25 protein-coding genes are annotated in these 55,392 nt (G+C 45.6%); 7 read left to right on the forward strand and 18 right to left on the reverse strand.

Annotated elements, in window-relative coordinates; genetic code table 11:
- The 14 genes from QUA13_RS06070 to QUA13_RS06135 form a co-directional block, all read right to left on the reverse strand.
- A partial coding sequence (locus QUA13_RS06070; protein ID WP_333197401.1) for an AAA family ATPase occupies positions 1–5,075 on the reverse strand: 5,075 nt, incomplete at its 3' end.
- A 65-nt stretch (positions 5,076–5,140) separates the two neighbouring features.
- A complete protein-coding gene (locus QUA13_RS06075; protein ID WP_445242684.1) occupies positions 5,141–11,002 on the reverse strand; it encodes a trifunctional serine/threonine-protein kinase/ATP-binding protein/sensor histidine kinase in 5,862 nt (1,953 codons plus the stop codon).
- 65 nt (positions 11,003–11,067) lie between these two features.
- Positions 11,068–12,357, reverse strand: a complete 1,290-nt coding sequence (locus QUA13_RS06080) for a response regulator (protein WP_333197406.1) — start codon at positions 12,355–12,357, stop codon at positions 11,068–11,070.
- Between the two features lie 16 nt (positions 12,358–12,373).
- On the reverse strand, positions 12,374–15,082 hold the full coding sequence (locus QUA13_RS06085) for an ATP-binding protein (RefSeq protein WP_333197408.1): 2,709 nt from the start codon (positions 15,080–15,082) through the stop codon (positions 12,374–12,376).
- Positions 15,083–15,215: 133 nt separating this feature from the next.
- Positions 15,216–21,491, reverse strand: coding sequence for an AAA family ATPase (locus QUA13_RS06090; RefSeq protein WP_333197409.1), 6,276 nt, complete (start codon positions 21,489–21,491; stop codon positions 15,216–15,218).
- A 195-nt stretch (positions 21,492–21,686) separates the two neighbouring features.
- Positions 21,687–27,077 carry an AAA family ATPase gene (locus tag QUA13_RS06095; RefSeq protein WP_333197410.1) on the reverse strand — a complete coding sequence of 1,797 codons (5,391 nt, stop codon included), beginning with the start codon at positions 27,075–27,077 and terminating at the stop codon, positions 21,687–21,689.
- A 195-nt stretch (positions 27,078–27,272) separates the two neighbouring features.
- Positions 27,273–32,672 (reverse strand): AAA family ATPase, encoded by a 5,400-nt coding sequence (locus QUA13_RS06100; protein ID WP_333197413.1) that lies wholly within the window; start codon positions 32,670–32,672, stop codon positions 27,273–27,275.
- Between the two features lie 481 nt (positions 32,673–33,153).
- On the reverse strand, positions 33,154–34,167 hold the full coding sequence (cydB, locus tag QUA13_RS06105) for a cytochrome d ubiquinol oxidase subunit II (RefSeq protein ID WP_333197414.1): 1,014 nt from the start codon (positions 34,165–34,167) through the stop codon (positions 33,154–33,156).
- 8 nt (positions 34,168–34,175) lie between these two features.
- Entirely contained in the window at positions 34,176–35,618 is a 1,443-nt protein-coding gene (locus QUA13_RS06110) for a cytochrome ubiquinol oxidase subunit I (protein WP_333197416.1), read from the reverse strand.
- Between the two features lie 390 nt (positions 35,619–36,008).
- A complete protein-coding gene (locus QUA13_RS06115) occupies positions 36,009–36,482 on the reverse strand; it encodes a hypothetical protein (protein WP_333197419.1) in 474 nt (157 codons plus the stop codon).
- A complete protein-coding gene (locus QUA13_RS06120) occupies positions 36,457–37,662 on the reverse strand; it encodes an urease accessory protein UreH domain-containing protein (protein ID WP_333197421.1) in 1,206 nt (401 codons plus the stop codon). Before QUA13_RS06120 ends, QUA13_RS06115 begins: the two co-directional genes overlap by 26 nt.
- A gap of 181 nt (positions 37,663–37,843) precedes the next feature.
- Positions 37,844–38,911 (reverse strand): LOG family protein, encoded by a 1,068-nt coding sequence (locus QUA13_RS06125; RefSeq protein WP_333197423.1) that lies wholly within the window; start codon positions 38,909–38,911, stop codon positions 37,844–37,846.
- A 192-nt stretch (positions 38,912–39,103) separates the two neighbouring features.
- Complete coding sequence (gene trxA / locus QUA13_RS06130) at positions 39,104–39,427, reverse strand: thioredoxin (protein WP_006631199.1); 324 nt, start codon at positions 39,425–39,427, stop codon at positions 39,104–39,106.
- A 481-nt stretch (positions 39,428–39,908) separates the two neighbouring features.
- Positions 39,909–41,072 (reverse strand): GuaB3 family IMP dehydrogenase-related protein, encoded by a 1,164-nt coding sequence (locus tag QUA13_RS06135; RefSeq protein ID WP_172185365.1) that lies wholly within the window; start codon positions 41,070–41,072, stop codon positions 39,909–39,911.
- A 122-nt stretch (positions 41,073–41,194) separates the two neighbouring features.
- On the opposite strand from QUA13_RS06135, the gene QUA13_RS06140 reads away from it, so the two are divergent.
- Together QUA13_RS06140 and QUA13_RS06145 are read left to right on the forward strand one after the other, a co-directional pair.
- Entirely contained in the window at positions 41,195–41,404 is a 210-nt protein-coding gene (locus QUA13_RS06140) for a hypothetical protein (protein ID WP_333197427.1), read from the forward strand.
- Positions 41,401–41,931: a hypothetical protein gene (locus QUA13_RS06145; protein WP_333197429.1), complete on the forward strand. Its 531-nt coding sequence runs from the start codon at positions 41,401–41,403 to the stop codon at positions 41,929–41,931. Before QUA13_RS06140 ends, QUA13_RS06145 begins: the two co-directional genes overlap by 4 nt.
- Before the next feature lie 92 nt (positions 41,932–42,023).
- Here QUA13_RS06145 and QUA13_RS06150 read toward each other — a convergent pair whose 3' ends face one another.
- The 3 genes from QUA13_RS06150 to QUA13_RS06160 form a co-directional block, all read right to left on the reverse strand.
- Positions 42,024–42,209: an NfeD family protein gene (locus QUA13_RS06150; RefSeq protein WP_246276605.1), complete on the reverse strand. Its 186-nt coding sequence runs from the start codon at positions 42,207–42,209 to the stop codon at positions 42,024–42,026.
- Positions 42,210–42,285: 76 nt separating this feature from the next.
- On the reverse strand, positions 42,286–42,474 hold the full coding sequence (locus tag QUA13_RS06155; protein WP_172185367.1) for an NfeD family protein: 189 nt from the start codon (positions 42,472–42,474) through the stop codon (positions 42,286–42,288).
- A gap of 29 nt (positions 42,475–42,503) precedes the next feature.
- A complete protein-coding gene (locus tag QUA13_RS06160) occupies positions 42,504–42,710 on the reverse strand; it encodes an NfeD family protein (RefSeq protein WP_172185369.1) in 207 nt (68 codons plus the stop codon).
- Positions 42,711–42,924: 214 nt separating this feature from the next.
- On the opposite strand from QUA13_RS06160, the gene QUA13_RS06165 reads away from it, so the two are divergent.
- The 3 genes from QUA13_RS06165 to rodA all read left to right on the forward strand — a co-directional run bounded on the left by QUA13_RS06165 (position 42,925) and on the right by rodA (position 47,343).
- A complete protein-coding gene (locus QUA13_RS06165) occupies positions 42,925–45,321 on the forward strand; it encodes a tetratricopeptide repeat protein (RefSeq protein WP_333197432.1) in 2,397 nt (798 codons plus the stop codon).
- Positions 45,322–45,397: 76 nt separating this feature from the next.
- Positions 45,398–45,745, forward strand: a complete 348-nt coding sequence (locus QUA13_RS06170) for a VOC family protein (protein WP_333197434.1) — start codon at positions 45,398–45,400, stop codon at positions 45,743–45,745.
- Positions 45,746–46,083: 338 nt separating this feature from the next.
- Positions 46,084–47,343, forward strand: coding sequence for a rod shape-determining protein RodA (gene rodA / locus QUA13_RS06175; RefSeq protein WP_333189796.1), 1,260 nt, complete (start codon positions 46,084–46,086; stop codon positions 47,341–47,343).
- A 413-nt stretch (positions 47,344–47,756) separates the two neighbouring features.
- Here rodA and QUA13_RS06180 read toward each other — a convergent pair whose 3' ends face one another.
- Positions 47,757–49,118, reverse strand: a complete 1,362-nt coding sequence (locus QUA13_RS06180) for a proton extrusion protein PcxA (protein ID WP_333197436.1) — start codon at positions 49,116–49,118, stop codon at positions 47,757–47,759.
- A 52-nt stretch (positions 49,119–49,170) separates the two neighbouring features.
- Between QUA13_RS06180 and QUA13_RS06185 the strand changes: the two genes are divergently transcribed.
- Positions 49,171–51,381 carry a recombinase family protein gene (locus tag QUA13_RS06185; RefSeq protein ID WP_333197438.1) on the forward strand — a complete coding sequence of 737 codons (2,211 nt, stop codon included), beginning with the start codon at positions 49,171–49,173 and terminating at the stop codon, positions 51,379–51,381.
- 384 nt (positions 51,382–51,765) lie between these two features.
- Complete coding sequence (locus QUA13_RS06190; protein WP_333197440.1) at positions 51,766–55,122, forward strand: Ig-like domain-containing protein; 3,357 nt, start codon at positions 51,766–51,768, stop codon at positions 55,120–55,122.
- Positions 55,123–55,392 lie beyond the last annotated feature (270 nt).

Consider the following 55,392-nt stretch of genomic DNA (forward strand, 5'->3'; position numbering starts at 1 on the left):
AAAATGTTCATAAACACCTGGTTAAGCTGTCCGGGGAAGCATTCGATCTCGGGAATATTGCCGTAGTCTTTCACTACAACGATTGCGGGTCGCCGCTCGTTGGCTTTCAATCGATATTTGAGAATTAAGATTGTGCTGTCGAGTCCAGAGTGGATGTTGAAGGGCGCTTTGTAGTCTTTGTCAGCTCTAGAAAACGTGCGGAGTGAAGTGCTGATACCTTTGATGCGATCGCATCCCAGTTGCATCGACTCAATCATTTTGGGCAAATCTTCGATGATATAGTCTAAATCAATCTCGACCGCATGGTCGGCAATGTTGGCAGCAGATGCTTGGGTGCGATACAAAGCTAGATGTTCTGTTAAGTATTGAACTGTGCGTTTGGCTTCATTCAAATTGCCAGTTAGGAAGCCGACGGGGTTATTAATTTCATGAGCAACGCCAGCTACTAAGTTTCCCAATGCCGACATCTTTTCGCTTTGAATCATTTGCAATTGGGTTTGCTGCAAGTTTTGTAAGGCTTGTTCTAGCTGTTGGGCATAGGTTTGCGATCGCTCATAAAGTCGGGCATTTTCTATAGAAATTGCCGCTTGAGCGCAGAGTAAATTGAGCAGTTCGATGCGATCGCTCGTGAACGCCCCCGTTACTAAATTATTTTCTAGATATAAAATGCCCCGCAACTTCCCTTGATGCAAAATCGGGCTGCACAAAATACTCTTCGGCTGCTGACGCATGATATACGGGTCATTTATTAAGGTCGGATCGGCACTAGCATCCAGCAGTACAACAGTCTGCCTGTTGTGCTTGACTTTGTAAATTAGTCTGTGAGGAATTTCCTGACTCTCTTCAACCAGAAGGCGCTGCAAGACGACCGGCTCTGACCCCAGGGTAATTGACCCTTTAATTAGCAGTTGTTCGTCTCGCAAGAGCATTAACACGCATTTATCGGCTCCAGCATTTTCGATGACGATCTCAAGCAACGATGAAAGTAGTTTGGACAGTTCGATTTCACCTGAAATAGCATGAGAAGCTTTGAGGATGGCACAGAGGTCGAGGGAATTGGAGACAGTGGAGGAGGAACTGGTGGAGGTGACGCTTCCTACAGCAAAGACGGTTTCGTTGACCGAGAGGGCAGAGTGAGCTTGCCCGAGGATAGGAGCCAGCAGTTGCCCGTAGCGACGTTCTAGGTCTGCAACTTTGGCTTTGGCTCCCCAGCGAGCATAGCAGTAGTAGGCTTCAATCATGTAGGCTTGAGCTACTTTTTCTTTGCCCCAGTCGAGATAAAATTTGGCGGCTAGTTCATGGGCTAAAGCCTCTTCTTGGATGTAGCCATTGGCTTTAGCTCCAGCGATCGCGCGATCGTACAGATCGATCGCTTCTGCTCTGTTACCTAAAATGCTGCACCGTAGTGCTTCTACCAGAAAATACTTGTGTTGATAATTGATTGGTGCAGCACTGACATAGATGCCTACTTTTGCTTGGTTAGTTTCAACTTGAGAGAGAAGTTTTACTTGCTGCGAAGGATCGACCGTTGGATAAAGTGTGAGACGAGCTAATGAATCATAGTAATAATAAACTGGTGCAGAAGGCATTCCCATACCAGCTTTAAGATATTTTTCGCCTGCATCTGCATCCTGAATTCCAACAGCAATATCTCTAAACAAGAAGCTCAACATCAACTTACATAGATAAAATAGATGGAGGGCTACTTCATCATTTTCTTTACATAGTCTTGATAGGTACTCCGCTTCATCGCTAGCATCACTACCAAGACAGCTTGGAGTTTCGCTAAACTCAGTAAGGTTTTTGATAGAATAACGCAGGATATGTGCCCAACTTAAAAAATGTTGATTTGTTGCAAACTTTGCTTGATAAATAGCAAGTTCTTCTAGTAATTTTTCTAGCCCCTCTGCACCACTTAAATAGGTGTACATTAACCTAAACGAAGTGGAAACAAGTGAGTGAACTGAATCTCCTGTTTCTAATCCAACTTGATAGGACTCCTTCAATAAATTAATCGCTTTTTGAATGCTTTCTCGATTCGATTGATTAAAGGCAGCAACCTTAAACTGAGTCATGCTCTGAACCGATCTGTCAGAGAATTTCTCCATGATTTTAAGTGCTAGCTGTCCAAATTGATACCCTTCTTCTAGCTTATTCAACACACTGCTGACAATAATCCCAAAATCTGCGTATCCCGGTGCAGAAAAAGGTGAATTACCGTATTTAAGCGATAAATTGACCTCTTCACAGGCAATAATTGGAAAAAGGTGAGGAGCCGCCTGATGAACGGACGGAACCAGGCTAGTCATAATTCGTAAAGCAGCTAAAGCATTCGCATCTTGCATGACTGGGCAGTTTACTAACTCTTCGATCGCACAACTCGGTAAAGATGCCAGTGTATTTTCGACGTACTGTTGAATTTCTAAAGGGGTGACGGACTCAGGAAAACTTACCCCCAATTTCTGAAGGATTTCTCGACCAACAGTAATCGCCTGAAGCTGTTGATTTTGTACCTTATATGCTTGGAGTTTGACCTCATATACTTTCACCTGTCCGAGTAAGGTAGTAGTTTGTTGTAACACAACCTGAATCAGAGATTCCATCTGCTCAAAATCACAATTGAGCAATGCGACTTCTGCCGCTTCCTCGTACAAGCTTTGCCTCAGATTAGGATTAACATCCCAATCACTTGCCCTTAATAGCTGTATTCCCTGAGCGAGGTAATTCTGTGCTGCGCTATAGGCAGTTGATTCTTTGGCTTTGCGACCTGCCCTCAGATTTAATTGAGCATACTGCTCACACTGAGCGAGTGAGGAAAGAAGTGAAATGCCATAATTTAACTGATTGACAATCTCAAAAATCCGTTCATTTTGTTGCGCTTTGTCAGTATTTTCTAAAAGCAGTTGTCCAATGGCAAGATGAGTCAGTTGTTTCTGTTCCTCTGGAATCAACAAATAGGCAGCTTCTTGAACCCGATCGTGTAAAAACCGATAAGTCGGATTGGCTGAGGCTGGCAAAACTTCTTCACTATCCGATTGTGTAAAAAATTTATAGATTGTGGTAGTGGGAATTAATAAGCCTTCTTGTAATGCTTCCCATAAAATCATAGCTGTTGTTCCTACAGATTTCTCACTAACAATTATTAAAGTATTCAAATCAAACTCGGCTCCAATACAAGCCGCTAGTTTGAGAAGATTTTGAGTCTCTGTCTGCAATTTCTGTAATTGCAATGCCATAAACTCTACTACATCATCAGTAATTGCTAAGGCTTTGACTTTGGCAATATCGCACTGCCAATGGCAAATGTCCCAATCAAAACTAATTAACTTATCATCATGTAAGAGTTTGAGAAACTGGGTGGAAAAGAAAGGATTTCCTTGGGTTTTTTGATATACTAATTTAGTCAAAAGCTCGGTCAGGGATAATTGGCAATTCAGCGTATCTGCTACCAAGCAATTCATGTCTGATTCCCTTAACGGTGGCAAGGTCATTGTATTGACTGTTGCTCCAGTTTTTCCAATCTCATCTACAGTTAAAATAAATGGATGTACTGGTGAGACTTCATTATCGCGATAAGCTCCTAATACTAATAAATATTCCGTATCTTGTAGCAGTATTTTTAATAAATTCAGGGAGGCAGAATCTGCCCATTGCAAGTCATCCAAAAACATTACTAAGGGATGTTCTTGATGAGTGAAAACTTGCACAAACTTTTGAAATAGGAGGTTAAACCGATTTTGGGCAGCACTGCCTGATAGTTCTGTGGCTGGTGGCTGTTTGCCAATGATATTTTCTAACTCAGGAATTACGTCAATTAAGACTTGTCCGTTTTCTCCCACTGCTACTATAATTTGATTTTTCCAGGTTTGCAATTTGGCATCTGATTCAGATAGTAATTGCCCCATTAAGTCGCGGAAAGCTTGCACAAAGGCACTCAAGGGAATGTTGCGTTTAAATTGGTCATATTTGCCTTTGATAAAATAACCCCGTTGCCGAACAATGGGTTTATGTACTTCGTTAACTACGGCAGTTTTTCCAATTCCAGAAAATCCCGCCACTAGCATGATTTCGGTGTTACCTGTGCTGACTCTTTCAAAGGCAGCTAATAGTTGATTTACTTCGTTTTCTCTGCCATAGAGTTTTTCGGGGATGGTAAAGCGATCGCTGACATCTTTTTGAGCAATTTCAAAGTATTCAATTTGACCGATTTCTTGAATTTTAGTTGAACATTTTTCTAAATCAAACTTCACTCCTAATGCACTCTGATAGCGGTTTTCGACATTTTTTGCCATTAATTTACTAACGATTTCTGATAGTAGAGGCGGGATTTGTGGGTTGATTTCATGTACTAAGGGGGCGGTTTTAGCAATATGACAATGCACCAACTCCATCGGCTCTTTTGATTGAAAAGGTAACTCTCCTGTGAGTAATTCGTAAAAAGTAACTCCTAATGAATAAAAATCTGTGCGATAGTCAATTTCCCGATTCATTCTGCCTGTTTGTTCTGGGGATATATAACTAAGCGTCCCTTCTAATACATTAGGATTGATCGGTGTTTGGGTTTCTCTTGGCAGCAAGGATGCGATACTAAAGTCAATTAATTTAACTTGTTTAGTTGAGGGGTTAATTAAAATATTGCTGGGTTTAATGTCTTTGTGAATGATGCGATGGCGGTACAATATATCTAAGGCATTGCAGAGGGATCTCGCGACTTCTAAAAATTCTCTCAATGAGAATGCGTTTTTCCCTTTGACTGCCCATTCCTGAAGAGAAATCCCGCCAAAGTCTTCCATCACTAACGCACAGCCATTTTCATAGGGTTCCAGGCTGTAGGTTTGGACGATACTAGGTGAATTAAGGTTTTTGGCAATAGTATATTGATTGCGAAACTGCACCAGTTCGCTAAAGGTGGGATAGTCGTTCTTCAGCAGTTTGATGACGACAGGTAATTGGTCTGAAGTACGGATAGCCCGATATACCAAGGTGCGACTTCCTGAATAAACTGTGGAGATAATTTGATAGTTGGGAATTTTAACCTTTGTAGGAGTGTCGCTATTTTTGTCAAAGTTATTCATGGCTATTGTTGTTTGATAATTGATGAGCGAGTGCTTGCTTAAATGAATCTGAAGAAGAGAGAGAATTAACTTTTTTGTTCGGTCTGAGTGGGTAAGGTGACGATCAATTCAGTTTCTGTTCCCATTATAGAGTTGACGTTCAGGGAACCCCTATGTTTTTCGACGACGATTTGACGAGCGATAGCCAATCCCAAACCCGTCCCTTTCCCCACTGCTTTTGTCGTAAATAAATGGTCAAATATTTTTTGTTTGACTGATTCATTCATCCCCTGACCATTATCAGCAATACTAATTTTTACGCCGTTATCTACTAAGGAGGTTTGAATGGTAATGCGGTTGGGATTAGCCTTGATTTCGGCAAAGCTGCGATTTGTATTTGATTCTTCCAGTGCATCGATCGCATTGGCGAGAATGTTCATAAACACCTGGTTAAGCTGTCCGGGGAAGCATTCGATCTCGGGAATATTCCCGTAGTGTTTCACTACTTCAATAGCGGGTCGCCGATCGTTAGCTTTCAATCGATACTTGAGAATTAAAATCGTGCTATCTATCCCCTCGTGGATATTAAAAGGAACTTTGTAGTCTTTGTCAGCCCTAGAAAAGGTACGGAGCGTCGTGCTGATATCTTTGATGCGATCGCATCCAACTTTCATGGAGTCAATCATTTTAGGCAAGTCTTCGATGATATAGTCTAAATCGATATCTTCGGCATGGTCTGCAAGCTCTGTTTCTGGGGCGCGAGATCGATAGAGATTGAGATGCTCCACTAAGTCTTGCACCGTTTGCTGGGTTTCATTCAAATTGCCCCAAATAAAGCCGACGGGGTTGTTGATTTCATGAGCAACACCTGCTACCAGATTTCCGAGTGATGCCATTTTTTCGCTTTGCACCATTTGCAGTTGGGTGTTCTGCAAATCTGCCAGAGTCTGTTCGAGTTCCTGTGATTTTTGAATCACCGCTGCTTCTGCTTGCTTGCGATCGGTAATATCAATCAGCATTCCATCCCAAACGATTTCTCCGTCTTCTCTACGTTCTGGCTGAGAAGCGGCTTTCACCCATTTCACATTCCCATTGGGAGTAATAATCCGCCACTCATGTTGAAATTGGGTGAGCGTTTGAGCGGACTCGATAACTGCCCGAAACGTCTCTGCTCGATCGTCGGGATGTTCAAAATCGCGTAGGCTGTATTTTCCTACAATCATATCCTCTGCCGCCACTTCATAGAGTGTTTGACATCCAGAACTGACGTAGGGCATTGAAGCAGAACCATCGGCTTCAATCCGAATCTGATAAATCAAGCCAGGCACGTTGTTGGCAAGTTTCTGAAAGCGGGCTTCACTAATCTTTAACTCTTCCAGAGACTGTTCTAGCTGTTGAGCATAGTTCTGCGATCGCTCATAAAGTCGGGCATTTTCTATAGAAATTGCCGCTTGAGCGCAGAGTAAATTGAGCAGTTCGATGCGATCGCTCGTGAACGCCCCCGTTACTAAATTATTTTCTAGATATAAAATGCCCCGCAACTTCCCTTGATGCAAAATCGGGCTGCACAAAATACTCTTCGGCTGCTGACGCATGATATACGGGTCATTTATTAAGGTCGGATCGGCACTAGCATCCAGCAGCACAACAGTCTGCCTATCGTGCTTGACTTTGTAAATTAGTCTGTGAGGAATTTCCTGACTCTCTTCAACCAGAAGGCGCTGCAACACGACCGGCTCTGACCCCAGGGTAATTGACCCTTTAATTAGCAGGTGTTCGTCTCGCAACAGCATTAACACGCATTTATCGGCTCCAGCATTTTCGATGACGATTCTAAGCAACGATGAAAGTAGTTTGGACAGTTCGATTTCACCTGAAATAGCATGAGAAGCTTTGAGGATGGCACAGAGGTCGAGGGAATTGGAGACAGTGGAGGAGGAACTGGTGGAGGTGACGGTTCCTACTGCAAAGACGGTTTCGTTGACCGAGAGGGCAGAGTGAGCTTGCCTGAGGATAGGAGCCAGCAGTTGCCCGTAGCGACGTTCTAGGTCTGCAACTTTGGCTTTGGCTCCCCAGCGAGCATAGCCGTAGTAGGCTTCAATCAGGTATTCCCCAGCGATGCGTTGTTTGTTCCATTCCAGATAGAATTTGGCGGCGAGTTCATTGGCTAAGGCTGCATCGTTGGTGAACTGATGCTTTTGAGCCAGCGCGATCGCCTGGTCATAATCCTCAATGGCAGCGGCTTTGTCACCCAATACCCGATATCGCTCTGCTTCCACCAGATGCCATTTGTGCAAGTGATTCATCGGGGCATTGTGCGCTGATTGGTGCAGAGCTGCTTGATGGGTGGCAGCCACAGTCAGCAGTTCAATTTGCTCTGGTTCTGACCTGGTGGGTACAAGTGCCAGGTGCGTCAGCGCCGCATAGAAATGAAAAATGGGAATAAAAACCGTTCCTGATAGTACCATCCAACAGGGCTTGAGTTGGGTGAGGATATCGAGAGCAGCCGGATAATTGCCAAAGCAGTAGGCAAGCAGCAGTTTGAAGATGTAGACAACGACAATCATCATGAGTTCGTTATCCTGCTGGTGCTTGGGCAGCATCACGGTTTCATCATAGGCAGTACCCATTAGGCGATCGGGCTGGCTCACCGTTTCTCGCAAATTCTGTACCGTTTGCCACGTCATGTCCAAAAGAAAACGCGCTGAATCATTGTTCATCTGAGCCATAGCAGCACTGTAAGCTGCTAATTCGGGTTCCAACAGGTCTAGTTCTACACCTGCGAAAAAAGCCAGATGGGAGTAGCTCCCGATGTCGTAGCCAGCACTGAGCAGATTTCCTGTTTCCATGCCTGCCTTGTAACTCTCTTTCAACGTCACAAGTGCTGCCCGCAACGCTTCCTGGTGAGGTTGAATGAAAAACCCAAACTTCCCCAGAGTGATGCACTTCATGCTTTGAGTATTCACCTGCTCTAGCACCGCGAGTGCTAATCGACCAAACTTATAGCCAGTTTCAACTTCGCCCAAAAAAGCACACAGCACCATGCTATGAATCACATAGCCGATCGTTGAGGCGGGGGCATTGCCAAACTCCAGCGATAATTGCACCATCGTCGCGCCCAACAGAGGCAGGAATCGGGGCATTGCCTGTAGAATCGGTGAAAATAATATTCCTAACAGTTGGATGGCGGCTTGGGCATTGGGGTCGCTCATCACGGGCAACTCAACCAGTTCGGCAATCTCTCTGCCGCTTAGTTGCTCCTTGAGCTGCTGTAAAGCATTGCCAATCAGGGCTTCGTCTGCTTCTGTCGAAAACTCTACCCCCAATTGCTTCAGTGCCTTTGTACCTACGGCGATCGCGTGCAATGTTTGGTTACGAGCCGTGTGTGCGGCGATTTGAATTTCGTAGATTTTCACTTTGTCGAGAATCGTCTGTGCCTGCTGCAAGACGAATGCGGCAAGCTGCTCCATGCCCTCAAAGTCACTATTCAAGTAACTGGCTTCGGCTGCGGCTACATACAGATTGAGCGTCAATTCGTACTGAGTTTCCCAGCAGTCTGGCGAAAGTAACTCCAGCCCGTTTTGCAAATAAACCCTTGCGGCAGCATACGCAGTAGCACTTCTAGCCTTACTTCCCGCTTTCAAGTTCAGTTGTGCTAGAGTTTGCCGTTCCTGCGGTTGCGCGATTAACTCTATGCCTAAATTTAAATGCCCGACAATATCAAAAATCTTGTCTTCTCGGTCTATTTCTGAGAGCTTTTGCTGGAGCAATTGTCCCATTTGCAGGTGGGTTGCTTGTTTCTGGTCAGAGGGAATTAAAGAATAGGCGGCTTGCTGGACGCGATCGTGCAAAAATCGATAGGTCGGATTAACTGTATCTTCTGCCTGGGACTGTTGTGCATCCTGAAAAAACTTGTAAATCTGGCTCGTGGGTAAAACCAAGCCTTCCTGCAAGGCTTTCCACAATGCTGTTGCGGCATCGGTTGGCGATCGTTCTGAAACGATCGCCAATGTTTCTAAATCGAATTTTGCTCCCACACAAGCAGCTAACTTCAGTATTTCTTGAGTGGCTTCTGGCAACTTTTGTAATTGCAGCGCCATGAACTCCACCACATTATCGGTGAGCGAGAGCGATCGCACTGCTACCATATCGCACTGCCAGTGTCCAACTTGCAGATCGTAGGCAATGTAGCCCTCCTGATGCAGGGCTTTGAGAAACTGCGTGGCAAAGAAAGGGTTGCCTTTGGTTTTTTGATAGATTAACTCTGTCAGCGGTTGCGCTAGAACTGTGGAACAACTGAGGGTATCGGCAACCAAACGATTGATGTGAGATAGACTTAACGCGGTGAGGGTAAGGGTGCTGATAGTTGCTGAGTCTTTCTTCATCTCTTCCAATGTCAGCATTAGTGGATGAGCGGGGAAGACTTCATTATCTCGGTATGCCCCGATCGTCAGCAGATAGCCCACCTCGCTTTGACTCAGCAAGACTTGGATCAAGCTCAATGAGGCTGAATCTGCCCACTGCAAGTCATCGAGGAACATCACTAACGGATGTTCTGCTTTAGCGAATACGGCAATGAATTTCTGGAATAGCAAGTTGAAGCGGTTCTGAGCGGCACTACCTGAGAGTTCTGGAGCAGCAGGTTGTTTGCCTATAATCTGTTCGAGTTCGGGAATGACTTGAATTAGGACTTGCCCGTTCTCACCCAAAGCTGAGAGGATTTTGTCTTTCCAGTGCGCCACCTGAGTATCGCTTTCACTCAATAGTTGTCCCATCAAGTCCTGTAAGGTTTGCACAAAGGCACTCAACGGGATGTTGCGGTTGAACTGGTCATATTTACCTTTGATGAAGTAGCCCCGTTGTCTGACAATTGGCTTGTGGACTTCATTCACCACTGCGGTTTTGCCAATTCCAGAAAAACCTGCCACTAGCATCATTTCTGTTGCGCCTAAGCTGACTCTTTCAAAGGCTTGGAGCAGGGTTGCTGCGTCGGTTTCTCGTCCGTAGAGTTTGTCGGGGATGAGGAAGCGATCGCACAGATCCCGTCGCCCAATCTCAAAGCCCTCAATCTTACCAGTTTCTTGAAGTTGATGTAAACAATTTTCTAAATCAGCTTTCAGTCCCAAGGCACTTTGATATCTATCTTCCGCATTTTTCGCTATTAACTTTATGACAAGATCGCATAAAACTTGCGGAATCTCTTTTCCGTTTTTCTCCCTTAAGTCCGGTGGATTTTTGGCAATATGACAATGTACTAACTCCATCGGTTCGTTTGATTCAAAAGGCAATTTTCCTGTCAGTAATTGGTAGAAAGTCACACCTAAAGAATAAAAATCAGTCCGGTAGTCAATCCCCCGATTCATTCGTCCTGTTTGTTCTGGGGAAATATAAGCTAGTGTTCCTTCTAAAACATTGGGATTGATGAGTGATTGGGTTTCCCGTGGTAGCAAGGATGCAATACTAAAGTCAATTAATTTGATTTGTTTGGTTGAGGGATTAATTAAGATATTACTGGGTTTGATGTCTTTATGAATAATGCGATGACCGTACAATATATCTAAGGTATTACAAAGTGCGATTGCAATTTCCAAAAACTCTCTCAAAGAGAGGAGTTTTTTCCTTTTTACACCCCATTCGTGAAGAGAAATTCCCCCAAAGTCTTCCATCACTAACGCATAGCCATTTTGATAGGGTGACAAGCTATAGGTTTGGACTATTAGCGGTGAGTTGAGATTTTTGGCAATAGTATATTGATTGCGAAACTGTACCAATTCGCTAAAGGTGGGATAGTCATTTTTCAGCAGTTTGATGACCACAGGTAATTGGTCTGATGTACGGATAGCCCGATATACCAAGGTTCGACTTCCTGAATAAACTGTGGAGATAATTTGATAGTTGGGAATTTGAATGATTGTGGGAGGATTACTGTTTTGGTCGGAGGGATTCATGTTCATTGTTGTTTGAGATTTTATGAGTTAGTAATTGATTGAATTAGTTGAAATGTCAGGGAAAATTAACTTTTGTGTTCGGCTTGAGTTGGTAAGGTAATGATAAACTCTGTTCCTTTACCCAGTAGAGAAGTACAGTTCAATTTTCCACCGTGAGTTTCTTCCACAATTTGACGCGCGATCGCTAATCCCAAACCCGTTCCTTGACCCACACTCTTAGTAGTAAATAAATTATCAAAAACTTGCTCCCGCACCGCTTCACTCATGCCAATACCATTGTCTTTAATCCGAATTACTACCTGTTGTCTATCGCCAGATAATTCTGTATGGACGATAATTTGATTGGGATTGGCTTTGATCTCTGCATAAGTACGTCCAATATTTGATTCATTCACAGCATCGATCGCATTCCCCAATATATTCATAAATACCTGATTTAATTGTCCGGCATAGCATTCGATTTTTGGTAAATCACCACAGTCATTAATAACTTGAATTTCTGGGCGGGAGTCATTGGCTTTGAGGCGATGCTTGAGAATCATAATTGTACTATCAATCCCCTCGTGAATATTACAGGCCACGGGGCGATCGGTATCAGCACGAGAAAATGTCCGCAAGCTGATGCTAATGTCTTTAATCCGGTTTACTCCTTCTTGCATCGAGCCAACTAACTTAGGTAAGTCTTCACGGATGTAGTCGAGGTCAATCGCTTCAATTTCCTCTTGAATTGCCGCACTGAAATTAGCAGATTCTTGCTGAACTAAATCCAGCAATCCAAACAAATCTTTGATGTAGTCTAAAGCGGGCTGAATATTGCCAGAAATAAAGCCAACTGGGTTATTAATTTCGTGGGCAACACCAGCCACCAAATTGCCCAGAGCTGACAATTTTTCGCGTTGAATGATTTGGAGCTGAGCTGCTTGTAATTCAGCAGTTTTTTGCGCCACTTGCTGTTCTAAAGTTTGAGTCAAGAGACGCAACTGTAAATGAGTTTTCACCCGGGCTAACACTTCTTGTTCTTGAAAGGGCTTGGTAACGTAGTCTACTGCACCAAGTTTAAGCCCTTTAACTTTGTTGTCTACATCAACCAGAGCGGTCATAAAGATAATCGGAATATCACAAGTTTTGGCATTAGCTTTAAGGCGTTGGCAGGTTTCAAATCCATCAATTCCCGGCATCATTACATCCAGTAAAATCAGATCGGGAGGTCGCCGCTCAACTTGTTGCAGGGCGCGTTCGCCACTGGTAGCGATCGCCACCTTATACCCCGCATTACTCAACGCTTCCGAGATGACATCCAAATTGGTGGGAGTATCATCAACAATTAAAATTAAGCCAGTTAAACCTGTCGTCATAGTTGCCCTCCAAATTTTAACTATTATTAGTGAGATGTTGTTGAATTAATTCCTCGATCTTCTCAGTTTGGAATTGCTTAGCTAATTGTATTACTTGCTGAATAAAGGGCTGATAGCGCTCATCCTTTTGCCCAATTTGATCGGCGGTTTCTGCCAGTTCTCTGAGCAAGCCATCCTGTGCCAGTTCTAGTAAAATTTGCAAGTCCGCCGCCGATGGGGGAATTAGTTCTTTCGTGGATACTTCATTATTGCTTGTTGTTAACTCAGTTACATCATATTTCCAGATGAGTTGTAAATGTTTGGCAAGCAAAATCAACAACTCCTCTGCATCAACGGGTTTGGCCAGAAAGTCATCTCCACCCATATCTAAGCTTTTCTGCTGGTCTATTTCTGCCACCGATGCCGAAGATACTATCACCCGTAAATGCTTGATATCCTCCGAGTTTCGTAACTTTTTGAGCATTTCAAAGCCCTCCATTACTGGCATCGCTAAGTCAGTTATAACTAAATCTGGCAGTTTTTCTAGAGCTTTTTCTAAGCCTTCTTGACCATTTTGTGCTTCAGTAAAGCTGAATCCTAGTGGTTCTAATAGATTGATTAATACCGATCGATTCTCCCAGCGATCGTCCACAACCAAAATATGTTTCGGCGCGCCTTCATAGCCAATAATGATCCGTCCTTTACTAACAGAATTTTGTTTTGCCCAATTTTTGGCGATCGGCAGTGCCACCTCAAAGAAGAAGTTACTGCAGACTCCAAGCTGGCTGTCCACCTGAATTTCGCCACCCATTAATTGCACGATTTTTTGGCTGATAGCTAAACCTAAGCCAGTGCCTTCTAATTGCCGTTTCCGATCTCCTACTTGCTCAAATTCCCGGAAGAGTCGGCTTAATTGCCCCTCTGCAATCCCCACTCCTGTATCTTTGATTTGAAATTTCAGGCGGAGAATTTGGGTACTTACCTCTAGCACCTCTACCTTGAGAGTAACACTGCCTCGATCGGTGAACTTAATGGCATTGCCCAACAGGTTAATCAGGACTTGACGGAGGCGTTTCTCATCGGCTTCTATTCCTTCTGGCAGGTCTGAGTCGGATTGATAGATAAAGTCGAGATTTTTCTGATCGGAGCGGACTCGACAAATTTCAACTACTCCTTGCAGGAAGGAGGGCAAATGTATAGCACTGGGGGCAAGGTCAAGTTTCCGGGCTTCGATTTTGGAGATATCTAATATATCGTTGATCAAGGTTAGGAGATGGGAGCCGCACTGATACATAATTTGCACTCCGTGGCGTTCTTTATCTGGCAAAACTTTAGAGCGATTCAAAATTTGGGCATAGCCAATAATTCCATTTAGGGGGGTACGGAGTTCATGGCTCATGTTTGCCAGAAAATTACTTTTTGCCTGGTTAGCACTATCAGCTTGATCTTTGGCAATACTCAGTTCGGCAGTGCGTTCTTCGACACGGACTTCGAGTTCGGTAAAGGAGGTGCGTAGCTGTCCAGCCATTTGGTTAAAGGAGCTAGCTAGTGCTTCCAATTCACTGATACCTTTGACTTCCACAGTTTGATCTAGAGTACCAGAGGCGATCGCTTCACTTGCTTGCTGTAATTTTAGAATCGGTCGAGCAATCCAGCGCGAAGTAAATATACCCAAGATAGTTGCCACAACTAATGCCCCCAAACAAAGCAGGATAGTAGTGCGGGTGTTGGCATCAATTTGTGCCATGAAGTCTGATTCTGGTACTACAATGACACTGAGCCAATCAATGCCTCGTTCATCTCGAATAGTGGAAACTTGCACCAATTGCCGCTGCTCCGCCAGCATAAACTCAAGTTGCTGACTCTGCTCAATATCATTGAAATTACCAAAGCGATCGAGGATTGCTTTGGCTGTGGCACTAATTACCGGACTTTCCGACTTGATAGCGGGAATTTGTTCCAACGTATTTTTTTTAGCATCAATAATGTAAGGGCTTTCAATCTTGGAACTGGCAATCAGGTTGCCCGATCGATCGATGATAAAGGTTTGTCCGGTCTGACCTACTTTTAGCGTGCTGAGGAAATGATGAATTTTCTCAATCCGAAGGATGCTATTTTGAACGCCTAAGAACACGCCATTTTTGTCATAGATGGGTTGGGTTAAAGCAATTGAAGCGACTTTTACAGCGATGCCCAAATAAGGATTTGTCCAGATTGGTCTTCCAGCTTTCTGGGCATTTTTATACCAGGGGCGAGAGCGGGGGTCAAAATTTGCTTGAGTTTCTATCAGCAGAGCCCGTTCACCTTTTTGATCGAGTTGGTAGATTTTGCGCTGAGGTAGATCCGCTTTGTTCCCAACCAAAGCCATAATGCCTTTATTTTGTCTATCCTCTACTTGTATACTCGTACCGTCAGCCAGACTAACTTGCATGACTTCGACCGTATTTTTGCTGACTAACTGCCAAAAAGTCCGTTCCAGTTTGGTGACATCGGTTAAATCAATCTGCTCCTCTTGAGCAGCCGCGATGATAGTTTGTCCAGCAACATAAGGTTTTTCTAAGTAGTTGAGAACTTGGAGGTTAATGCGATTGCTCATCTCTTGACGCAACTGGGTGGAAACCTCATTGACGGCTATCTGTCCATTTCGCAGGGACAGATAGCCAATCAGTCCGACGGCGGCAAAGACTTGCAATACAAACGGAACTACTAGCACAAGTCTTAAAGGTATGGTTTTATGTGGATTCATGTTAGACCTAGATAATGGTTCACTTGGAGATTTACCGAAATAAGGTGAGCAAGCCTGATGTTTTGCAATAATGCTCGTTAATTTGGTAGTGTTTCAAATGTGTTGATATAATATTCAATGCTCTTCTATTCCCTTAGATGACAGGGATAGCGATCGAAAACACAGTCCCCTCGCTAGGGACAGAATCAACTTTAATTTGTCCGTGATGTTTTTCTACTACAATTTGACGCGCGATCGCTAATCCCAAACCCGTGCCTTTCCCTACACTCTTAGTAGTAAATAAATTATCAAAAACTTGCTCCCGCACCGCTTCACTCATGCCAATACCATTGTCTTTAATCCGAATTACTACCTGTTGTCTATCGCCAGATAATTCTGTCTTGACGATAATTTGATTGGGATTGGCTTTGATGTCGGCATAATTACGTCCAATATTTAACTCATTCACAGCATCGATTGCATTCCCCAAGATATTCATAAATACCTGATTTAATTGTCCGGCATAGCATTCGATTTTTGGGATATTGCCATAGTCCTTAATGACTTGGATTTCGGGGCGAGTGTCGTTGGCTTTCAGACGATGTTTAAGGATCATAATTGTGCTATCAATGCCCTCGTGAATATTACAGGCCACGGGGCGATCGCTATCCGCACGCGAGAATGTCCGCAGACTAATACTAATGTCTTGAATTCGCTTCACGCCTTCTCGCATCGAACCTACTAACTTGGGTAAGTCTTCTCGGATGTAGTCAAGTTCAATGGTTTCGATTTCCTCTTGAATAGCTGGATGTAGTTGAGGATATTTTTGCTGCACTAGATCGAGCAACCCAAACAAATCGTTAATGTAATCTAAGGCTGGGGTAATATTCCCAGTCAGGAAGCCGACAGGGTTGTTGATTTCGTGAGCGACACCAGCTACTAAATTACCCAAAGCTGACATTTTTTCACCTTGGATAAGTTGGATTTGAGCTTGTTGAAGTTCTCGTAGAGTCTTTTCTAGAGCTTCTGACTTTTGTTGACGTTCAGTTTCGGCGCGTTTGCGATCGCTAATATCCAGCACATTACCAAGAATCACTGCTTTGCCATCGAGGATGATGCGGTTGAGCGTGACATCGACCTCAAAGACTGTATTAGAATCAATTTTTCTGACATTCCACTCAAATTGAATTATTTCCCCAGCTAAGACCCTTCTCCACCAGTCTTCTACCAGATGGAACGGATTATCCGGTGTAGAATAGTGATCCAAGATCGAGCATTGCAGTGCTTGCTCTCGCTCCACACCAAACATTTCTAGCAGTCGGTTATTAACATCCAGCACCTTGCCATCCAGATCGTGAATTATGATGGCACTACGGACGCTGTTGAAGATAGTGCGGAGGTTCTGTTCGGAAATTTGCAGGGCTGTTTCCGCAGCTTTATATTCCGCTTCGCTGCGTTTACGATCGCTCACATCAAAGACAACACCATCCCATACAGTTGACTCATCGGCTCGTCGTTCTGGTTGAGATATTGCTTGCACCCATTTTATCGTGCCGGACGAGGTGACACTGCGCCATTCATGATTAAATGGGGTCAGGGTTTGGGCAGATTTGGTAATTGCTTGTTCAAGATCAGCAAGATCGTCGGCATAAACTGCATCGAAGACATTAATGATTCCTGCCATAACCATTTCTGGCTCAGCTTCATACAGATCGATGCAACCAGAACTGGCGTAGGGCATTGACTTAGCACCATTGGCAGCCAACTGGAATTGAAAGACCATCCCTGGAATATTGTCAGCCATCTTATGGAAGCGGGCTTCGCTGGCACGGAGTTCTGTCAAAGCTTGTTGTGACTGTTGATAGAGGCGGGCATTTTCGAGGGAAATTGCTGCTTGGGAGCAGAGCAGATTGAGCAGTTCAACGCGATCGCTTGTAAAGGCTCCAATTGTCAGATTATTTTCCAAATATAAAATCCCAATCAACTTACCTTGATTGAGAATTGGACTGCAAAGCACACTTTGAGGTTGGTGTTTTTCAATGTAACTATCTCCAGAAAACTCAGTATATAACCTAGCATCTACCAGTACCAGAGGCTTCAAACTCCGCTTAACAGTATTCACCAAAGCGATCGCCACATTCTGACTTGATTCTAGCGGCATCGGTGGTAATAGCTCAGGTTCTTGTCCCTGTTCCACAAAGCCTGCTACCTGTAACTCAATATCTTGTTTTAGCAGTAAGACACACTTACTAGCCCCAGCATTTGTCATCACTATTTGTAACAGAGTAGTCAAGAGTCGATCGAGTTCAATTTCCCCTGAAATCGCTTGAGATGCCTTGAGCAGAGTTGCCAAATCTAGAACTTCCGAGGCTGTGCTAGAAGAGCGGTTATAAGCCATCGTTTCCAGGGTAAGAGTTTCCTTAAAAGAGGTAGAAGATCGGGGTGGCTGAAGGAGAGGATCGAGGAGTTGAGGATAACGTTGTTCTAAATCAGTAACTTTGGCTTGGGCTCCCCATCGGGCATAACAGTAATAGGCCTCAATCATGTAGGCTTGAGCGACTTTTTCTTTGTTCCATTCCCAGTAAAATTTAGCTGCTAGTTCGTTGGCGAGAGCTTCTTCTTGTATCAAGGCGTTTTGACTGGCGGCTGCTATCGCGCGATCGTACAGTTCAATTGCCGATAATTTATCTCCAGAAATACGCGCCATTTCTGCTGAAATTAGCTCGGAGGCAGCGCTAAAATTCTCCGAGCAGTTTTGCGCCCAAACAGCTAATTGCTGTTTATACTCTATCAACTTTTGCCACACATCGGATTGTTTGGCCTGTGGTATTCGATCGTAACGTTGGCATAACAATAGAGCATAGATAAAGCGATGTCTGGCATAGGGAAGTAAGCCTTGGGGAGCAACATTAACAATCTCAGCTTCAGCTTTATCGGCAGATTCTAAAGCTGACTCTGGGCAATTGCAGAGGTAGAGAATTTGGCTTTTAAGAATAGTATAAATACAGATCACTTGCCAGTTTTTATGTTTTCGGCAGCGTTCGAGATACTCATCTTCTATAGTTTCCGACCAAGTTTTTGTTCCTCTCAACTTGGCTACAAGCATTTGACCACCAGTTAGTAGATCGATAGACCATTGATTTTTTTGCTGTTGACTAAAAGCCAGCGATTGATTAATTTCTGCCTCTAATTGCTTCAGTTCTACTCCCTGGTAAAAACGACAGTACATATTGTGTCCAAAAGCATAAGCAGCATATTGTAAATTGCTTGATTCCCAACCAATTTGATAGGAATTTTGGTAATCTTGGCTGGCTACCTTAAGAGGGTGAGACCAATGACGGAGAGAACTACCAATCATTAAATAGGCTACACTTTCAGCCGAACTATTATTAAACTTGGGCATTAATTGCAGCGTTAAATTGATTAACTCACTTGTATTTTGATAGTTATTTAAAGCATAACCACGTAAGCCACCGTAGGCTGGGTAAATATAGCCTATTTCAGGCGTATTACCATACTGCAAACACAAATTAACAGCCTTGGCACAAATGACTGACCACAGACGCTGATGCGATCGATAGGTGGGCGGGCCCATAGCAATAGCTAACTTTGTAGCCATTTTTTTCTCAGGATCGGTCATCATGGGTAAATCACTGAGAGAAGCAATCCCTCGGCTTTCTAAGATGGCTTGAGCAGTCGCAATTTCGCGATCGCGTACCACCTCAAAATCCTCATCGGTAATATCAATACCAAACAAGGATAAAGCTTTAATCCCCGCAGCAATAGCTTCTGGATACTCAGCTCGTAGGGTATATTGAATAATTGCCAAGTTGTAAATCTCAGCCTTTTCTAGGGCAGTTCTTGTCCGTTCGAGAGTGCGATCGATCCAGATTTGTGATGCTTCAATATTGCCATTCAAATATTCAACTTCAACCCGTTCTTTGTGGAGCGCAAAGCATAATTCATATTGAATATTCCAACAGTCTTCTCTCAATAATTCCATGCCAGTAGTTATATACTCACAGGCAACAGTATATGCCGTAGAAGTTTTAGCTTTTCGTCCTGCCAATAAGTTTAATTGGCTCAATCTTTCCTGTTCTTCTGGATCGTTTAATAAGTAGCGACCGCGATTTAGTTGATTGGCAATCTCGAATAAGATTTCCTCACGCTCTGCCAAAACAGTATTTCTTAAAAGTAGTTGACCGATATGTAGATGTGTTGCTTGCTTGCGCTCGTTCGGAATCAGAGAATAGGCAGCTTGCTGGACGCGATCGTGCAAAAACCGATAAGTCGGATTAGCCGCTGCACTAGAAACAGACTCATTATCAGATTGAGTAAAGAACTTATAAGCTTCCGTAGTCGGAATAATCAAGCCTTCTTGCAAAGATTTCCATAAAGCAGTAGCAGCAACTTCTGCCGACTTTTCACTAACGATTGCCAAAGTAGCTAAATCAAACTGCGACCCAATACAAGCGGCTAATTTAAGCATTTCCTGAGTAGGAAACGGCATTTTCTGCAATTGCAGTGCCATAAACTCTACCACATCATCAGTAATTGCCAAGGCTTTCACTTGAGCAAGATCGCACTGCCACCCCCCTTGCTTGGTAAGGGGGGATGAAAGGGGGGTGGGGGACACAGGGGGGTCAAAAGTAATCAGCCCATCGTCATGTAAAGCCTTCAGGAATTGCGTAGCAAAAAAGGGATTACCTTGAGTTTTTTGATACACCAGTTTTTTCAGAGGTTTGGCAATCTCTGAGCCGCAACTAAGAGTATCTGAAATCAATTGATTAATGTCATCTTTTTGCAAAGGAGCCAAGGTAATTGTATTCACCGTTGCCCCAGATTTAATAATCTCATCCACCGTCAAAATAAATGGATGAGTAGGAGACACTTCATTATCCCGATAAGCACCTAAAACCAATAAATGTCCCGTATCTTCCATCAACAGTTGCAACAATTTCAATGATGCCGAATCTGCCCACTGCAAATCATCTAAAAACATTACTAAAGGATGTTCGGCTTGCGTAAATACTTGCACAAATTTCTGCATCAGTAGATTGAAGCGATTTTGAGCCGCACTTCCCGATAGTTCTGGTGCTATTTGCTGTTTACCAATGATGCGTTCTAGCTCAGGAATTACATCAATCAAGACTTGTCCGTTGTCGCCAACTGCTGTCAAAACTTTGCTTTTCCATATTTGTAACTGAGCATCTGATTCTGATATTAATTGCCCCATTAAATCCCGGAAGGCTAGCACAAATGCGCTGAATGGAATATTGCGCTGGAACTGGTCATATTTGCCTTTGATGAAATAGCCCCGTTGTCTGACAATTGGCTTGTGAACTTCATTCACGACTGCGGTTTTGCCAATTCCAGAAAAACCTGCTACTAGCATCATTTCTACCCCCCTTAGTCCCCCCTTACCAAGGGGGGATTTAGGGGGGTTAGCTACTCTTTCAAAGGCAGCTAATAGACGATCGACTTCTTTTTCTCTACCGTACAGTTTTTCTGGTATCAGAAATCGGTCTGTAATATCTTCCTGTCCTAAATCAAAGGTCTGAATATTACCAGTTTTTTCTAAGTGAGCTAAACAAATTTCTAAATCATGTTTTAATCCTAATGCGCTTTGATAGCGGTTTTCAGCATTTTTTGCCATCAATTTACTGACAATATGCGATAAAACTATGGGGATTTTTGGATGGATTTGATGTATCGGTATTGACTGTTTGGCGAGATGACAATGCACCAGTTCCATCGGGTCACCAGAGATAAATGGTAAATGTCCTGTCAATAATTCATAAAAAGTGACACCTAGGGCATAAAAGTCGCTACGATAGTCAATACCGCGATTCATTCGTCCGGTTTGTTCGGGAGAGAGATAGGCTAATGTCCCTTCAAGGATTTGGGGATTCTGAATTTCTTGAGTTTCTCGTGGTAGGAGAGATGCAATACTAAAGTCAATTAGTTTTATTTGTTTAGTGTCGGGATTAATCAGAATATTAGCGGGTTTAATATCTTTGTGAATGACTCGGTTTTGGTAGAGATAGTGGAGAATGTCTGTTAGTTGCAGTGCCAGATTGAGAAATTCTGTTAAAGATAAAGATTTAGCAGGTTGGTTTTTATCAGTTGCGATATGGAGATAATTAGATAGGGAAATCCCTCCAAAGTCCTCCATCACTAAGGCATAGCTATTTTGGTATACTTCTAGAGTCAGAGGTTTAACAATACTGGGGAAGTTAAGATTTTTGGCAATAGTGTACTGATTGCGAAACCCGACGAGTTCGTTGAAATTCGGGTATTCGTTTCGTAGTAGTTTGATGATGACAGGAGTGCGATCGCTCTCTCGAATACCCCGATAAACGAGGGTGCGAGAGCCTGCATAGATTTGTTCTGCGAGCTGATACCCAGCTAGGGGAATGATGACATTCATTTTTTAGTCCTCAAAAAAATTTATCGACTATAACTCTAGGGTATAGTTTATCAACCCGATCGGGAAATGTCTTCAATTAATACTAATGTTTTTAACTTTATTGGCTAATTGTCTATATTGTTCTAATATCAACCTTTCGCAGCACGAGATCTGCGGACGAACCACAGGAGGATGTCATTCATTGCTGCATCACAACTATCTTGATTCTATTGTCTTGACGGGAATTGTAATCAAAAACTCTGCACCTTGACCTAACGCTGAATTTACTTCTAAAATACCAGAGTGTTTCTCAACAACAATCTGCCGTGCGATCGCCAATCCCAATCCCGTTCCTTTCCCTACTCCTTTGGTAGTAAATAACTCCTCAAAAATCTTGTCTCGCACTGCCTCACTCATGCCCACACCGTTATCTTTAATGCGAATAATCGCTTGATTTTTGTTTCCATCACTTTCGGTTTTAATAGTAATTTGATTGGCGATTCCTGCATAAGGTCGTCCTTGATTTGATTCATCCAGGGCATCGATCGCATTAGCTAACAAATTCATAAATACTTGATTCAACTGTCCGGCATAACACTCCACTTGTGGTAAGTTACCGTATTCCCTAATCACTTTGATTTCTGGACGAGTTTCGTTAGCCTTGAGGCGATGTTTCAGGATCATAATGGTGCTATCGATGCCATCGTGAATATTGCAAGCTACGGGATAGTTAGTATCGGCACGGGAGAATGTCCGTAGACTCGTACTAATATTCCGAATCCGCTTCACGCCTTCCCGCATCGAACCTACTAATTTCGGTAAATCTTCCCGGATGTAGTCCAGATCGATGTCCTCGATTTCCTCTTGAATCTCTGGATCGAGTTGGGGATATTTTTGTTGATACAAATCGAGCAATCCAAACAAATCTTTGATATGCTCTAAGGCTGGTTGAATATTACCAACCAGAAAACCAACTGGATTATTAATTTCGTGGGCTACACCAGCTATTAAATTCCCCAATGCCGACATTTTTTCGCTTTGAACTATTTTTATTTGAGCTTGTTTGAGCTCTGTAAACGCTTGTTGAGATTCTTGATACAAACGGGCATTTTCTATGGAAATGGCGGCTTGAGAGCAGAGCAAATTCAGAACCTCAACCCGATCGCTCGTGAATGCTCCAACCGTCACGTTATTTTCCAGATATAAAATTCCAATTAACTTACCTTGGCTAAGAATTGGACTACAAAGAATACTTTTAGGCTGGTGCTGCTCAATATAGGGATCGCCTGCAAACTGAGGATTTACCCTAGCATCAGCCAGTACCAGAGGTGCCAAACTCCGCTTGACAGTATTCACCAAACTAATTGCTACATCCAAACTTAATTCTAGAGGTATGGATGGTAATAGCTGCGCTTCCTGTTCCTCTTCTACAAGGGCTGTTACCTGTAAATTACTATCTTGTTTGAGTAGCAAAACACACTTACTTGCTCCAGCATTGGCGATCGCTATTTTTAGGAGAGTAGCTAAGAGTTTATCGAGTTCAATCTCCCCAGAAAGGGTTTGAGAAGCTTTGAGTAGACTAGCCAAATCTAGAACTTCAGAAATGCTACTAGAAGAGCGCGTAGAAGCAATAGTTTCCTGGTGGCTGATAGTTCCCTGGAAGGACGTAGAGGGATGAGATTGCTGAAGGATAGGAGCGATGAGTTGGCTATAACATTTTTCCAGATATTCTACTTTAGCCTTAGCTCCCCAACGAGTGTAGGCATAGTAAGCCTCGATCGCATAAAGTTGGGCAAGTTTTTCTTTACCCCATTCTAGGTAAAATTTCGCCGCCAGTTCATTAGCTAGTGCTTCTTCGTTGAGGAATTGATGCTCTTTAGCAAGGGAGATGGCGCGATCGTAGAATTCTAATGCCTCTGATTTGTGCCCTAAAACTCGGTAGCGCTCGGCTTCAACTAAATAAAATTTGTGCAGGTAATTTTCGGGAGCATGATCGGCCCACTTTTTCATCTTTTCCTGGTTTTTAGCTACCCGTTCAAGAATGTGTTGCTGTTGTGCCTCGGAAACCTGAGAATAGATTGCCAGATGCGCTAAAGAATCATAGGTGTAGCAGATTGGAACTATGAATAAACCTGTAGCGCCACCTATATATTTTTCGGCTGCGATCGCCGCTTCCACCGCCAACTCAAACTTGCCAAACAGATAACACAGACTCAGTTCGCTGGTATAGAAATAGTAAAGCACAGTCCGATCGCCCGATCGCTCGAGGGCTGGCACAATTTCCTCGCGATCGAAGGCATCTCCACTAAGCTGCCAAGGTTCAGCAGCATCGCCAATCATATTTAAAATTGCTTGCTGAAACACAGTTAGATGGCTAGTCACTCCTTCTTGCTTGAGGTGGGCGATCTGAGTTCGGAAGGCAGCACTCTCTCGACTGAGATCGCTTAGTTCTCTGCCCATAAACCAACAGTATGAGATGTAAATAAATCCGCAAATGATAGCTGCTTCTAAATCTCCTGTTTCCAGTCCCACTTGGTAGCCTTCCCGGAGAAAAGGTAAGCTGTTCTTGAGCGGTTCTTTCCAATGCCACACGCTACAGTAAATTCCGACATAGACTCTGGCTTTCATTTCTTTGGCATTAAAATGTTCTAGCAATAAAAGTGCTAGTTTTGCACACTGATAGCCGAATTCAATTTCTCCCGCTATCCCACAAAGTATCAGTCCATAGTAAGCATACCCATTTGCAGAGAATGAGGCATTGCCATATTGAACAGACAAATTTACCTGTTCGAGGACAATAAACGGTAAGAGCGCTGGAGTTGCAACAAAAGCAGAAGAAGAGACAGATTTAAGAATCCGTAAAGCTGCTAACTTGTTAGGATCTGTCATCTGAGGCAGAGTTATTAAATCCAGGGGTTGTCTTCCAGCCAGGATAGATTTCGTCGCCTCGAATGCCTTTGCAATATCTAATTGACTCGGTTGCTCTGGAAGACTGGTTCCTAGACGCTCCACACTCTTTAAGGCAATCTGCACTGCCTCTAGAAATTGATGTTGAGCTTGGGCAGCTTGAATTTGAACTTCATAGACCTTAATCGTATCCAACAGGTTTTTAGAGTGTTCTGTAATGATTGCTGCCAATTGTTTCATCTGAGCGAATTTGCCGCTCAGATAAGCGGTTTCAGTAGCAGCTTCGTATAGGGCTAAGGTTAGCTCGTACTGGGTTTGCCACCGCTCCTCATCTAACAAGGCGATGCCCGTAGTACAATACTCAAACGCGGCTGTATAGGCAGTTGCAGCTCTGGCTTTTTGTCCGGCTTTCAGGTTGAGTTTGGCAAGTTCTATTTGCCCAGCTTGATAGAGGATCAGCGATTTGCCGATATTAAGTTGGTTAACAATCTCAAACAGTTTTTCTTCTTTTTCAGTAGCAGATGTATGAGTCAGTAACAGTTGCCCTATTTTTAGGTGAGCGATCTGTTTTTGCTCGTCGGGAATCAGGGAATAAGCGGCTTGTTGGACGCGATCGTGTAGGAATTTATAAGTTTGGTTTGCAGCCGACTGGGTGGCAGTTAGGGAATCTGTTTGAATGAAGAATTTATAAATTTCTGTTGTGGGAAGAATGAAACCTTCTTGTAAAGCTCTCCAGAGAAATGCTGCTGTTTCTTCCGACGACTTTTCACCGACAATCGCCAGCGTATTCATATCAAACTGTGTCCCAATACAAGCAGCTAACTTGAGAAGTTCCTGAGTTTGTGTCGGTAGCTTCTGCAATTGCATAGCCATGAATTCGACAACATCATCGGTGATAGCTAAAGCTCTAAGTTGAGCAATATCGCATTGCCAATGCCGGATATCCCAATCAAAAGTAATCAGCTTATCGTCATGCAATCCCTTGATAAACTGGGTAGCAAAGAAAGGATTACCTTTGGTTTTTTGAGCCACTAATTTTGTTAAAGGTTCCGCAATAGGTAACTCGCAATTAAGTGTATCTGCTACCAACCGATTCAGCTCGGGTTCGCTTAACTGTGGCAAAGTAATTTTATTTACCCTTGCCCCTGTTTTGACAATTTCATTCACTGTGAATATCAATGGATGCACAGGGGAAACTTCATTATCCCGATAAGCACCTAATACCAATAAATATCCCGTATCTTCCATCAATAATTGTAGCAACTTCAGGGATGCTGAATCCGCCCACTGCAAGTCATCTAAAAACATCACTAAAGGATGTTCTTTACTTGTAAAAACTTGCACAAATTTCTGCATCAGCATATTAAAGCGATTTTGGGCGGCACTTCCTGATAGTTCTGCTGCTGGCGGCTGTTTACCGATGATGTTTTCCAATTCAGGAATTACCTCAATCAAAACTTGTCCGTTATCTCCCACTGCTGCTAAAATCCGGGTTTTCCATGTTTGCAGTTGGGTATCCAATTCGGAGATCAATTGCCCCATTAAGTCGCGGAAGGCTTGCACAAAGGCACTGAAGGGAATGTTGCGTTGAAATTGATCGTATTTGCCTTTGATAAAATAACCGCGCTGACGGACAATCGGTTTATGAACTTCATTGACAACGGCGGTTTTACCGATTCCCGAAAAACCTGCCACTAGCATCATTTCCGTTGTTCCCAGGCTGACTCGTTCAAAGGCAGCTAATAATTCAGTAACTTCTTTTTCTCTACCGTAGAGTTTTTCGGGGATAGTAAAGCGATCGCTGATATCTCCGTCTCCCAGTTCAAAAGATTCAATCTGACCAGTTTCTTGAACTTGAGTTAAACATTTCTCTAAATCATATTTCAGTCCTAATGCACTTTGATAGCGGTTTTCGGCATTTTTTGCCATCAACTTACTGACAATTTCAGATAAAACCAGGGGGATTTCTGGATGAAGTTGATGGATGGGTATCGCCTGTTTAGCGAGATGACAATGCACTAATTCCATCGCATCTTCTGAGACAAATGGTAACGAGCCTGTCAACAATTCATAAAAGGTCACACCCAGGGAATAAAAGTCACTGCGATAGTCAATGCCTCGATTCATCCGTCCGGTTTGTTCGGGAGAAAGATAGGCTAATGTTCCTTCTAAGACATTGGGATTTTTTATTTCTTGGGTTTCTCGCGGTAGGAGGGATGCGATACTAAAGTCAATTAGTTTAATTTGTTTGGTTTCGGGATTAATTAAAATATTGGCGGGTTTGATATCTTTGTGAATGACTCGGTTTTGGTAAAGATAGTGGAGAATGTTTGTGAGTTGCAGAGCCAGATTGAGAAATTCTGTTAAAGATAAAGATTGAGCAGGGTTGTGAGCGTTAGCAACCCTGAGATAAGTAGATAGAGATACTCCTCCAAAATCCTCCATGACTAAGGCATAGCTATTGTGGTATACTTCAAGAGTCAAGGGGTGGATAATGCTAGGAAAATTAAGATTTTTAGCAATGGTGTACTGATTGCGAAACCCGACAAGTTCGTTGAAATTCGGGTATTCGTTTCGTAGTAGTTTGATGACGACAGGAGTGCGATCGCTCTCTCGAACACCCCGATAAACGAGGGTGCGAGAGCCTGCATAGATTTGTTCTGTGAGCCGATACCCAGCTAGGGGAATGATGACATCCATTTTTTAGTCCTCAAAAAAATTGATCGACTATAACTCTAAGGTATAGTTTATCAACCAGATCGGGAAACATCCCCAATTGATACTAATGTTTTTAACTTTATTGGCTAATGGTCTATATTGTTCTAATATCAACCTTTCCCAGCACGAGATCTGCGGACGAACCACAGGAGGATGTCATTTATTGCTGCATCACAACTATCTTGATTCTATTGTCTTGACGGGAATTGTAATCAAAAACTCTGCACCTTGACCTAACGCTGAATTTACTTCTAAAATACCAGAGTGTTTCTCAACAACAATCTGCCGTGCGATCGCTAACCCCAACCCCGTCCCTTTACCGACTTCCTTCGTCGTAAATAAATCATCAAAAATCTTGTCTCGCACCGCCTCATTAATGCCAACCCCATTGTCTTCGATCCGAATCACAACTTGTTGCGGCTCGCCCGATAATTTGGTTTCGATAATAATTTTATTAGGAGCCGCTTTAATCTCTGCAAAGCTCCGTCCAGTATTTGATTCATCCAGAGCATCGATCGCATTACTCAACAGATTCATAAAAACTTGATTTAGCTGACCTGCATAGCACTCTACTTTCGGCAAATCACCGTATTTCTTGATGACTTGAATCTCTGGGCGTGTGTCCGAAGCTTTGAGGCGATGTTTGAGGATCATCAAGGTGCTTTCGAGGCCCTCGTGGATATTGGAGGGGACGGGGCGATCGCTATCGGCACGGGAAAAGATGCGCAGACTGGTGCTAATGCCTTTGATTCGCTTCACGCCTTCGTGCATGGAACCCACTAACTTTGGTAAGTCTTCCCGGATATAATCGAGGTCGATCGCTTCAATTTCCTCTTTAATTGCCGCACTGCAATTAGGATATTCTTGCTGATACAAATCGAGCAATCCAAACAAATCATTAATGTAGTCTAAGGCTGGGCTAATGTTGCCAGCAAGGAAGCTAACCGGGTTATTAATTTCGTGGGCGACACCAGCTATTAAATTCCCCAATGCCGACATTTTTTCGCTTTGAACTATTTTTATTTGAGCTTGTTTGAGATCTGTAAATGCTTGTTGAGATTCTTGATACAAACGGGCATTCTCTAAGGAAATGGCGGCTTGAGAGCAAATAAGATTCAGCACTTCAACCCGATCGCTCGTAAATGCCCCAACCGTCAGGTTATTTTCCAGATATAAAATTCCAATCAACTTGCCTTGATTAAGGATTGGACTACACAGAACGCTTTTAGGCTGGTGCTGTTCAATGTAACTATCTCCAGCAAACTGAGGATTTACTCTCGCATCGGCATATACCAGCGGTTTCAAACTCCGCTTGACAGTATTGACCAAACTAATCGCTACATCCTGACTTGATTCTAGCGGTATTGACGGTAATAGTTGCGGTTCCTGCCCCTCTACGACAAGGGCTACTACCTGTAACTCAATATCTTGTTTAAGCAATAACACACACCGGCTTGCCCCAGCATTTGTAATCACTATTTTTAGGAGAGTAGTCAGGAGTTTATCTAGTTCAATCTCCCCAGAAATGGCTTGAGAGGCTTGGATCAGAGTAGGCAAATCTAGAAATTCAGAGTTGCTGCTAGAAGAGTGAGTAGGAGTAATCGTTCCCCACGTAAGAGTTTCCTTGAAGGAAGCATAGGAGCTAGCTTGTTGAAGAATGGGAAGCAGGAATTGAGGATAACGTTGTTCTAAATCAATAGCTTTAGCTTTGGCTCCCCAACGACTGTAGGCATAGTAAGCCTCCAGTGCATAAATTTTGGCAAATTTTTCTTGACCCCACTCTAGATAAAATTTTGCTGCCAGTTCATTAGCTAATGCTTCTTCGTTAAGAAATTGATTTTCTTTAGCGAGGGATATAGCCCGGTCATAGTGTTCAATCGCCTCAGCTTTATTACCCAAAACTCGATGCTTTTCTGCTTCAACCAAATACCACTTATGCAAATGATTCATGGGAGCATTTTGCGCCCACTGTTGCAGAGTGGTTTGATGAATTTCCACCTGACTAAGAATATCAGCTTGTTCAATTTCTGACTGTGTGGGGAAGAGCGCCAGGTGCGTCAGAGCTACATAGAAATGGAAAATGGGAACAACAATCACTCCCGATACTGCCATAAAATACTGTTCGGCTTGCGCAATGTGGTCTAGGGCCGCCGGATAATTGCCAAACAAGTAGGCAAGGAGCAGTTTGTAGATGTAAGCAAAAGCGCTCAATGAAAGTTCGTTGTCCTGATGATGCTTAGGAAGCATCACGGTTTCATCGTAGGTATCGCCGATTAAACAATTCGGTTGACTTACAGTTTCCCTCAAGTTCCGCACTATCTGCAGCATCATGCCTAAATAAACTCGGGCAGAATTTTGCTTTGCCTGCACCATGACTGCGCTATAAGCTGCTATTTCGGTTTCTAAAGTGTCTAGTTCTACTCCACTGAAAAAGTTGGCGTAAAAGTGATTGATTATGCTGTAGCCAGCGTGGACAAAATCACCAGTTTCCATGCCTGCTAGATAGCCATCTTTCAGCGTCGGTATCGTTGCCCTCAGAGCTTCCTTGTGATGCTGAATATAGAACCCAAACATAGCCAGAATTATGCACTTGAATTCCCTCACATTGAAGCGCTCAATCAATGAGAATGCCAATTTACCCAAAGCGTAGCCTGTTTCAACCTCTCCCAAAAAGGCACACAGCACCATGCCGTGAATCGCATATCCCACAATTGATGCGGGTGTATTTCCACAGGAGAGCGATAAACTCACCATCGTGGAACTCAGTAGGGGCAGTAAACCTGGTCTTCCCTGGATAATGGGTGCAAATAATATTGCTAACAGTTGCATGGCAGCAGTCGCCTTGGCATCGGTCATCACCGGCAACTCGGCTAGTTCTTCAATCGGTTTGCCCTCAAGTTGGGTGGCTAGGGTTTGTAGCGCTTTGCCAATTAATGCTTCGTCAGCTTCGGTGGGCAGTTCAACCCCTAATTGTCCGAGTGCATCTGTGGCTACTGCAATGGCTGCTAATGCCTTGCTCTGAGCTATCTGTGCGGCAATCTGAATTTCGTAAATTTTAACTTTGTCTAAAATCGACTGAGCTTTTTGCAATACCAGTCCTGCAATCTCCTCCATTCCGTCAAAGTCACCATTCAAATAGGCAGCTTCGGCGGCTGCAACATAGAGGTTCAGAGTCAATTCATACTGATTTTGCCAACAATTTACCTGTAGTAGCCCCATCCCCGTTTGCAGATAAACTCTTGCCGCACTGTATGCGGTAGAACTTCTTGCCTTGCGTCCGGCTGCTAAGTTTAGTTGAGCTAATGCTTCCCGTTCGATCGGTTGGGTGATTAACTCAATTCCCAAATTCAAATGCCCAACAATATCAAACAGTTTTTCCTCTTGCTCTATTGCTGAGCAATTTTGCTGAAGTAATTGTCCGACTTTGAGATGCGTTGCTTTTTTCTGTGAATCGGGAATTAGCGAATATGCAGCTTGCTGGACGCGATCGTGTAAAAATCGATAAGTTGGGTTAGCTGAAGCCTTGAAAACTTCATCACTATCCGATTCCGTAAAGAACTTATAGATTTTTGTCGTGGGAATCACCAAACCTTCCTGCAATGCTTTCCATAAAGCGGTAGCCGTCATTCCAGCAGATTTCTCACTGACAATTACTAACGTATTCAAATCAAACTGCGCTCCTATACAAGCAGCTAATGTGAGAAAATCCTGAGTTTCTCTGGGCAACTTCTGCAATTGCAATGCCATGAATTCAACGACATCATCAGTGATAGCCAAGGTTTGTACTTGGGCAATATCGCACTGCCAATGCCGAATATTCCAATTAAAACTAATGAGCCTATCGTCATGTAATGCCTTGAGAAACTGAGTGGCAAAGAAAGGATTTCCCTGAGTTTTTTGATACACTAATTTTGTCAAAGGTTGGGCCAGGGATGATTCGCAATTCAGCGTATCCGCCACCAACAAATTCATATCTGGTTCGCTTAACGGTTGCAAAGTAATCGTATTAACTGTTGCCCCAGTTTTAACTATCTCATCCACTGTTAAGATAAATGGATGCACGGGCGACACTTCATTATCTCGATAGGCCCCCAATACTAATAAATATCCTGTATCCCTCATCAATAATTGTAGCAAATTTAGGGAGGCTGAATCCGCCCATTGCAAGTCATCTAAAAACATCACTAAAGGATGTTCTTTGCTTGTAAAAACTTGCATAAATTTCTGCATGAGCAGATTAAAGCGATTTTGGGCGGCGCTTCCTGACAATTCAGTTGCAGGAAGTTGAGCGCCAATTATGCCTTCTAACTCAGGAATCACGTCAATCAAGACTTGTCCGTTGTCTCCCAATGCTGCTAAAATCTGGGTTTTCCAGGTTTGCAGTTGGGTATCCGATTCTGATAGCAATTGACCCATTAAGTCGCGGAAGGCTTGCACAAAGGCACTGAAGGGAATGTTGCGTTGAAATTGATCGTATTTGCCTTTGATAAAATAACCGCGCTGACGGACAATGGGTTTATGAACTTCATTGACAACGGCGGTTTTCCCAATTCCCGAAAAACCTGCTACTAGCATCATTTCCGTTGTTCCCCGGCTGACTCGCTCAAAGGCAGCTAATAGTTGAGCAACTTCTTTTTCTCTACCGTAAAGCTTTTCGGGGATAGTAAAGCGATCGCTAATATCTCGCTTTCCGAGTTCAAAATCTTCTATTTTGGCTGTTTTTTGTAACTGAAATAAACAATTTTCTAAATCGTGCTTGAGTCCTAATGCACTTTGATAGCGGTGTTCGGCATTTTTCGCCATCAGCTTACTGACAATTTTCGATAAGATTAGGGGAACTTCTGGATTTATTTGATGGATCGGTTTCGACTTTGTGGCGAGATGACAATGTACCAATTTCATCGGATCATCCGAGATAAATGGCAACTTTCCTGTCAACAATTCATAAAAGGTCACACCCAGGGAATAAAAATCACTGCGATAGTCAATGCCTCGATTCATCCGTCCTGTTTGTTCGGGAGAGAGATAGGATAATGTTCCTTCTAAGATATTGGGATTCTGTATTTCTTGGGTTTCGCGTGGTAGGAGAGATGCAATACTAAAGTCAATTAGTTGAATTTGTTTGGTGTCTGGATTAATGAGAATATTAGCGGGTTTAATATCTTTGTGAATGACTCGCTTTTGGTATAGATAGTGGATAATATCTGTTAGTTGTATGGCAAGTTGGAGAAATTCTGCTAAAGGTAAAGCTTGAGATGGTTGGGTTTCATTTGTTGCTGTTTTTATATAAGTAGATAGGGAGACTCCGCCAAAGTCCTCCATTACTAGGGCATAGCTATTGCGGTATACTTCCAGCGTCAGGGCTTTGACGATGTGAGGGAAGTCGAGATTTTTGGCAATGGTATATTGGTTGCGAAACTGGACGAGCTCGTTGAAGGTGGGGTATTCGTTTCGCAGCAGTTTGATGACGACTGGGTATTTGTCACGGGTACGGATGCCTCGATAGACTAGGGTACGTGTACCTGCATAAAGTTGCTCTGTAATCTCATAACCTGACAAATTGGCGACCGCATCCATAACTTGTTGACCCTTTATTATAAAACAGTTCAATTAAGACCTTCTATTCCATTGTATTTTATTATTTGACAAAGATAGCGATCGCAAACTCTGCACCCTCGCTAGGGACAGAATTAACTGTAATTTTTTCCCATGTTTCTCAACTATTATTTGACAGAAAGCAACTTGATACGGCGCCCCCGGATTCATCCGTGTATCTTTGAAAAAAGCTCCGCATCGTGATGAAAATTCCCGGACTCATCCGTGCGAGAAATCTCAAATTTCCAATTTCAAATCGCATGACGTGCGATCGCTAATCCTAAACGAGTTCCTTTCCCTACTCTGCACTATTTGCGCTATGTATAGTATGGTTGCCTAATGTGGTGATGGTATTATAAAACAATTATTTGTATCTTTTAACCGCAAATATACGCAGATCGAACCTGATATTGAGTTGATACAATCTGCGTATATTTGCTTACATATGCGGTGTGATTATGCTTTATTTCCCGTAGTGGCCGCCGACAACCTTACCCCGAAAAACAACATAATTGTAGATGTTGTAAAAAATCATAATCGGGAGCAGAACGCCCATAAACACAATCATAAATACCAGGGCGCTGGGCGAAGCTGCGGCTTGGTAAATTGTGATTTGCGAAGGAATAATGTAGGGAAAAACAATCAATCCCAAGCCGATGAAAGTAAGCAAAAAAATTAGAATCGTCCAGATAAACGGCGTTCGTTCTTCTTTGCTTGCGAGACTTTTCAGCAGCAGTCCTACCAACAGCACTCCCAGCAAAGGAATCGTGGCAAAGACATAAACTAGCGGTTTCTCGAACAACCTGGATCTAGCACTTTCGTAAAAAATCGGAGTGGCGATCGTAATTAAAATCGCTCCGATTAAAGTTGTCACCGCCGCAATTTTAGCCGTGCGATAGTGATTTGTTTGCAGTTCGCCCTCCGTTTTCATAATTAGATAGGTTGAACCGATCAAAACATAGCCTTGAATCAGCGTCAAAGCAACCAAGATCGATCGCCAATCCAGCCAGTCCCAAGTAGTCCCCACAAAGTGACCCGCTTCGTCAACCGCAATGCCTTCGAGCACCGCACCGAGGGCAAATCCTTGAGCTAAAGATGCTAAGAAACTGCCAGCACCAAAAGCGTAATTCCAGAATTTTTTCCGGTTAGAATGCTCGCGAAACTCAAACGCTACAGCCCGAAATATCAAACCAAAAAGCATCATGCAAATCGGTATGTACAGCGCTGTCAAAATCGTGCCGTAAGCGAGGGGAAATGCGCCAAATAAAGCGCCTCCCATTAAAACCAGCCACGTTTCGTTCGCATCCCAAACGTTGCCCAAACTCGTCATTAAAATGCCCCTGCGTTCCTCGTCGTCAGCAGTCAGAGACAAGATTCCGACTCCCAAGTCAAAACCGTCTAGCATGACGTATAGCAATAGGAACAAAGCCAAAATTACAAACCAAACTTGCGGGAGAAAATGCTCCAAAGCTTGCATACAATCTCCTATTGTTGTGCTTCTACGGGACGTTGATCGGGAATGTGTTCTCCGGGTTGACTTTCGATTGCGGGTTCATTGTCTAATCCCGGTACTGGCAGAGTTAAATTAGGCCCTTGGCGGATAATTCGGCTGCCAAAATACAAGGCACAAACAAACAAAAAGCTGTAAATAACGGCAAAGAAACTGAGAGAAGTTAAAACATTGCTGGCGGGGATGTTTGACACCGCGTCAGCAGTGCGAATTTGCCCGTATAAAGCCCAAGGTTGTCTGCCGACACAGCGGACAATCCAACCCGATTCTACAGCAATATATCCCAGGGGAGCAGCTAATACCCAAGCGCGCATCAGCCAAGGTTGACTGCTAATATTTTCAGCAGCAAGTTTGCCCCGCAGCCACTGAATTATACTGAACAGCATCAGTCCTAAAAAGAAGAATCCAATCCCGGACATGATGCGAAAACAATAGTAAATTAAACCCACCATCCGGGGTCTATCTTCTGGCTTCCATTCCTTCAATCCGAGTACGGGTTCGGAGAGTTTTTGTTTGAATTCCAGAACGTATCCTAAGCCATTGGGCACGCTAATTTCCCAGTCATTTTTTTGGGCTTTTTCATTAGGCAAAGCTAGCAAAGTCCAATCTGCTGACTGTCCCGCTGGTGAAGTTTCCCACTTAGCTTCGATTGCTGCTAATTTAGTGGGTTGATAGTGATAAACTTGTTCGGCGCTCAAATGTCCGATGTATATCTGCAAAGGTGCAACGGCGATTGCTGTCGCTATGGCAATTTTTAAAGATTTGGAAAAAAAGGCTTGGTTGCGCTTATTAAGAATGTACCAAGCGCTAATTCCCCCAATGACAAACAGCGAAGTTTCTAACGTCGCAAAAAACATATGGAGAATGCTGTTTAATGCGAACGGGTTCATAATTGCTTGAAAGTAATCGCTGACAATAAACTTGCCATTGACCATTTCTCCGCCCGCAGGAGTTTGCAGCCAAGAGTTAGCGACTAAAATCCATACGGTTGATAGGTTAGCGCCGAAGGCTACCATGATTGTAGCGAAATAATGGACTATCGGGTGAACGCGCTCCCAACCAAACAGCATAATTCCTAAAAAGCCGGCTTCTAACATAAATGCCATTGAAGCTTCAAAGCCTAAAATGCTGCCAAAAAAGTCACCAACAGCTTCAGAAAATGGTGCCCAATTTGTGCCGAATTGAAATTCCATTGGAATTCCAGAAGCTACTCCTATTCCGAAGTTAAGGACGTAAAGTTTAGACCAAAAACGAGCGTGATGGTAGTAGTCGGGATTGCGAGTTTTCAGCCACATTCCTTCAACAATTACCAGATAAATCCCCATTCCCGTAGTCAGAACTGGCCACAGCATATGGAATATGGCGGTTAGCGCAAATTGCATCCGCGATAGCGCCACGGTGTTAGATAAGATATCCATTGTTATATCCTTTGTCAGTTCAAGAGAGGTTAGCTTGCAAAAATTCCAGAATTGACATTGATAATGTAACTCACAAATTTACTTAGTGCAGAATTAACGCAATTATCTTTATTAAAAATTAAGATTTGCTATTTGAAGTAAGGAGGAAGAGGAAAGAATTCCGAGAGAAAGGGCAATTAAATGGAGGGTTTCAGCTATTAAGCACGTCATAACCGTCGTGGCGCTGGCTATAATAGTAATTATACGAAAATATCGACTTTGTGCCAAAATCAACTTAAAATAAAAAACTTGCTCTCAATCTTCCTCTTCTTTCGTGTCCTTTGTAGTCTCTGCAATTAATTAACAGAAAATCTCTCGATCAGTCATTAAGATATAAAATCTAAAATGGTATTACCTAACCGTGACACTGTAACTAAGTTTAAACGGTTTAAAAGTAGCTTTATTTTTGGCTGTTCCGGTCAATTCAAGTTCGTAAATGCCAACCTTCGGAAATACGATATCTGCTCCTGGCATTCCTTGATATTTCTCCGCAGATACGGCTTTTAAAGACGGCTGCATCAGTGGCTTATCCCCTTCTTTGCGCTCTTTCGGATAAACCGCTAATTTGCAATTACACTGCTCTAGTGGGATAATTTGACCGCCCCTGCGAGTTAGCGCAAACCAGACTCTCGCAGGCTGTCCGGCGCGGGGGTTGTGGTTTGGTTCTAGGTGAAAAGTAGCGGCTACATCTCCCGATACTTCGACTTCGTGTGCCAAAACTGAAATCGAGTTTAACTGCGCCGGATTGGGAATTGCTGCTTCAATTAGCAATCCCAAAAAAACTAACAATCCCAAACTTTTACTTGTGTTTGACAGGCGAAACATAGAACTTCTCCAGTGATAAAACAGACCAAAACAAACGCGATCGCACTAGCAAGACGCCCAGGGCAATTATTCCCAAAAGCAGCGCCCGCAAGTTATTAACCGCCGTAGATTCAAAGCCACCGAGATAGTGGGAACCGATGAGTGCCGCGTGTACAGCGCACAGCAAGAAAGCTGGAACGCTTAACAGGTGAAGCATTCGCCACAGCTTGCCTAAAAAATTTTGAATGCGATCGACACTTGTAACTGCCGCCGGCAAAATCAACAGCAGGGACAGCATCCCAGCCGCCATTCCCAACTGATGCTGCGGCAACATGAAATACACAGCATCAAAATTCCATCGCAGCGTATGATCCAGCATATGAAACGTGTGGGCGACTGCTAGGACAAACGCGCCCACACCCAAGGCGCGGCGGTAGCGCAGCAGTTGCGGCAAAAACTTGCTAACCGGACGCGCCAACAGCGCTAGCATCAAGCACAGCAGCGCTGCGTGGCCCGTAAAATCTACCATTTCATCGGTTCGCAGCAAGGTAAGAATCCCGATCGCCACCGTCACCCAACCACCCGCACGAAACAGTTGACTCCGCCTGTTAGCGCTCAATCTGCCAGCAAAAAAACCCACTCCCAGCATAGTTGGCAGCGTGCCGAGTCCGAAGGCCAGCATCGTCGCCGCACCCAAAACCGGGTTTCCCGTTTCCGTCGCCTTAATCTGCGCCGCGTAGAGGAAACCGCAGGGAATCAAACCCCAAAGCAAACCCAAAGCAATCGGCACCCACCAGTTTTTTTGTGCCGAAAGCTTGCTCATTGCTTGTCCGACTCGATCGTGCGACATTGGGTGCAGCAGCGGCAATCGCGGCAGCAAGTTCGGTTGAATTTGCACTACTCCGAACCAAACCAGCATCGTGCCCGTCAGAAGTGCGATCGCCCGCCGCAATTCGCTACCCGTACCTGCCAACAGTCCGCCTGCAATTAACACCGAACCCAGTCCGCCAATTCCAGCACCAACGAAAGCGTAAGCAGCAATTCTCCCCAAATTCAGCAGTAGGTGAAAGCGCAAAGTAGCTAATTTATCCTTGCCGGCACTAGAGAGCGAAAACGCCATTGTCAGCGGGCCGCACATCCCCGCGCAGTGACCGAAACTGCCGAGAAATCCCAAAGCGCTAATTAGCAGCAGGTCTAGCATTTTGCTGGTTTTTCCCAAATAATTTCATCAAGATATTGATAAGATTTTCTTTGGCTATTGCCCGCTTTTTTCTTAACTTTGTACAAATATTTATCTTAATCGATTTTGTCAAAACAAAAGTTTGAAAACTTCTCTCCGATCTCACCAATATCAAAAATTACTGAGGACTGATGACTAATAACTACTTTTTTTCTGGATGCGTCGCTTCCGGCGAAGCTGCACCCATTTGATTTATAGCAGCAATTAGCTGATAAAGTCGCCCCAAATCCCGCTGGTTGAAATGCAAAGTCAGGCGCGGCAGATCGAAAGTTGCATCTCCTATTTCCGGTTCCAAAGCTTGACTTTTTTCAATTTTTCCGGTGACAACAATATCGCTAAAATCAGCATTTAGCCGATCGACATTTTCCTCAGAAAGCTCTGTTTTCAAGCGAATTACCAGTTTTTCGCGCACGTAGCGGCAGGAGTGATAAACCAAATAAAAACTACCGATCGCCTCGCAAGCGACATTTACATCGTCAGTAATCGTATACAGGCTGCGATCGTCGGCTGAAATCAAACCCCGGCCCCGCAATTGTTTTTGCACAAAATAATTCCAATCGTGCCAATAATCTCCTCCGGGTCGATCGATCAATACCACAGGAGCCGGCCCGAACTTGCCAGTTTGAATCAAAGTCAGACACTCAAAAGCCTCGTCCAGAGTGCCGAAACCGCCGGGAAACAGAGCCAAAGCATCGCTCTCCCGGAGAAAAAATAACTTGCGAGTGAAAAAATATTTAAATTTGAGCAATTTGGGATCGCCGGCAATGAAAGGATTAGAACTCTGCTCGAAAGGTAACTGAATGTTCAGCCCAAAAGAACGTTCAGCAGTCGCCCCCTCGTTCCCCGCCTGCATAATTCCCCCGCCGCCGCCAGTAATCACCATAAACCCCTGCTGGGCGATAGCCCGCGCAAAGTCTCTGGCCATCAAATACTCCGCAGATTGCGGCGACACCCTCGCCGAACCAAAAATCACAATTTTGCGAACGTGGCGATAAGGATAAAACATCTCAAAAGCCTTTTCCATATCTCGCAGAGACGACGAGATAATTTTCCAGTCTAGGCGATCGATCTCCTCTCCGGCCATTTGCACTATAGTAGAGAGCGATCGTTCGATCCACTCTGAGTGCTTCAACATTGGGAAGCGATCGATCAAATCGATCAATTCAGCTTGGAGGGACTCAAGACCTTGACCAGACCCAGAAGGAATCATTAATTTTTCCGAAACGGTAACAATTTGTGGCTAATAAAAATTAAGGGGCAAGCCAAATTTAGAAGCCAATAGCCACCAGCAAATTGCCTTGCTGGCAACTAATAACTTTTCCAGTAGCTTTGCCCCGGTTCTGAAGCGAGTTAGCTTTCGCGGCCCAAAAAGAAAGAACAACGCGCACCGCTCGCAGTTGAGTTAAATGTACTTTTCCAGAGTGTTTGCCAGAGTAGTTTTCGGAACTGCCCCAACGACCATGTCCACCCGTTGACCGCCCTTAAATATCATCAGCGTCGGAATGCTGCGGATACCGTATTGGCTCGCCACGTTAGGATTCTCGTCGGTATTAACTTTTACTACCTTGACCTGCCCTTCATATTGCTGGGCAATTTCGTCTACGACGGGTGCCACCATCCGACAGGGCCCGCACCAGGGAGCCCAAAAATCCACTAGAACTGGAACTTCGCTATCGAGCACTTCCTGCTTAAAGGTAGAGTCGGTTACTTGCGCGGCTGCTGACATCCCTAGCCATCCTTGTAAATACTATTTCTCGGATAACAAGTCTAGCAAAAAATGTAACCACTTGCGTCAACGATTTTAACAGAAAGCTTATGAAGAAGAATGAAGAAGGCCTTAGGCTTCCGAAGGCAAAAGGAGGAGGGTTGAAAACAAAAGGCACTTATGTTTCCCAAGGCAGAAGGCATTCAGCAGAAAAATTCTCCCCCTATTACCCACTTTCCCACTTTCCCACTCTCCCACTCTCCCACTCTCCGGAGCTAAGAGCCTCTGCTCTGTACCTAGTAGGCAAGAGCGAAGATTTCCGGCAAAAAAGGAACCGCCCGAACAGTAGTCCGGGCGGAGTGTGGTGTGAGGAGTGAACGGAAACATTCGTCTCCGCTTCTTATATTGTGACATCTCCTTCTCGATAATTCCACAACATTCTGTAAATTTCGAGACTATTGAACAAATTTTGTCAAGGTACGCTGGTCTTGGGTCAGTAAATCTACTTACCCATGCCCAACTGCTGAGCTTTTTGATAGACTTTACCCTCAGTCAGCAGAGAAGGAGCAATTACCACTTCCACTTGCTGCATCTCCTTAATATCCTTAGCGCCCAAGGTGCCCATGCTAGTTTTCAGAGCTCCGAGCAAGTTGTGCGTACCGTCATCTAGCAGCGCAGGCCCGCGCAAAATTTGCTCCACAGTACCCGTAGTCCCGACGCGAATGCGAGTGCCGCGCGGCAAAACCGGGCTGGGAGTCGCCATCCCCCAGTGAAAGCCGCGGCCGGGAGCTTCGGCGGCCCTGGCAAAGGGCGAACCAATCATCACTCCATCTGCGCCGCAGGCAATGCACTTGCAGATATCGCCGCCGGTAATTAAACCGCCGTCAGCAATCACCGACACGTATTTTCCTGTTTCGCGATAGTAGTCGTCCCGCGCGGCGGCGCAGTCTGCTACCGCTGTGGCTTGGGGAACGCCGACACCCAATACGCCTCTAGACGTGCAAGCAGCCCCCGGCCCGATGCCCACGAGAATGCCCGCAGCGCCAGTTTTCATCAAATTCAGAGCGACTTCGTAGGTCACGCAGTTGCCCAAAATTACTGGTATCGGCATCTCTTGACAGAATTGAGTCAAATCTAAAGATGAGATCTCTTCAGGGGAAAGGAAAGCTGTTGAGACTACAGTTGCTTGCACAAAAAATATATCGGCTCCAGATTCAGCAACCGTCCGGCCGTATTTGCTCGCACCGGCGGGGGTACCGCTGACGGCGGCAATCCCTCCTCCAGCTTTAATTTCTTTAATTCTCAGGTCGATTAATTCTGGCTTGATGGGTTCGGCATAGAGTTGCTGCATCAGGGAAACAAATTCGTGGTTCCCGACACTGGCGATGCGCTCTAATATTGGCTGGGGGTCGGCATAGCGGGTTTGAATCCCTTCTAGGTTGAGCACGCCCATTGCTCCCAATTCCGACAGCAAAATCGCCATGCGGACATCGACTACTCCATCCATTGCGCTGGCGATGATCGGGATTTCTCTATCGATCCCGCCAATCTGCCACTTGGTATCTGCCAAACTCGGATCGAGGGTGCGCTGTCCTGGTACGAGCGCGATTTCATCTATGCCGTAAGCTCGGCGAGCACTTTTGCCCCGCCCAATTTCAATATTCACGCTGTTTCACTTCCACAAGGTATTTAAATTAGAGTAACAAAAAGTTAGCCGGCCCGAGTGTAGCTATCGCACGGCTGTCTTTAAAAAAAGCTCGGCACTAATTCTGATTGTATCCTAATTATATGAAATCGAAGGGGGTGCTTTTCCTCAGTAACGGCCACGGGGAAGATGCAATTAACTGTCAAATTCTCAAAGCTTTGAGAGTATCTGGCGCGGATGTTGATGTTTCGGCGATGCCGGTTGTCAGTGACGGGGCTGCTTACAGCCGATCGACCGTGTGCGAATTATTGGGCCTACCAGTCAAATGCCGTCAGGTGGCGTTTTTTACATGAATCCCCTGTTTTTCGCCAAAGGTGTTGGAACCCGGTTAATTGCTTTGACTTGGGAGCAATTGCAGGCTGTTTGGACGCATTCCCGCCACTGCGATTTGGTGGCGACTGGGGCTGTTGTCGATCGGGCGATCTGTCCATCAACCTCGCGCCCCGATATAATTTTTCTGTCGGATCGTTCTAGTTATTACCAGGGGCGAGTCGATTTGGGTTTAATCTTGTGGCAGTTGCTTTGCTCCGAGAAATGTCTGGCGGTTTTTACTAGAGATGCTTTGACTGCTGCTGACTTAAACCGACAGGGTTTAAAGAAAGCTCAGTTTGTCGGCGCGATCGCAAATTCCGACATTTCAAGCCATACCCTCCAGCAGCAAGGTAATCTTGTCAATTCCCTCCACATAAACCAGCTCCCCCGGTTTAAAAGTTATGCGTTTATCGCAGCGGAGCGGACCATCAACTGCTGTGGAATGCGACGAAGCCGAATTTGTCAGGCCGAATTTCTTCTTCTACGATCGCTTTTTCCAAATGCCTGACACTCATGATTTTTGGCTACTAATTCCAAGTTTGCCACAACTTTGAGATGCGATAAACTTATAGCTTGACTCGCTAACTCCTTAATTCCCAACTACGCTTCAACTATCAGAGTAATGTTGTCAAGTCTCACGACGCGAACCAAGTCACCCGGTTTTAAAGTTATTTTTCTATCGCACTTAGCGGGCCACCAACTGCTTTGAAAGCGGACGAGGCCGCATTTATTAGGCCGAATTTCTTCTTCTACAATCGCTTTTTCTAAATAGCTGACGGTCATCATTTTTTGCTCCTAATTGCTAATTTTTCGTAATTTTGAGATGCTAAAAACTGATAGTCCTAGTCCCTAAACCATTGATTTATAACGACGCTTCAACTATTAAAGTAATATTGTCAATTCCGACTACGCGAACCTCGTCACCGGGTTCAAAAGTCAGGTCTCGATCGCACTTCGCCGGCCACCAACTGTTTTGGAAACGAACACGACCGCACTCATGAGGTCGAATTTCTTCATCCACGATCGCTTTTTCGGAATTGTCAAAATTCATGATTGCTTGCTCCCGATTGTAGATTTGCCTTAACTTTCAGAATTGATGACAAACGACGCTGCAACTATCAAAGTAATATTGTCAATTCCCACGACGCGAACCACCTCACCGGGTTCAAAAGTCATGTCTCGATCGCACTTCGCCGGCCACCAACTGTTTTGGAAACGAACGCGACCGGGCTCATTAGGTCGAATTTCTTCATCCACGATCGCTGTTTCAAGATCGTTAATAGACATAGTTGCTTGCTCCTAAATATAAACTCGACTCGATCGGTGTGTAAGTTAGAAGCTTGTCCGTCAACTTCCCCTCCACACTCAACAGTATCCCCTGCCAACCTCGGCCGTGTCAGTCGGTAAAAGTCTATACAAGTCCACTGTTTGAGGGTGTAAGCGAGTCGGAAAAAGTCTGTTAAAGTTGTGTCAGATAGGTAACGCTAAACCTGGTGACTAAATGGAAGCCGATCGTGCACTGGATTTTACAAACTCGTTACTTGTGGCTCGAAACCTGAAAACTCTCGACAACCTTGACAGCGCTATCTTTCGCGCAGCTTGGCAAGGGGTGCAAGGCAGGACGTACCAACAGGTTGCAGATAGTGAAGGGTATGGAGTAGGGACTGTTAAGGATGCTGCCTCTAATTTGTGGAAGCGACTTTCAGCGCTGTTTGGAGAAGGCGAAAAAATTAAAAGAGACAACCTTCAAGCTGTTGTAGAGCGGTATTGGCGCAGCTACTCGAAACTCGAACCGCAGTCGGGACAAATTGTTCCGGCCCAAGTATCTCTCGGACTTGATTCGGAGTTGGATATGGAAAACCCGAATTTTTTGGGCCGGTTCGGGGCGATCGAAGATCTCAATACTCTTGTCGCCCAAGGAGCTAAAGTGATTGTCATCCAAAGCGCCGGCGGTATGGGCAAAACGACTTTAGCCAGACAGTATCTCAAATCTCAAGGGTTCGATCGGGTAATTGAACTGTTGATGGCAAAAGAGACAGAGAACATCACTGCCTTAGAAAGCGCGATCGAAGAATGGCTCAAGCAAGACTTTCAGGAAGAACCAGGGCCAGACTTTGGCGTCACCCTGGGGCGGCTGAAGCGACAGCTTCAGACTCACAAAGTCGGCGTATTGATTGATAATTTGGAAGCCGCACTCGACGGACAAGGTAAGTTTATTGAACCGCACCGGCTTTACGTGGAACTGTTGCGAGTTTTGGCTGACGCGGAGGTGCAGTCGGTAACGCTGATTACCAGTCGCGATCGGCTTTGCGATTCAGACGTAACCGTCGAACACTACCTGCTTCCGGGATTAGAGGTGGAAGTTTGGCAGCAATTTTTTAGCGATCGCAATATTAAGATAGATCCTGTCGCCCTCAAGGAAATGCACAAAGTTTACGGCGGTAATGCCAAAGCAATGGGCATCCTTTGGGGCACAATGCGAGAAGATTTTGACGGAGATATGGCGGCTTACTGGCTGGAAAACAGCGACCATCCGCTCGTTGAAACTGACTTAAAAAATTTAGTTACCAGTCAGTTTAACCGCCTGCAAGAACTCGATTTGGAAGCCTATCAACTCCTCTGTCGCTTGGGCTGTTACCGCTATCAAGACGTGCCGACAGTCCCTACTGACGGGCTTTTGTGTTTGCTGTGGGACCTGCCCGAAGCCGGACGCCGACAAATCATTAAATCGCTGTTGCACCGATCGCTAGTCGAGTCTCAGAAGGGCGAATACTGGCTGCATCCAGCCATTCGGGAAGAAGCGGTCGATCGGCTCTCGCCCGGAGACTGGGAGACTGCCAACCGCAAAGCAGCCGAGTTCTGGACCGAGAGCGTAGAGATTATTGAGACTGTAGAAGATGCGTTGAAAGCTTTTGAAGCTTACTATCATTATGTGGCAATTAGCTGTTTCGAGCAGGCCGCGAGCGTCATCCTCAAAAAAATCAATATCCAGTTTGCCAAAGATTACAAGCTCGGTCGAGCACTCTACACATTAGGTTTCTTGCAGCCAATAATTTCAGCAACTACTCGCATCGTCAACAATGTAACTTCTGATTATTATTTGAGCGGTCTTTACAGTATTTTAGGCGTTTGTTACCGGATCTTAGGGGAGATCAATCAAGCCATAGAATGCCACCAAATATCGGAAATAAAAGCAACTAAATCTTTGCAAATTATAGCGAAAAGTAGCGAACCGGAAAACGGCAAACAAGCTAATCTGGAATTCTGGAAAGTTAACGCTGCAATTAATATAGGTTTTTGTCAAATAGAAATGCGGGAATTGGAATCAGCTATGGAGATATTTGTCAAGCTGAAAACTTCGCGGGACGAAATTGGGATTAACAGCTATTCGATCGATGTCGGCTTAGCTTTCCTCAACTCCTGTGTCGGAGCCAAAAAAGAGGCGGAAGAGCTCGCCGAAAAACTTTATACAGATCGGGAAGAGAGTCAGTTGGTGGGTACGGGATACAAATTAGTTTTTCTTGCCGCCACCTATCAAAACCTGGGAGACACAAAGAAAGCTTTGAGCTTGTACCGCCAAGCGATCGCGACCGCCGACCAAAACCAGTACAGCACCATCAAAGCCAAAGCTCTCAGCGGTACAGCCGCGCTGTACCGAGAACGGGGAGAATTTGACCAAGCCCTGCAGCACCATGCAGAAGCAATAGAAATACTCGATCGAGCCAGCGCTAAATTAGACCGAGCCGAAGCTTGCTATCAACTAGCACTGACAGAACAAAAACTTGGTAACATCGAGAAAACCCAAGAAAATTTTGACCGCGCCATTCAACTTTTCAGCGAAATGGACGCTAGCAAACAAGTAGAAAAAGTACAGTTAGCCGCAACAAAAAAAATATAAAAAATACCTAATTAATCTAGCAACAAATCAGAAAATAGATACAATAAACGAAAGAACAACCATAAATTTTGTTGACATGAAACTAAAACGATTGGGACACGTAGCCGTCTGCGTGCAAGATATAGAGAAGTCCGCTGAGTTCTATCTAAACTTGGGCATGGAGTTAGTCTGGAAAGATGCAGACTGGGCTTATTTGAAAGCAGGAGAGGACGGATTGGCGCTGTTGAGTCCGACTTACGACCAAGCAGGGCCGCATTTTGGGTTTGTATTTGACGATCGTACCGAAATGGAATCCGCCTACCAACAACTCAAAGCCGATGGTGTTTCAGTCACCCACATTCACGAACACCGCGACGGTACAGCATCTTTTTACGGCAGAGACCCTGACGGTAACGGTTTTGAATACCTTTACGAACCGGCTTGACGATTCTCGGACTTGCGGATCGATCGGGCTATTCCGTAATGGGGAACCGCCCGCTGTCACCTCAAACCTGGATTTTTCGTTCCAAATTCGGGTAATGTGCGCACAGTGCACCCTAGATGGAGATTGGTGCTCAGTGCGCACCCTAGGAGATTGTTGTGCCCGCGCACTCCTAGCCCGTTGCTGAGGGCCCGGAACCTTCGTAGAACTGCCCGAATAATGTGAGATACTCACACCGACGCTCCTACAGTAAGGTGCAGGCTCTGAATCCGAACTATATCCAGAACTTCCGAAAATCCGCTCGATAATCTAAAATCTAAAATCTAAAATCTAAAATCCTCATGTTGCAGAGAATACAAGTCAGAAACCGCTGGAAATTCATCTTCAAACCCTGGGAAGAAGCAGACCCTTGGCTGTTTGCCGCTTGCATCGGCCTCACCATCTTCGGGGGAATCATGATCCGCAGCGTCGAAATCAACCAGGGGCTGATCGACTGGTGGCGGCACTGGGTAACTGGGGCAGTCGGTTTGTTCCTTGCCATCATCATTTCCCGCTGCCGCTACCAAGTACTGCTTGAGTGGAAATGGCCGATTTACATATTAATTAATTTGTCGCTGATCGCAGTGCGGTTTATCGGTACTACAGGGCTCGGTGCCCAGCGGTGGATCAACATCGGCGGCTTTTACCTGCAACCGTCAGAATTTGCCAAAGTAGGGATGATTGTCACTTTAGCAGCTCTCCTGCACGACAAGACTGTCCCCACGGTGGCTAATATGTTGAGGATGCTGGCGATTATGGCTGTACCCTGGGGATTGATATTTGCCGAACCAAATTTAGGTACTTCCTTGGTGTTCGGCGCGATCACAATGGGGATGTTTTACTGGGGTAATGTCAATCCCGGCTGGCTAATATTGCTATTCTCTCCTCTAATCTCAGTTCTTCTCAATAACCTGTCTACACCGATTTGGATAGCCTGGGTAGTTGTTGCGGGTATTATCGCTTGGCGATCGCTACCTTGGCCCTGGTTGGGGACTTTCGGTGCTGTGCTGGTGAACGTTGTTTCGGGACACGTCGGACATCTTTTTTGGAATGTGCTCAAGGATTATCAAAAAATGCGTCTGACAGGGTTTTTAAACCCCGAGAAAGACCCTTTAGGCAGCGGATACCACTTGATTCAATCTCGAATTGCTATTGGGGCTGGGGAACTCAAAGGCAGGGGTTTGTTTCACGGAACGCAAACTCAGCTTAACTTTATTCCCGAACAGCATACAGACTTTATCTTTTCAGCTATTGGCGAAGAATTGGGCTTTATTGGCTGCATTTGCGTACTGGTGGTGTTTTGGATAATTTGTTTCCGGTTGGTGACGATCGCTCAAACTGCTAACGATAATTTTGGTTCTTTGCTGGCGATCGGCGTACTGTCAATGTTGATTTTTCAAGTGTTCGTAAATATTGGGATGAACATTGGCTTGGCTCCGGTTACGGGCATTCCGCTGCCTTTCCTGAGTTACGGGAATGCGTCGCTGCTGAGTAATTTTCTCGGGCTGGGACTGGTGGAGTCGGTGGCGAACCAGCGACAGCGCAAGAAGCGTTGGAATTAGGTCATTCGTAATTGGTAATTGCTAATTGCAGGACTTACGCAGAACCTCTATGTTTAGGGCGCAGCGCACAAGAGCGCCTTACCGTTATAATTTGCCCGTCAAACCAGTTCTTGCGTCTAGGGCTATAATTGCTAATTAGGAATTAGCAATTATAGCCCTTTCAAATAGCCCTAATACCTCTGTAGTGAGGACTAAATTTCTCAATATTTCATGAGAAATTTAGTCCTCACTACACACGTGATAACGCTTATTTTATGCGACTAGATATGAGCAGATTATATCGTTTCTTTTCGTACCTAAATAAGAATTTTAGGAGTGCAGCAGTGCAACCTTCCCACTGGCTATTGAGATGGCCCAGCCAAGCGGGACGCACAGCAAAGCAGGGTATAATTCCGATGTTACCGTATTTGATATTATTCGTTCATATTCTTGTATGTAGCAACGGCAGAAGGCGAACTCCGGTTTAAATAGCGGAATATCCAATACTTAAATACCGTATCCAAGATAACTGGAAATGTCGCAATGAACAAAAATATGAACTGCCTATTTTCTGGCAGCCCCAAATGCCTCGATACACCTTCGAGAACTACTTCCCAGCCGTGAGGCGAGTGGAATCCGACAAACACATCCGTAAACAAAATAATTACGAAAGCTTTAGCACTGTCGCTGAGGCCGTAAATCACATCATCCATGAAAGATTTTAAAATCTCAATCTCTTTCTTGTTAGTGACGATAATCGCGGCAAAGGCTATGCAGGAAATCAAATCGGCAAAAATATTTTTAATAGCTCCACCACTTTCAGAGCGGTATTCCTCCGCTAGTTCAATAGCTTTATCGGCAATCTTATTTTCCGTTTCTTCTAAAGAAAGCGACGGAGCCAAGCCTATTAACCTTTGAAATTTGAGGTGCTGCTCAAATCTCTCTAGTTCTTGCAAGGCTTCTTCTTCCAGGTTAACATTGAGGAATATTGGTGCATTTTGCTGGGATCTAAAATGGTCAACTACGGGCCCGACTATAAAGTTTTTGGAAATTTGATTTGTCAACAGCGGAACTAAAATCAAAAGCAAAATAAATCTCAGAGATATGACTGTTTTTACTTTGGAATTGCGGAAATTTTTAACTACTTCTTTTTCCGATTCCGGGTCTAACTCTTTAGTAATTCGATTCAAAGTTCCCAAAAGCGAGCGAGGCAATAGATTGACCTCTTCAAAGTTAGTATCAACCTCGCCATCGTGAATTTGAACTGAATTAGCTGAACCTTTATTGGCGTCAGGTTTAGATCTGCTATTTGTAGAGTTCACCTGCTGATTTACTGAAGTGGCAACCGGGACAATTGCAGTTGATTTACTATTATTAATGTACTTGTCGATGACTCCATCAATAAATTCTAGCTTCTCAAATAGAAGGGAGGCTCGATCTTTATTGTCGAGATGTAATCCGTGCCGATCGTGATCCGCGCTTTGCCCCGCCTTCGGTTTTGCCCCAACTCGCTCCGGCAGTTCCAAAAAAGAACGGCTAGCATTAAACTCAACCATTCGGGTTTGGATGACCTTGAGGTATTTTTGCAGTTCGGATTTAAAGTAAGACAGGGTGCTGTGTCCGTAATCTCCCGATCGAGGGGAGATTCTTTGGCCGCCAAAATGCTCGTCTTCGATCGCCTTAATTGCTAACGCAGCATCATAAGCCTGTTCTAAGGCCCTGTCAGGCGTTTCTCGATACCATTGGTGAGCGCTGTAGAGATATTTTACAATCCTGTTCCAGGGAGAAGTATTCATAGCTAAAGCTGGTTAGTTGGCTGTAGACATTAGTGATTAAAGTATTCACGGTATGGTAACAAATTTACATAAACTCGGAACCGAAGCCTCGGATTCAATTTGGATTGTCGGAGCCGCCCGCAGTGGCAAAACCGCTCGTTTAGTCGAGCAGTTCTGCATTTGGAGCCAAACTGTCAAGCCTGTGCCACCCAAAGTTTCAGACCGGTGGCGTTCCGGGCGCCGGCGGGCCGGACAAACTGCCCCAGCAATTTTAGTCTTAGCAGCTAACGGAGACAACCGGCTAGAATTGGCCGATCGCATCGCCGTCGCTACCCAAGGAAAATATACCTTTCACTCGACAACGCCCTTCGGGTTTTTTGAGCAGGAGGTATTGCTATTTTGGCCCCTGCTAGTTCAGTCGCTGGATTTGAGGGCTCAATTTCCCCTGCGGCTGCAACCTGAAACAGAACTGGAACTTGCCGCCAGACTCTGGCGTCGCGAACTAGACGAAGGCATTTTGCAACAAACAGGGGTAAGCCCAAACCGAATGGTGCGTCGAACACTAGACTTATTACAACTTGCTGCTGTCAGCGGTACGCCGAGAGAAGAGATTCCCAGCATTCTGGAACAGGGATTTGCTGGTGACGGCGGCTCGAACAACCTGTGGACTAGCATGGGAGAGTTGCTGGAAAGGTGGCGGGAATGGTGCTTGACGCGGGGGCTGCTGACTTACGGGATTGTTTGCGAACTCTACTGGCGCTATTTGTTGCCGGATGCCACTTACCAGCAGCATTTGGCTTCTAGATACCAAGCTGTAATAGCAGACGATGTTGACGATTATCCGGCGATTAGCGGCCATTTGTTCGATCGAATGCTCGACCAAGGTGCGGCGGGGGCGTTCTCCTACAATCGGGATGGAGGAGTGCGTTTGGGCTTGGGGGCTGACACGGAATACCTAGCCCGACTCGAAAACCGCTGTCAAAGCGTGGAAAATTTGGACGCAAAAGCCGGTTTAGCCCCAGAGATTGGGGATGTAGCGGTAAGTTTAGCAGTTAATTCTGAGGGTTTTTATCCTTTAGGCTTGAGTTTGCCCGGATCGGTTCGATCGCTCCAAACCACTTCCCGGGCTCAATTGCTGCGAGAAACCGCCGAAATTATCGTGGATGCGGTGAAGTCAAAAGCCGTGGAACCGCAGGAAATCGCTGTAATTGCTCCCGGGATGGATGCGATCGCGCGTTACAGTTTAACGGAAATTCTCGCCCGAGATCGGATCGCGGCCACCTCCCTCAACGATCAGCGTCCCCTATCGAGTACGCCAGAGATTCGAGCTTTGCTCACTTTGTTAGCGTTAGTTTATCCGGGACTCGGCCGTTTAGTCGATCGAGACGGCGCAGCCGAAATGCTGGTAGTGTTGGGCAGCCAGAAACACCGTTCATTGGAAACAGAAGATTCCAACCCCACGTTCAATCTAAAATCTCAAATCCCAAATCAAAAATCGATCGACCAAGTGAGAGCAGGTTTAATCGCCGATCACTGTTTTTGCCCAAATATCGAGCGACCTCAATTGCTGGCAATTACAGCCTTTCCCCGGTGGGACAGACTGGGACACCGAGCCGCTCTTGCCTACGAGCAGATTGTGGAGTGGATCGAACAACAGCGGTCGCAACAGCAGGAGCGGCTGTTGCCGAGTCCAATTGCCCTGCTCGATCGAGCGATCCAGAAATTTCTCATGAACGACAGATACCTCCCTTACGATCGGCTAGCAGCCCTGCGCGAGTTAATGGAAACCGCCGGCCACTACTGGGAAATACAGGGGCGTCTGCAGCGTGTAGAACCAACAAACGCTGGCGACTCAGAAACGATCGCCCGCTTCATCCAATTGTTGCGCCAAGGAACCGTCACCGCCAACCCATTTCCAGTGCGTTCAGAAGGCCCAGAAGCGCAAGCCGTCACCCTCGCCAACATCTTCCAGTACCGCAGCAGCCGCCGCGCCCACAAATGGCACTTTTGGCTGGATGCCGGCTCGCCCCTGTGGCTGAGTGGGGGTGCGGCGACATTGTTTGGTGCTCCCTTATTTTTGCGATCGCAACAGGGGCATCCGTGGCAAACCGAAGAGGAAACGGCTGCCGACCAACAGCGACTGCGGCGAATTCTGCTAGATTTGTTAAGTCGCTGTTCCCTGCTTTACCTTTGCCACAGCGAACTAGCCGTCAATGGACAAGAGCAAACCGGGCCACTTCTGCCCCTCATTCACAGCTCAGTTTCTTGTCAGCAGTCAGCTTAAGGCATTCGGCTTCAGAAGGCAAGAGGCACATATGTATTCGGTATTCGGCAGGAGGAAAGAAAAAAATATTAATGCAAAGGTTTTTATTTTTCCCCTTCTGGATAAATAGCCCGGGCTGACTCGACGCCCGACTTCTACCTTCGCTCAAAATGCGGCGATATTAAAGTATACCCAAAATAGAGATCAAAACGTGCAATCATTAATATTTTGAGCTCAAAAGATGCCCGGCTTAAAAAATATCTGTAGCCGTTGCAGTTTTGATTTAGTATGCTAGAAATGATCGGGATTATTAATCAATTTTAAGCCAGATTTGTGGCAACAAACTGATACTAATCAATCAGTTCTTAAAGTTAATCGGGATCGTCGTTTAAAGGAGCCAAAATAATGCCAGCTGCAGTACCAGAAGGATTTCTCCAACCAGTAGGATTTCTCGAAGGTGAGCCGATATTCAACCTCGGGGGTGACGAAACGATCGGGCCAACTCCGGTCACAGAGCCAACTCCGGCGCCAGAGCCGACTCCGACGCCAACTCCGACTCCGACTCCGACTCCAACACCAACTCCGACTCCAACACCAACTCCCTCCGGGGACGACACATTTGGCGGCATAGACGACACATTGGGCGGAGGCACAGGTACCCTACCCTCAACGATCGGCGGCGTGCTCCGCGGCGGAGAAACCAACGACTCCTTAGTTGGCAGTCCCGGCCCCGACGTGATTTCCGGGCTGCAAGGCAACGACAACCTGCAAGGAGCCGACGGCGACGATTTAATATTCGGGGCAGATGATGACGACGTGCTGTTCGGCGCGACTGGCAACGACGTTCTAGACGGCGGTTCAGGACTCGATACCATGTACGGAGGCAAAGGCAACGACTCCCTCGACGGGGGAAATAACCCTGACCTGCTGTACGGCAATGACGGCAACGACACGGTAATCGGAGGCGAAGGCAGAGACACGGCTTACGGCGGCAAAGGCAGCGACAGCTTGCGCGGCGGTGCTGGCGACGATAGCTTTTTGGGCGATCGAGGCGACGACATCGTTTGGGGCGACCAAGGTAACGACTCGCTCTTCGGCGGCGACGGCGAGGACTTGCTATTTGGCAACGAAGGAGGCGACTGGCTCTACGGAAACGCCGGCGGGGACACATTTTTTAGCGGCGACGGGGACGACATCGTATTCGGCGGCGACGGCGACGACATCGTGGACGGCGGTGCGGGCAACGACGTTATTTGGGGCGAAGCAGGCAAAGACGTAGTGGCAGGAGGCGAAGGCAGAGATGTCTTCGTCATCGGTGCCTTCAGTTCCCCCAGTGGCAGCAGCAACGGCACTAACCCGGCATTTCTCACCACAGGCGGCCCAGATCTCGCCGATGCCGACATTTTCACAGACTTTCGCCAAGGCGAAGATGCGATCGGGTTAAGTGGCGACCTCAAGTTTGAAGATTTGGTAATCTTCCAAAGCACCGAGACCAAAGCCGGCAGTACGATTATTCGCAACGGCGTCAGCGGCGACTTCTTAGCAGTATTGCCCGGAGTAGACAGTAGAACCCTAGGGCGAAGCTCATTTGTAATTGCCCCGACAGTTCCAGGCAGCGCAACTCCGCTTCCCCTGCCGACGCCAACAGACAGTCCGACGCCGACGCCGACAGCAAGTCCGACGCCGACGCCGACAGCAAGTCCGACGCCGACGCCGACAGCAAGTCCGACACCGACGCCGACAGCAAGTCCGACACCGACGCCGACAGACGGCCCGCCGCCGACGTTCCCGACGCCGACAGCAAGTCCGACGCCAACGTTCCCGACACCGACAGCAAGTCCGACGCCGACGCCAACGTTCCCGACGCCGACGCCGACGCCCATCCTTAACCAGCCTCCAAGAGCAGTTAACGACAACTTCACCACGGTTGCGGGTCAAGAACTCAGTCTCAACGTTCTGTTGAACGACACTGACGCGGACAAGAACTTTCTTACTGTCACGACTTTTACTCCAGCAGGCAAGGGGAGCCTGGTTCCCGTGGGCGGCGGCGTATTCAAATACACCCCGAATCCGGGCTTCTCGGGTACTGACAGCTTCAGCTACTCGATCTCAGACGGTAACGGCGGCACAAGTCAAGCGGTAGCAACCATCCGCGTCAGCAGCCCGCCGCAGCTAGTAATTAACGACGGTGTGGTGGTTGCCAAAAGTTCTCCTACCCAGACAATCACCGCTGCGGATTTGTTAGTCACCGATCCCGACAACACGCCGTCGGAAATCTTTTACACGATTACCAAAGCCCCCGACGCTACCAGAGGTTTTGTCCAAAGGGGCACCACCTTTCTCAACGTCGGCGGCAAATTCACGCAAGACGATATCAACAACAACATTGTCAAATACAACCTCCTGGCGACAGGTGGCAGCGACAGTTTCACGTTTACAGCCTCCGACGGGTCTGCAACTATCGGGCCGGCATCCTTCAGCATCACCGTGGTAGATAATATTGTCGATCGCAGCGCACTCCCGGCAAGCACATTTACAGGCAGCAACCTCAGCGACTTCATCCTCGGCGGGGCCGGCGACGATACCCTATCTGGGGGCGACGGCAACGACATCATCGACGGCAGTGGCGCCAACGATCTCGAATTCGGTGAAGCAGGAAACGACTCGGTGGTGGGTGCGATCGGCAACGACTCCCTCGACGGCGGACTCGGCAACGACACCCTCGACGGCCAAGACGGCATAGACTCGCTGATCGGCGGACTGGGCAACGACCTGATGTTCGGCGGCAATGACAATGACAACCTCTTGGGCGGTGAAAACAACGACACCATTGACGGCGGAACAGGCAATGACTCGATATTGGGAGAATCCGCTGACGACTCGATACTTGGAGGACTCGGCACCGACACCTTACTTGGTGGCATAGGCGACGACTCCCTCGACGGCGGTGCAGGCGACGATATCCTCGACGGCGGACTGGGCAGAAACTTGCTCGACGGCGGTCTCAATAACGATTCCATATCCGGCGGCGACAACGATGACACGATTTTGGGTGGAGGAGGCAACGACACGGGACTCGGAGGTTCGGGCAATGACTACGTGTTGGGCGAGGCCGGCACCGACTCCCTCGACGGCCAAGCGGGCGACGACACTCTCGACGGCGGTGCAGGCAGCGACTGTCTCAGCGGCGCCTTCGGCAATGACTTGGTATTGGGCGGCGATGACAACGACTCGCTTTCCGGCGGTGCAGGCAATGACATTTTGGGTGGCGGTGCCGGTTCAGACTTGCTCACGGGCGATGCTGGCAATGATTTCTTCTACTACGAAACTCCCAGCGAAGGCGTGGACGTGATTGCTGACTTTAACGCTAACGGCAGCGAGACCGACAGGTTTTTGTTCAGGTCGTCAAATTTCGCAGGTTTAACCAACTCAGGAACTACTCTCGATTTCACCAGTTTTATCGTCAGGAATATCGGGTCTAGCGGCGACAACATCAGCAAGCAATCAGTCATTTTGTTTGAATCTAAATTTGATAACGCTCAAGCAGTAAATGCTGTGTTGAAAAATCAAAACGGTTCGAGCAAGACGGGAGCTTTCTTCGTGTACCTGAACAATACTTTTAACAAGTACGTTCTCGGCTTCGACCCGAATGTGGCAGATGACAGTCTCCCAGCTTTCGATTTGGGAGTTTTGAATTCTATTCCTACAGTGCCGGGAGCGCTCAGCACCGTCATTACTGCATCTGACTTTAAGTTTATTTAGTAGTTTTTGAGTAGCGTCGCAAGGAGTCGGAACAATGCCAAGTGCAGTACCAGTAGCTTTTTTTCTCCAAGAGGGGCCACCGTTCGTGTTAGTGGATGAGAACGGGGAGATTTCGGATATCATCGGCACGCTACCAGACCCGATGACGGGGACGGACGTGATGATGACGGACACGGGGACAACGACAACTACAACGGACACGGGGACAACGACAACTACAACGGACACGGGGACAACGACAACTACAACGGACACGGGGACAACGACAAC

It is taken from the genome of Microcoleus sp. S28C3 (assembly GCF_036700785.1).
In the GTDB taxonomy this organism is placed as follows: Bacteria; Cyanobacteriota; Cyanobacteriia; order Cyanobacteriales; family Microcoleaceae; genus Microcoleus; species Microcoleus asticus.

What these genes read in the sequence shown, in the direction of transcription:
- QUA13_RS06075 (WP_445242684.1), bottom strand. Translation starts at nt 11,002, where the DNA reads ATGAATCCCTCCGACCAAAACAGTAATCCTCCCACAATCATTCAAATT.
- QUA13_RS06080 (WP_333197406.1), bottom strand. Translation starts at nt 12,357, where the DNA reads ATGACGACAGGTTTAACTGGCTTAATTTTAATTGTTGATGATACTCCC.
- QUA13_RS06085 (WP_333197408.1), bottom strand. Translation starts at nt 15,082, where the DNA reads ATGAATCCACATAAAACCATACCTTTAAGACTTGTGCTAGTAGTTCCG.
- QUA13_RS06090 (WP_333197409.1), bottom strand. Translation starts at nt 21,491, where the DNA reads ATGAATGTCATCATTCCCCTAGCTGGGTATCAGCTCGCAGAACAAATC.
- QUA13_RS06095 (WP_333197410.1), bottom strand. Translation starts at nt 27,077, where the DNA reads ATGGATGTCATCATTCCCCTAGCTGGGTATCGGCTCACAGAACAAATC.
- QUA13_RS06100 (WP_333197413.1), bottom strand. Translation starts at nt 32,672, where the DNA reads ATGGATGCGGTCGCCAATTTGTCAGGTTATGAGATTACAGAGCAACTT.
- cydB (WP_333197414.1), bottom strand. Translation starts at nt 34,167, where the DNA reads ATGCAAGCTTTGGAGCATTTTCTCCCGCAAGTTTGGTTTGTAATTTTG.
- QUA13_RS06110 (WP_333197416.1), bottom strand. Translation starts at nt 35,618, where the DNA reads ATGGATATCTTATCTAACACCGTGGCGCTATCGCGGATGCAATTTGCG.
- QUA13_RS06115 (WP_333197419.1), bottom strand. Translation starts at nt 36,482, where the DNA reads ATGTTTCGCCTGTCAAACACAAGTAAAAGTTTGGGATTGTTAGTTTTT.
- QUA13_RS06120 (WP_333197421.1), bottom strand. Translation starts at nt 37,662, where the DNA reads ATGCTAGACCTGCTGCTAATTAGCGCTTTGGGATTTCTCGGCAGTTTC.
- QUA13_RS06125 (WP_333197423.1), bottom strand. Translation starts at nt 38,911, where the DNA reads ATGATTCCTTCTGGGTCTGGTCAAGGTCTTGAGTCCCTCCAAGCTGAA.
- trxA (WP_006631199.1), bottom strand. Translation starts at nt 39,427, where the DNA reads ATGTCAGCAGCCGCGCAAGTAACCGACTCTACCTTTAAGCAGGAAGTG.
- QUA13_RS06140 (WP_333197427.1), top strand. Translation starts at nt 41,195, where the DNA reads ATGAAATCGAAGGGGGTGCTTTTCCTCAGTAACGGCCACGGGGAAGAT.
- QUA13_RS06145 (WP_333197429.1), top strand. Translation starts at nt 41,401, where the DNA reads ATGAATCCCCTGTTTTTCGCCAAAGGTGTTGGAACCCGGTTAATTGCT.
- QUA13_RS06150 (WP_246276605.1), bottom strand. Translation starts at nt 42,209, where the DNA reads ATGATGACCGTCAGCTATTTAGAAAAAGCGATTGTAGAAGAAGAAATT.
- QUA13_RS06155 (WP_172185367.1), bottom strand. Translation starts at nt 42,474, where the DNA reads ATGAATTTTGACAATTCCGAAAAAGCGATCGTGGATGAAGAAATTCGA.
- QUA13_RS06160 (WP_172185369.1), bottom strand. Translation starts at nt 42,710, where the DNA reads ATGTCTATTAACGATCTTGAAACAGCGATCGTGGATGAAGAAATTCGA.
- QUA13_RS06165 (WP_333197432.1), top strand. Translation starts at nt 42,925, where the DNA reads ATGGAAGCCGATCGTGCACTGGATTTTACAAACTCGTTACTTGTGGCT.
- QUA13_RS06170 (WP_333197434.1), top strand. Translation starts at nt 45,398, where the DNA reads ATGAAACTAAAACGATTGGGACACGTAGCCGTCTGCGTGCAAGATATA.
- rodA (WP_333189796.1), top strand. Translation starts at nt 46,084, where the DNA reads ATGTTGCAGAGAATACAAGTCAGAAACCGCTGGAAATTCATCTTCAAA.
- QUA13_RS06180 (WP_333197436.1), bottom strand. Translation starts at nt 49,118, where the DNA reads ATGAATACTTCTCCCTGGAACAGGATTGTAAAATATCTCTACAGCGCT.
- QUA13_RS06185 (WP_333197438.1), top strand. Translation starts at nt 49,171, where the DNA reads ATGGTAACAAATTTACATAAACTCGGAACCGAAGCCTCGGATTCAATT.
- QUA13_RS06190 (WP_333197440.1), top strand. Translation starts at nt 51,766, where the DNA reads ATGCCAGCTGCAGTACCAGAAGGATTTCTCCAACCAGTAGGATTTCTC.